General features: G+C 59.2%; 56 protein-coding genes and 1 tRNA gene (2 of these 57 running past the window's edge). 31 read left to right on the forward strand and 26 right to left on the reverse strand.

Going from position 1 to position 57,149, the window contains the following annotated elements; translation table 11 throughout:
• The 3 genes from E8L22_RS14395 to E8L22_RS14405 form a co-directional block, all read left to right on the forward strand.
• Positions 1 to 259 carry the 3' end of a lipid-binding SYLF domain-containing protein gene (locus E8L22_RS14395; protein ID WP_136525815.1) on the forward strand. It extends 410 nt beyond the left edge of the window, so 259 of the gene's 669 nt are visible here — the last part of the coding sequence; the start codon falls outside the window, past its left edge; it ends in the stop codon at positions 257 to 259.
• A gap of 130 nt (positions 260 to 389) precedes the next feature.
• Entirely contained in the window at positions 390 to 812 is a 423-nt protein-coding gene (locus E8L22_RS14400) for a hypothetical protein (RefSeq protein ID WP_136525816.1), read from the forward strand.
• A gap of 84 nt (positions 813 to 896) precedes the next feature.
• Positions 897 to 1,529 carry a fibronectin type III domain-containing protein gene (locus E8L22_RS14405; RefSeq protein ID WP_136525817.1) on the forward strand — a complete coding sequence of 211 codons (633 nt, stop codon included), beginning with the start codon at positions 897 to 899 and terminating at the stop codon, positions 1,527 to 1,529.
• Between the two features lie 525 nt (positions 1,530 to 2,054).
• On the opposite strand, the gene E8L22_RS14410 is transcribed toward E8L22_RS14405, so the two are convergent.
• Positions 2,055 to 3,065 (reverse strand): tyrosine-type recombinase/integrase, encoded by a 1,011-nt coding sequence (locus tag E8L22_RS14410; protein WP_136525818.1) that lies wholly within the window; start codon positions 3,063 to 3,065, stop codon positions 2,055 to 2,057.
• A gap of 1,070 nt (positions 3,066 to 4,135) precedes the next feature.
• Between E8L22_RS14410 and E8L22_RS14420 the strand changes: the two genes are divergently transcribed.
• Positions 4,136 to 4,594 (forward strand): hypothetical protein, encoded by a 459-nt coding sequence (locus E8L22_RS14420; protein WP_136525820.1) that lies wholly within the window; start codon positions 4,136 to 4,138, stop codon positions 4,592 to 4,594.
• A gap of 57 nt (positions 4,595 to 4,651) precedes the next feature.
• Here E8L22_RS14420 and E8L22_RS14425 read toward each other — a convergent pair whose 3' ends face one another.
• From E8L22_RS14425 to E8L22_RS14435, 3 genes are all read right to left on the reverse strand, one after another.
• The gene (locus E8L22_RS14425) at positions 4,652 to 4,858 is read right to left on the reverse strand and encodes a hypothetical protein (RefSeq protein ID WP_246044654.1); all 207 of its coding nucleotides are present in this window, start codon (positions 4,856 to 4,858) and stop codon (positions 4,652 to 4,654) included.
• Between the two features lie 320 nt (positions 4,859 to 5,178).
• Positions 5,179 to 5,520, reverse strand: a complete 342-nt coding sequence (locus tag E8L22_RS14430; protein WP_246044655.1) for a hypothetical protein — start codon at positions 5,518 to 5,520, stop codon at positions 5,179 to 5,181.
• A 526-nt stretch (positions 5,521 to 6,046) separates the two neighbouring features.
• On the reverse strand, positions 6,047 to 6,949 hold the full coding sequence (locus tag E8L22_RS14435) for a hypothetical protein (RefSeq protein ID WP_136525822.1): 903 nt from the start codon (positions 6,947 to 6,949) through the stop codon (positions 6,047 to 6,049).
• Positions 6,950 to 7,452: 503 nt separating this feature from the next.
• Between E8L22_RS14435 and E8L22_RS14440 the strand changes: the two genes are divergently transcribed.
• On the forward strand, positions 7,453 to 7,755 hold the full coding sequence (locus E8L22_RS14440; RefSeq protein ID WP_136525823.1) for a hypothetical protein: 303 nt from the start codon (positions 7,453 to 7,455) through the stop codon (positions 7,753 to 7,755).
• A 20-nt stretch (positions 7,756 to 7,775) separates the two neighbouring features.
• Here the strand turns inward: E8L22_RS14440 and E8L22_RS14445 are convergent, their stop codons facing one another.
• The 6 genes from E8L22_RS14445 to truD form a co-directional block, all read right to left on the reverse strand.
• A complete protein-coding gene (locus E8L22_RS14445; RefSeq protein WP_246044656.1) occupies positions 7,776 to 8,219 on the reverse strand; it encodes a zincin-like metallopeptidase domain-containing protein in 444 nt (147 codons plus the stop codon).
• 185 nt (positions 8,220 to 8,404) lie between these two features.
• Positions 8,405 to 9,091 (reverse strand): hypothetical protein, encoded by a 687-nt coding sequence (locus E8L22_RS14450; RefSeq protein WP_136525824.1) that lies wholly within the window; start codon positions 9,089 to 9,091, stop codon positions 8,405 to 8,407.
• 104 nt (positions 9,092 to 9,195) lie between these two features.
• The gene (locus tag E8L22_RS14455; RefSeq protein WP_136525825.1) at positions 9,196 to 10,506 is read right to left on the reverse strand and encodes a site-specific integrase; all 1,311 of its coding nucleotides are present in this window, start codon (positions 10,504 to 10,506) and stop codon (positions 9,196 to 9,198) included.
• Positions 10,507 to 10,600: 94 nt separating this feature from the next.
• Positions 10,601 to 10,675, reverse strand: a tRNA-Gln gene (locus E8L22_RS14460).
• Positions 10,676 to 10,679: 4 nt separating this feature from the next.
• The gene (ispE, locus tag E8L22_RS14465; RefSeq protein WP_136525826.1) at positions 10,680 to 11,522 is read right to left on the reverse strand and encodes a 4-(cytidine 5'-diphospho)-2-C-methyl-D-erythritol kinase; all 843 of its coding nucleotides are present in this window, start codon (positions 11,520 to 11,522) and stop codon (positions 10,680 to 10,682) included.
• Between the two features lie 33 nt (positions 11,523 to 11,555).
• On the reverse strand, positions 11,556 to 12,752 hold the full coding sequence (gene truD, locus E8L22_RS14470) for a tRNA pseudouridine(13) synthase TruD (RefSeq protein WP_136525827.1): 1,197 nt from the start codon (positions 12,750 to 12,752) through the stop codon (positions 11,556 to 11,558).
• A gap of 256 nt (positions 12,753 to 13,008) precedes the next feature.
• Here truD and E8L22_RS14475 point away from each other — a divergent pair, with 256 nt between their 5' ends.
• Complete coding sequence (locus E8L22_RS14475; RefSeq protein ID WP_136525828.1) at positions 13,009 to 15,978, forward strand: NAD-glutamate dehydrogenase domain-containing protein; 2,970 nt, start codon at positions 13,009 to 13,011, stop codon at positions 15,976 to 15,978.
• Between the two features lie 68 nt (positions 15,979 to 16,046).
• On the opposite strand, the gene trmB is transcribed toward E8L22_RS14475, so the two are convergent.
• Positions 16,047 to 16,670, reverse strand: coding sequence for a tRNA (guanosine(46)-N7)-methyltransferase TrmB (gene trmB / locus E8L22_RS14480; protein ID WP_136525829.1), 624 nt, complete (start codon positions 16,668 to 16,670; stop codon positions 16,047 to 16,049).
• Positions 16,671 to 16,949: 279 nt separating this feature from the next.
• Here trmB and E8L22_RS14485 point away from each other — a divergent pair, with 279 nt between their 5' ends.
• From E8L22_RS14485 to E8L22_RS14555, 15 genes are all read left to right on the forward strand, one after another.
• Positions 16,950 to 18,380 carry a DEAD/DEAH box helicase gene (locus E8L22_RS14485; RefSeq protein ID WP_136525830.1) on the forward strand — a complete coding sequence of 477 codons (1,431 nt, stop codon included), beginning with the start codon at positions 16,950 to 16,952 and terminating at the stop codon, positions 18,378 to 18,380.
• Positions 18,377 to 19,378: a helix-turn-helix transcriptional regulator gene (locus E8L22_RS14490; protein ID WP_136525831.1), complete on the forward strand. Its 1,002-nt coding sequence runs from the start codon at positions 18,377 to 18,379 to the stop codon at positions 19,376 to 19,378. Before E8L22_RS14485 ends, E8L22_RS14490 begins: the two co-directional genes overlap by 4 nt.
• Positions 19,379 to 19,449: 71 nt before the next feature.
• A complete protein-coding gene (locus E8L22_RS14495) occupies positions 19,450 to 19,740 on the forward strand; it encodes a type II toxin-antitoxin system RelE/ParE family toxin (RefSeq protein ID WP_281282988.1) in 291 nt (96 codons plus the stop codon).
• Between the two features lies 1 nt (position 19,741).
• Complete coding sequence (locus tag E8L22_RS14500) at positions 19,742 to 20,035, forward strand: addiction module antidote protein (protein WP_136513749.1); 294 nt, start codon at positions 19,742 to 19,744, stop codon at positions 20,033 to 20,035.
• Between the two features lie 112 nt (positions 20,036 to 20,147).
• Entirely contained in the window at positions 20,148 to 21,308 is a 1,161-nt protein-coding gene (locus tag E8L22_RS14505) for a class I SAM-dependent methyltransferase (RefSeq protein ID WP_136525833.1), read from the forward strand.
• Positions 21,305 to 21,919 carry an HAD family hydrolase gene (locus tag E8L22_RS14510; RefSeq protein WP_162604838.1) on the forward strand — a complete coding sequence of 205 codons (615 nt, stop codon included), beginning with the start codon at positions 21,305 to 21,307 and terminating at the stop codon, positions 21,917 to 21,919. The genes E8L22_RS14505 and E8L22_RS14510 overlap by 4 nt, the downstream gene beginning before the upstream one ends.
• Positions 21,920 to 21,984: 65 nt before the next feature.
• A complete protein-coding gene (locus E8L22_RS14515) occupies positions 21,985 to 23,385 on the forward strand; it encodes an aspartate ammonia-lyase (protein WP_136525835.1) in 1,401 nt (466 codons plus the stop codon).
• 87 nt (positions 23,386 to 23,472) lie between these two features.
• Positions 23,473 to 23,694, forward strand: a complete 222-nt coding sequence (locus tag E8L22_RS14520; protein ID WP_136525836.1) for a NifU family protein — start codon at positions 23,473 to 23,475, stop codon at positions 23,692 to 23,694.
• Between the two features lie 89 nt (positions 23,695 to 23,783).
• Positions 23,784 to 24,971: a phospholipase D-like domain-containing protein gene (locus E8L22_RS14525; RefSeq protein WP_136525837.1), complete on the forward strand. Its 1,188-nt coding sequence runs from the start codon at positions 23,784 to 23,786 to the stop codon at positions 24,969 to 24,971.
• Positions 24,972 to 25,078: 107 nt separating this feature from the next.
• Complete coding sequence (locus E8L22_RS14530; RefSeq protein ID WP_136525838.1) at positions 25,079 to 27,415, forward strand: endonuclease MutS2; 2,337 nt, start codon at positions 25,079 to 25,081, stop codon at positions 27,413 to 27,415.
• Positions 27,416 to 27,443: 28 nt separating this feature from the next.
• Positions 27,444 to 28,364 (forward strand): dihydrofolate reductase, encoded by a 921-nt coding sequence (locus E8L22_RS14535; protein ID WP_136525839.1) that lies wholly within the window; start codon positions 27,444 to 27,446, stop codon positions 28,362 to 28,364.
• Between the two features lie 88 nt (positions 28,365 to 28,452).
• Entirely contained in the window at positions 28,453 to 29,091 is a 639-nt protein-coding gene (gene recO, locus E8L22_RS14540; protein WP_136525840.1) for a DNA repair protein RecO, read from the forward strand.
• Between the two features lie 183 nt (positions 29,092 to 29,274).
• Positions 29,275 to 30,624: a replicative DNA helicase gene (gene dnaB, locus E8L22_RS14545; protein WP_135871348.1), complete on the forward strand. Its 1,350-nt coding sequence runs from the start codon at positions 29,275 to 29,277 to the stop codon at positions 30,622 to 30,624.
• 160 nt (positions 30,625 to 30,784) lie between these two features.
• Positions 30,785 to 32,068: an enoyl ACP reductase FabMG family protein gene (locus E8L22_RS14550; protein WP_136525841.1), complete on the forward strand. Its 1,284-nt coding sequence runs from the start codon at positions 30,785 to 30,787 to the stop codon at positions 32,066 to 32,068.
• A gap of 258 nt (positions 32,069 to 32,326) precedes the next feature.
• Positions 32,327 to 33,037 (forward strand): response regulator, encoded by a 711-nt coding sequence (locus tag E8L22_RS14555; protein ID WP_136525842.1) that lies wholly within the window; start codon positions 32,327 to 32,329, stop codon positions 33,035 to 33,037.
• Here the strand turns inward: E8L22_RS14555 and E8L22_RS14560 are convergent.
• The 6 genes from E8L22_RS14560 to ybaK all read right to left on the reverse strand — a co-directional run bounded on the left by E8L22_RS14560 (position 33,021) and on the right by ybaK (position 39,029).
• A complete protein-coding gene (locus tag E8L22_RS14560) occupies positions 33,021 to 33,584 on the reverse strand; it encodes a hydrolase (RefSeq protein WP_136525843.1) in 564 nt (187 codons plus the stop codon). The genes E8L22_RS14555 and E8L22_RS14560 overlap by 17 nt on opposite strands.
• 39 nt (positions 33,585 to 33,623) lie before the next feature.
• Positions 33,624 to 35,060, reverse strand: a complete 1,437-nt coding sequence (locus E8L22_RS14565; RefSeq protein WP_136525844.1) for a sigma-54-dependent transcriptional regulator — start codon at positions 35,058 to 35,060, stop codon at positions 33,624 to 33,626.
• A 233-nt stretch (positions 35,061 to 35,293) separates the two neighbouring features.
• Entirely contained in the window at positions 35,294 to 36,379 is a 1,086-nt protein-coding gene (locus E8L22_RS14570; RefSeq protein ID WP_129126420.1) for a two-component system sensor histidine kinase NtrB, read from the reverse strand.
• Positions 36,372 to 37,337: a tRNA dihydrouridine synthase DusB gene (dusB, locus tag E8L22_RS14575; protein WP_136525845.1), complete on the reverse strand. Its 966-nt coding sequence runs from the start codon at positions 37,335 to 37,337 to the stop codon at positions 36,372 to 36,374. Before dusB ends, E8L22_RS14570 begins: the two co-directional genes overlap by 8 nt.
• Before the next feature lie 361 nt (positions 37,338 to 37,698).
• Positions 37,699 to 38,544, reverse strand: coding sequence for an SIR2 family NAD-dependent protein deacylase (locus E8L22_RS14580; RefSeq protein WP_136525846.1), 846 nt, complete (start codon positions 38,542 to 38,544; stop codon positions 37,699 to 37,701).
• A 2-nt stretch (positions 38,545 to 38,546) separates the two neighbouring features.
• Positions 38,547 to 39,029 carry a Cys-tRNA(Pro) deacylase gene (gene ybaK / locus E8L22_RS14585; RefSeq protein ID WP_136525847.1) on the reverse strand — a complete coding sequence of 161 codons (483 nt, stop codon included), beginning with the start codon at positions 39,027 to 39,029 and terminating at the stop codon, positions 38,547 to 38,549.
• 162 nt (positions 39,030 to 39,191) lie between these two features.
• Here ybaK and E8L22_RS14590 point away from each other — a divergent pair, with 162 nt between their 5' ends.
• The 9 genes from E8L22_RS14590 to E8L22_RS14630 all read left to right on the forward strand — a co-directional run bounded on the left by E8L22_RS14590 (position 39,192) and on the right by E8L22_RS14630 (position 47,000).
• Complete coding sequence (locus tag E8L22_RS14590) at positions 39,192 to 39,563, forward strand: response regulator (RefSeq protein WP_246044657.1); 372 nt, start codon at positions 39,192 to 39,194, stop codon at positions 39,561 to 39,563.
• Between the two features lie 3 nt (positions 39,564 to 39,566).
• On the forward strand, positions 39,567 to 40,079 hold the full coding sequence (locus E8L22_RS14595) for a YkgJ family cysteine cluster protein (RefSeq protein WP_136525849.1): 513 nt from the start codon (positions 39,567 to 39,569) through the stop codon (positions 40,077 to 40,079).
• 98 nt (positions 40,080 to 40,177) lie between these two features.
• Complete coding sequence (locus tag E8L22_RS14600; protein ID WP_136525850.1) at positions 40,178 to 40,435, forward strand: TIGR03905 family TSCPD domain-containing protein; 258 nt, start codon at positions 40,178 to 40,180, stop codon at positions 40,433 to 40,435.
• A gap of 11 nt (positions 40,436 to 40,446) precedes the next feature.
• Positions 40,447 to 40,677 (forward strand): hypothetical protein, encoded by a 231-nt coding sequence (locus E8L22_RS14605; protein ID WP_136525851.1) that lies wholly within the window; start codon positions 40,447 to 40,449, stop codon positions 40,675 to 40,677.
• A gap of 289 nt (positions 40,678 to 40,966) precedes the next feature.
• The gene (locus E8L22_RS14610) at positions 40,967 to 41,737 is read left to right on the forward strand and encodes an enoyl-ACP reductase FabI (RefSeq protein ID WP_136525852.1); all 771 of its coding nucleotides are present in this window, start codon (positions 40,967 to 40,969) and stop codon (positions 41,735 to 41,737) included.
• A gap of 21 nt (positions 41,738 to 41,758) precedes the next feature.
• Positions 41,759 to 43,453: a GTPase HflX gene (gene hflX, locus E8L22_RS14615; RefSeq protein WP_136525853.1), complete on the forward strand. Its 1,695-nt coding sequence runs from the start codon at positions 41,759 to 41,761 to the stop codon at positions 43,451 to 43,453.
• A gap of 45 nt (positions 43,454 to 43,498) precedes the next feature.
• Positions 43,499 to 44,116 (forward strand): trimeric intracellular cation channel family protein, encoded by a 618-nt coding sequence (locus E8L22_RS14620; RefSeq protein ID WP_136525854.1) that lies wholly within the window; start codon positions 43,499 to 43,501, stop codon positions 44,114 to 44,116.
• A gap of 3 nt (positions 44,117 to 44,119) precedes the next feature.
• Positions 44,120 to 44,575, forward strand: coding sequence for an NUDIX domain-containing protein (locus tag E8L22_RS14625; RefSeq protein ID WP_136525855.1), 456 nt, complete (start codon positions 44,120 to 44,122; stop codon positions 44,573 to 44,575).
• Positions 44,576 to 44,819: 244 nt separating this feature from the next.
• Positions 44,820 to 47,000: a methyl-accepting chemotaxis protein gene (locus tag E8L22_RS14630; RefSeq protein WP_136525856.1), complete on the forward strand. Its 2,181-nt coding sequence runs from the start codon at positions 44,820 to 44,822 to the stop codon at positions 46,998 to 47,000.
• A gap of 71 nt (positions 47,001 to 47,071) precedes the next feature.
• Here the strand turns inward: E8L22_RS14630 and rtcA are convergent, their stop codons facing one another.
• The 9 genes from rtcA to E8L22_RS14675 form a co-directional block, all read right to left on the reverse strand.
• Positions 47,072 to 48,121: an RNA 3'-terminal phosphate cyclase gene (gene rtcA, locus E8L22_RS14635; protein ID WP_136525857.1), complete on the reverse strand. Its 1,050-nt coding sequence runs from the start codon at positions 48,119 to 48,121 to the stop codon at positions 47,072 to 47,074.
• A 130-nt stretch (positions 48,122 to 48,251) separates the two neighbouring features.
• A complete protein-coding gene (locus E8L22_RS14640; protein WP_136525858.1) occupies positions 48,252 to 49,424 on the reverse strand; it encodes a 6-phosphofructokinase in 1,173 nt (390 codons plus the stop codon).
• A gap of 96 nt (positions 49,425 to 49,520) precedes the next feature.
• On the reverse strand, positions 49,521 to 49,811 hold the full coding sequence (locus tag E8L22_RS14645; RefSeq protein ID WP_136525859.1) for a hypothetical protein: 291 nt from the start codon (positions 49,809 to 49,811) through the stop codon (positions 49,521 to 49,523).
• Positions 49,808 to 50,275 (reverse strand): DUF2889 domain-containing protein, encoded by a 468-nt coding sequence (locus tag E8L22_RS14650; protein ID WP_136525860.1) that lies wholly within the window; start codon positions 50,273 to 50,275, stop codon positions 49,808 to 49,810. Before E8L22_RS14650 ends, E8L22_RS14645 begins: the two co-directional genes overlap by 4 nt.
• 126 nt (positions 50,276 to 50,401) lie before the next feature.
• Positions 50,402 to 51,559 (reverse strand): acyl-CoA dehydrogenase family protein, encoded by a 1,158-nt coding sequence (locus E8L22_RS14655; protein WP_136525861.1) that lies wholly within the window; start codon positions 51,557 to 51,559, stop codon positions 50,402 to 50,404.
• 27 nt (positions 51,560 to 51,586) lie between these two features.
• Entirely contained in the window at positions 51,587 to 52,432 is an 846-nt protein-coding gene (locus tag E8L22_RS14660) for a 3-hydroxybutyryl-CoA dehydrogenase (protein WP_136525862.1), read from the reverse strand.
• A gap of 14 nt (positions 52,433 to 52,446) precedes the next feature.
• The gene (locus E8L22_RS14665; protein WP_136525863.1) at positions 52,447 to 53,631 is read right to left on the reverse strand and encodes a thiolase family protein; all 1,185 of its coding nucleotides are present in this window, start codon (positions 53,629 to 53,631) and stop codon (positions 52,447 to 52,449) included.
• Between the two features lie 382 nt (positions 53,632 to 54,013).
• Entirely contained in the window at positions 54,014 to 55,183 is a 1,170-nt protein-coding gene (locus E8L22_RS14670) for a M24 family metallopeptidase (RefSeq protein ID WP_136525864.1), read from the reverse strand.
• Complete coding sequence (locus E8L22_RS14675; RefSeq protein ID WP_246044658.1) at positions 55,177 to 56,781, reverse strand: sensor histidine kinase; 1,605 nt, start codon at positions 56,779 to 56,781, stop codon at positions 55,177 to 55,179. Before E8L22_RS14675 ends, E8L22_RS14670 begins: the two co-directional genes overlap by 7 nt.
• Positions 56,782 to 57,047: 266 nt before the next feature.
• On the opposite strand from E8L22_RS14675, the gene E8L22_RS14680 reads away from it, so the two are divergent.
• A protein-coding gene (locus E8L22_RS14680; RefSeq protein WP_136525866.1) for a PaaI family thioesterase crosses the window boundary here: on the forward strand, positions 57,048 to 57,149 show its 5' end (the start). Its footprint extends 381 nt past the window's final position; the window shows 102 of its 483 coding nt (coding positions 1-102); its start codon is at positions 57,048 to 57,050; the stop codon falls past the right edge of the window.

Genomic DNA, 57,149 nt, shown 5'->3' on the forward strand with positions numbered 1-57,149 from the left:
CGCCGACGCATCAGTGGCGGCAGGTCCGGTAGGCCGCAGCGCCGAAGGGGCCACCGACGTCACCCTCAAGGCCGAGATCCTTTCCTACTCGAGGAGCCGAGGGCTCTTCGCCGGCATCGCCCTTAACGGCGCAGCCCTCATGATCGACGACGAAGCCAACGCCTCCTTCTACGGCAAAGACATCACCCCAAAAAGCATACTGTCCGGCCAGGGAGGCAAGCGCACCCCTGAGGTGACCGAACTGCTGCAACTGCTTTGATCCCTTCGGCTGCCCCCGCACGTCCGGGGGCAGCCGTTTTCCCCTCCTCTAAGTCTCTTCGCTGAATTCTTTTCACCCCCGGGATGACCTGTCCGCCCCTCTGGATAATTTATCCGAAGTCTTCGGTGTTGTGTCGAAGATCGCGGTGGTTCGTCCGGATACCTTGGTGATTCCTTGGAAAACGTTATGCGAATCGTCCGAAACTCGGGGTGATTCATCCGAACGTTTTGTGCATCGTCCGAAGACTTGGGTGATTCGGCCCCAAGGTTTAGGTGATTCGTCCCAAGTCTTCGGCGGTTCGCCCAAAGACTTGGGTGGTTCGTCCGAAGACTTGGGTGGTTCGTCCAAAGACTTGGGTGGTTCGTCCAAAGACTTGGGTGGTTCGTCCAAAGACTTGGGTGGTTCGTACAAAGACTTGGGTGGTTCGTCCGAAGACTTGGGTGGTTCGTCCGAAGACTTGGGTGGTTCGTCCGAAGACTTGGGTGGTTCGTCCAAGGACTTGGGTGGTTCGTCCGAAGACTTCTGCGAACTTGGGCGATTGAGGGGCGTGTAGGATTTTTTTTGCGACGGACTTGAGAATCGGGAAGGCCCAAGTAACATTACACCACCTTAATCAAAACAAAGGAGGTACCAAGCCGTGGGCAAAAATCGCAACGGTGGGGAAAGAGACGAGGATGTGATCCGTGCGACCGGTGAACTCGTCACCAACTTGGTCAAGGATCCGTCCATCCTGGAAAGGATGAACGCCTTGATGCCGGATCTCGAGAAGATTCAGAAGGCTCACGATCGGCATCGTAGCATATTCAGCGAGGTGCTGGGGGGAGCCTCTGAGAAGGAGGGTGAGCTCGCATCGGCGCGAAGCGACGCACTCAACATCGTCAGTTTATTGCATGGCATAGCGTTGCTGACAGGAAAATATGACCCCTCCATCCCGCAGAAACTTGATCTGGTGCAACAGCAGCCACCCATCACCAAACGCGGAGCCACTGGAGGCCTTGCCGCAACGGAAAACTTCAGGCTGGTGTACGAGGGGCAAAACATCGTGGCGCGGGGCTCTGCGGTAAAAGGGGCCAAGTGCTATGAAATCTGGATCTGCGAGGGTGATCCCCTCACGGAAAGCAATTGGAGGCACCTTATCACCTCCGGCTGTGTCAACCACATTGAAATTAACGGTCTCACGCCAGGCAAGCTGTACTACTTCAGGATCAGGGCCGTAGGCTCACACACCACAGGCCCCTGGTCAAACTTCATCAGCATGATGGCGATATAAAGGCACCAATACTTCATATTGAAAAGGGGCCCGACGTCAACCGTCCGACCCTTTTCGTTATTAGCCCTTTGTGCACAACCTATATGGGCTTGAGTTGAACTGCCCCACTCCCCGCTCACCCTCAATTCGAAGATGTCCCCCCTATTGTCCGATCAGGGCCAGGGCCCCGGGCACCAGAACTACATCTTCGTCCATCTGGTTCTCGTCTTAGCGCACCGTTGGGAAGGGTCAGGTAAAATAGATTACTGATGAGGGCTCTAGCTTCTCCGAGGCGCACCCCTAAAAAAGGTCACGAAATAAAAACGGGCACCTACCCGAAATGGTAGGTGCCCGTTTTTATTGGCTGGGGCGCCAGGGATCGAACCTGGGAATGACGGGATCAAAGTAACTTCTTGATATCTCTAGCATTCTCAACGCTATAACCATTAATACCTACAAACAATAGACCTTGTAACTCCTGTTTTTATCACCAAATGTGTACCAAATTGTGTACCAACATTCAACCTATTTGTCTTATAAATTCGATTACATCTGCTCATCAAGTACACTAACTGCGTGTACTAATTTAGCAGGGTTCAGGTGAGCATATCGTTCCGTCACCTGAATTGTGCTGTGACCAAGCCATTCCTTAACCGTATAGAGGTCAATTCCTCTGTCCAGCAGTCTGGTAGCGCATGTATGCCTGAGAGAATGCATGACAAACTCCTTGTCTTCATCCAGCAGCATCCTTTTCCTAGCCCAATTCCATGCCTTCTGTGCTTGGTCGATGTCGATAGTGAAGGGCTTTAGCCAATTACCCTCTTGCCGGGCCAATAGTATGCCCCCTACCCTCTTGGTCATGGGGATACTCCTGGGCTTGTCTCCCTTGTTGATCCAGATGCTAATGAGGTTGGTGTCAAAGTTAATGTCCTCGTACTTGAGGTTCAAGATCTCGCTTAACCTGCATCCGGTGTCAACTAAGACCTCTACCAAGTCAGCGGCTTCAGGGTAATAGCTCCTCTTCTTTCCATGATCCGTATCCCGTAGCAGAGATACAACCGTTAATTCCTCTTCCTTGGACAGTACCCGTATCCTTCCCTTGCTCTCCTTCTTGAGCTTGATATGTTCCCAAGGTTGTTGGTGATGGCGCAGCAGGGTCTTCATCGTTGCAAGATACCGGTTGATGGTAGCTCCCTTGATACCTGAATCCTCCAGTTTCTTCACCATGCGCTTGATGGTCTGGTCCTCGATCTTGCTGAGGGGTACATCTCCTATCAGGTCCATTGCACGTTCAGCTAAACGCTTGGCCTTGAAACCATCCTTGTTATCTTTCCACCTCTCGTCGTAGGTCTTCTGGATGGCGACACTAAGCAGCATCCTTGCTGCTCTCTCCCTTGGGGACAATGCACCGTCTACCATCATCCTCTTCTTTTCTACTGCTTCAACTAGTTTGGCTTCCTTCTTAGTGAACTTCCCGGTACTCCTACTGACTCGGACTCCATCAACAGTAAAGTTCATGTAATACACTGCTTTAGCTCCACGTTTGTAGACTGCCATGGTGATACCTCCTTGAATTTGGACATAAAAATAGGAGCTTGGTGGCTCCTTAGTTGACTGCTACTTGGACTAATGGGATTAATGAGCAACGGACTTGGTTATTCGGCTTCGAAATCTTCGATCTGACGGGTGTTTAGACTTAGGGGCAAGCAAGGATATGGGTTAGCCCAACAACTACTTAAATTGTGGTTAAAATTAGCTTGATTAAATCTTCACTTTCTTTATAGTGCGAGTTAATATTGTCAAGTGAGGTCTGCCATGTCGAGATGCACCTATATTGGCTCCTGTCCTTTTCCGAACGACAAGCTCCCTAAAATGCCTGTCACTACGAATTTTATGGTGGAGAACTACTGCTCTTGGGACTTCGCTAGATGCAGGGTCTATAGGAAAGCTGGGCAATATAGGGCTGAAAACATGTCGAACGATGAGACTTTTGAGGACCAGTTCTTATCAGGTAAGATACTGAACTGGCTAGTATGTGGCGGGATTGGCTGGTAGGGTATTACTGAGGTTGCTTACTTGAGGTTACCAAATGGTAAAGTGCGCGCTGGTCTGTTGCTGGGAGGCTAGCGATGTACTGGATCAGCTTGTATCCATTCTTCATGAGGGAGGTTAGTTCAGTTACCATTTTTAACATGGTCGGGTAGCTCAATGCTCTGGTGTCCAGTGAAGAGTACACGATTTGGTAAACCTTGTTCCCGCATGGTCCGCATATCACTGTCACCGCAGAGTCCGATGCAGCCTTAAATCCGGTAGGGGTCAACGTCCCATACTTGAGACCGTGTATCGTGTCTCCTTGCCTTAATGTCCTTCCGCAATATTCGCATTTCATATATGCCCCCTTTTACGTAATTGTTTAATAACCCTAGCTAAAATGACGTCGTAAAATTCAGTTAACCTGCTAACTCCGTCCTCCCTCAGGTAGACGGGTTTGCCAGCACGCTTGACAGCAGCACAGTCGCTGGTACGATTTAAAAATTGCCAACAGAACACCTGCATTGTTTTGAGCTTATACCATCGTTCGTGTGTGTGGGTATTGCCAAAGCCAGTAGCCTAAAGGAGGTATCTATATGCGAAAGAACCCTCTCTGGGTTTTAGTCATTTTAACCTTATCCTTTTTGGCCTTAAGTGTTCCAGCCATGGCAGAGCACACAAAAGGTGTGTTCAGTCAGATCCCGGCTTATTATGATGCCAAGCTTTTCACCATTACCTTTACTGAGCTTCCTTCTGGCGGAGAAGCAGCAGTCTTGAAACGTAACAAAAGCATCAACATCATATACCAGTCTGATCAAGCTGAGCAGTGCAACACGCCGGTCACAAGCGTCATTGATGCAATACCGGGGCCTGGCGAAGGTCCGGGCTTCAACCCTCTTTGGCAAGAGGTTCAGATTACTTACTTGGGCGGATGCGGGTCTGTAGTCCAGTTCAAGTCAGATGACGAAATCTTGTCGCAAGTCGGGATTACCATCGCACTGACTCCCACTACAGAAATATATACATGTTCAGTTGTAGGACCTGGACCGAAATAGAAAAGCGCACATACACACAATACGAGACCGGTCCTCATTTCGAGACCGGTTTTTTTATTACTGTCCCTCGGCGTTAGCACATCTCAGGAAGCAGAAGGTATCGAACACTTCATATGCAGAAGTGTAGCGGGTATTGGGCTTTAGGTAATCAGTGATGGTGTCGTTGACGGTCATGGTCTGGTATACGGCTTTGATGGACTTGAGTCTGATGCTTGGCTTAGATGCCGGTACTTCCTCGGGGCCAAACAGGGTGTCGATGGTCATAGTAGTTCCTCCATTAGTTTTAATGTCTGACGCTAACAACGTGAAATACTGACCTTAGATGCTCGCTCTTTCACTACGTGATTTTAGTCACTTATCCACCTCCTCACATTTGTTACAAGCTGATAGTAAAAAGTGCATACAGCCCCCCTTACCTTCGCCATTCAAATAAATATTGACATGCAATTACAGATAGATAGAGAAATGTGCAGAAAATGTGCAAGACGTAAAAGTGCCTATTCTTACGTCACAACCTAAAACGATATCCACAGGATTTGAGGACTTATCAACAGGGGGAGTGGAAAGGTGGATTGCGAGAGGCGTTATATCAAATAGTTAATGAGCTTCTGGGTGATGTCGATAGCTGGCACGTTCTCCCAGTTTGAGCCGAATAGGTCCTTGATCTCCTTTAGCGAATGCATAAAGTAGGAGTTGATGGGGAATGGCTCTGGTGACATGTAGGCGTTGAGCCCGATGATTCCATGCTCTCTGTTGACGGTGAGGACATACAGGGCAATGCTCTCGCCGAAGACATAGATTGTGTCCTTGGTCCCGGCGTACAGATGGTAGTTGTTCCCGTTGTGCTTCATGATGAGGCTGTTGATGTGGATGCCCTCTTTGTCCTGGTGGGTGTGTAACTTCAGTGTCGGGGTGATCGGTGTCATGCACATTGGTCTTCCTCCTTTGAAATAGAAAAGCCAGACACGTTATGGTCTGGCTCTGGGGTGATGATCCGTATGGTTCCGGCATTGCACTAGATGCAGCAGTCGTCTGGTGGCTAATAGTCCTCATAGACGGCCTGGCATGAGCCATACTTGAACTTGGACATAGAGATTTCCTCCTTACCTAGTGGATTAAGGGGTTAGTATGGATTCAACTAAGAAAAGGCTTTATAGAGCAGATATGGAGCTTGAGTAATGCTGTTTAGCTGGCACGTCAATGAGGATTCAGAGTTGTTGCTTTGGGAGGGGTAACTACTTTGAGGTATCTGCGCTGCTGGGGATATGTGGCGGGTTGATTATGCTGCGGGGGCATCGGTGCTGTCGTTTTCACCCTCCCTTCCGATGCTTAGTAGTCGCTGGCTTTCTGGCCTTGTACTGTGGCTTGTACAAGTAGGCTTTCACATTAGCCTTGAACACTCGTCGAGTTTTTGGACTGGCTGAGTCCTCCTGGCTAAGATTGATTCTTAAACTATTTCCCATCCAGCATCGTCATATACTCGCTATAATGTTCGCTATAGTGTTCTTTTATACAATTAGGACAAATGGAGTGGGTAAACTCAGCTTCGCTATGTTGAGAAATGTATGACTCAATCGACTTCCAGGACTTAGGATCTTCTTTGATATTACCATCGAGGTAAATGCTCTTACAATGCATACAAATTGGTAAAAATCCCTTAAGCACTTTAACCTCATTTTGTGACATTACCAATTCAGAAGTAGATCTCATACAAAACAAAGAGATTAGCCCAAAGTATATTACGATATGCATACACGAAACAATAATCATACAGATTTTATGAGGTAGGTTAATAGCCATAAAGCTACTCAACGGGAGTAAATGCTCGAAAAATGCGACAACTGGCAAGGCCATACATACCAGACCGGACGTTAACAACCAATATGGCAAGAATGACTTTGAAGAACTGAATAGTTTTGTTGTCCCAATTCGAGTGATACGAGCACTATGTAGAGAGAGATACCCTAAATACACTGAAACCAAAACAACACGAGCTGTCAAATTCGGGGCACCCATGGTGTAGTAAGAAAAGGTAGAACTGAATAAAACGAAAAGGGCAGCATCTAACCGATATGATGGTTCTTGATTAAAAAAGGCTTCCAGCCCCCTCTTCACTAATAACCATGAACACGTTAGAGAAAGGTTAGCTATAATAATTGAAACAAAGACCGGGACTAAGTCCCTCAAGCCCACCAGCAGACTCCCCACACTTGCAAGGAAGGCTGCAGCAGTCCAGTGACTGAAACCAGCATATGTCTTCTGGGTTGAAGCATAATGGATCATCAACAGACAAATAGCGAGGCTCAAGAGCGAGTCAAATAGTAATATTGTTCGCATATCAAATAGCTCGTTCATAACAGTTCCTAGACTAACCTAGCTATTAAGTGCATATCAGAAGCTCCATCAACTTAATTATATTTGAATCTACCAATCACATTCTATGCCGACCATTTCACTAAAGCATAACCGGAAAAACTCTTCAATGTTTTTCGAGTACTTTTTTTGCACAATTGCATAACCTCTTTAGATTATTACCGTTGTACTTCATGATGATAAGAAGCCAGCCCCTTGGTGGAACTGGCTCCTTGCCTTCTCGCTAATTTGTGGTTAAATGTCTACAAATCCACAGTATCATTTAATTACACACTGCCATTACGCACACATACGGGATCCAATCACCATATCGAGTACTGGATCACATTGCCTCGTTAGGCCATTTAGCGAGCCATACGCCTATACCTGCCCCCACCAGGAATCACCATAGTCAAAACCCCGTCCCCCTCCCTGACCAGAACTACACAGTATGTGCGGCCTTATCTCCCAGTTGCTATTTTTTCCAAGTAACGGAGGTGAACCTCATGGGAACTATTATTGACATATTGAAAATAAAGCCAAAAGAAATTGGGATTATCCATGGCAAATATCCTAATTGCATTGTGCTCAACCTGAACTTACATAACTACAACAATGTACAAAAGATAGTTATTGTTATTCCTGGGGAGGAAGAGAATAGTTATTACGATTTCCTATTAGAACATTGCATTGCCATGTCCTCGAAGGAATTTATATACAGGATAAATCACGAAAAAATATTTGCGGAGAGAATGATGGCAAGAGCAGCAAAGTTGGTCGAGGAGATAAGAGATAATAATACGTTATAGTGAATTTAAGGGACGGTTGATCATGCTATGGGCTCATCTATTTGTTCTCCTTCACCTCGTTTCCTGTTGAGTATGTAATCGCTGGCATGTTGCGCCTGTGCTGCTGCATGTATCAACAATGTCTTGTCGTTCTTGAGTGCCTTAAGCCATCCAGCTATATAGGCCGCCGAATTCCCTATGGTTCTTTGCTCGATACCAGCATAACCACACAGGAATGCTGCGCCCATCTCAGCTACCAGTTCTTCCTTGCTGTACTCGTGGCTACCGAAATAGGACGGTTCCAATATACCTTTACGCCCTACCCTACTTGCATGACCTGTGCTGTGGATCATCTCATGGAATGTGGTGCTGTAATAATCCTCTGATGACTCAAACGCTTCTGGTGTTGGTAGCTTTACGTAATCGAGCATGGGTGAGTAGCAAGCTTTGTTGCCACCGTGTCTGATATCTGGTGGTAGTGGCATACCGGCAATGATCTCCTGTGCTCGATGGATCGGTGAAAACTGGGGTCAGGCTTGCAATGTTGCAGTGTCAACCAACATTGCTGTCTACTTTACAACTTTGCAAGCCTGACCCTAGCTTCCCTAGCTTCCCACGGTTCTATAGTCTTTTGTAGATGTACTAGGGCTGTTATTGATGTTTCAATTAACTATTGAATTGCCTTGTTGAAATTACTCAAGACTTTGTATTTTATGTTTTGATTCGTTGCCTCAAGTATTTCCAGCTTAGCGCCCTTGTAGGCAATAGTCCTGGATTCAGACAGGTCATACTCCACGTTATTGTTAAATGCCGGCCTTGCCAAATTGTTAGAAAATTCTCTATACCCGATATTGATCTTATTTCCGACCTTACCACTATAGATCAAAGACTGCTGAAATGAATCTTGAGTAACTGAAAGTTTTTTTCTGCGTTCAAAACTATTACTATCTCCGCATACATAAGCATTGAAGACTGTCACTACACAAATTTCAGTATCACCTTTTTTTGTCATAATACTTGTCCAAGGATCAGCTAATCCCGACTTTACTACTCGCCCGGATTCGTCTCCACCTCCAGGATAGTAATACTCTGCTGTCTCATCTTCGCCTTGCTTTAAGTAATACCCAGGATACAAGGTATATGCCCAACTGGGATCAGCTTTTCTTGTAACATAAATAGCATCGTATTCTTGGTATTTCCCTTGGCGAACCATCGTATCCCCTACCTGGGTTGTATTCACTGAATCAATAGGAGGTTCACTAATTGCTGTTGTTACAGGCATGTAGTTGTACTTGGGAGCGGCACAAGCTGTTAGGAGCAAAACGGAGGCAAAACTAAAAACGCTAGTAAATCTCATATTATATCCCCTGCATTTAAAATATAAATTTCGGCTAACAAACCTACCTTAGATATCATCAAGAGTCAACGCCTTAATCCGCTATTGTGATGTCATGATTTGGCTTATATGCCATAGTCAAGCCTGCTTACCACCTCTAGCAGAACCTTAGCTTGATACCTCTTTCCGTACCTTCCTGTTGTGATGCTGTTGTTCGCGTGGCCCATCAGTTCAGAGATGAGGTTATCCTGTACTCCCAGCTGTTTCAGGTTGTCGGCGAATGAATGCCTCATGCTGTGCAGAGTTTTGAGGGGGTCAATAGTCACATGCCCCCGATTGAATCGCTGATACCACTTGCCTAATGAGTTGCTGTATCCGTTCACCTTGCACCACTTAAGATTCTCCCACAGCCGACTCCCATCCTGGCATCGCTCTACGTAGCTTAATAACCCCAGTTCAATCAAAGCAGGATGAACGGGAACAATGCGCTTACTCGACAGGTTCTTTAATTTTTTATCCTTGTAGTCGTTAACATCGAAGCACCATACCCCATCGACCTGGATGATGTCCTCTCGGTACAACTGGCAAGCCTCATCAAGCCTCATCCCCGACAACATACAGATCATTGGAACGTACAGCCTCTCTGGTTTGCTGCTATTCCTGGGGAGATTCCTTGAGATTACCCTCAGATCTTGGAGGTCATAGGCTTTCCGTTCCTCATCCGGTCTCCTGTGCTGCTTGATGTTCATCTCTGAAGCGGGGTTGTCTGTCCGGTGCCCCTCCTTTATGCAGTAACTCATTATCGAATAGAGCCTGGAGATGTGCTTATTCACAGAGGTGATGCTCATGGGGGTGGTCAACAGTTCACCGGAATCAATCCGCTGCAGGACTTCAAGGGGCGACTGCTCAGGATAGGATTTGCCCACATTGGGCGGGAGCTTCACCAGTTGCTCTCTGAAGTCTCTCACCTTCCCCCTGTCAATCGACGCCACGGCTACATCGCCAATAAGGTCAACTATGAGGCCAAAGACTCCTTTATTCTCCATCCTGGTCTTCGGTGTCCACTCCCGTTCCTTGTCCTTCAGGAAAGCCTTAACAACGGTGGCAAGCGATGTGCCCCCCACAACTGGTGTGACGTCCGCAGCACCCCCCTGAGCCGACTTATCGACACCATGAGACACTCCCCTGACCTTTCGGCCAAGAAGGTTCCGTAGTGACACCTGAGCCTGTTCTGGGGTGATGAACATTGACCGCAGCAAGGTTACTGTTTGACTGATCCCTTGAAGGTAAGGCAGAGCTGTTGCCTTAGCTATCCTGAGATCGGTAGTCTTGAGTGAACGGGTAATTTCTGTCTGAGGAATGATGCCGAGGAGGTCTAGAGGTGTTCTGACCCTGAGGTGATAGTGACCATTTCTGCTGATAAGATAGCTGGACATGGAAAAGCCTCGACCCCTTTTTGTGTGTAGCAAAATGCGCTACACAGAGAGGATCAAGGCTTTAAACTGTTGAATCAACAACAGTATTTGGTATTGGCTGGGGCGCCAGGGATCGAACCTGGGAATGACGGGATCAAAACCCGTTGCCTTACCGCTTGGCGACGCCCCAATATCTAAATCGTTTTCACAGCTACGGCGAACCAACCTCGTGCCGCGGCTATCTCCGTCGCGGCCTTCTGGGCGACCGCTTCGTCTTCGAAGATCCCGAAGACGGTGGCGCCGCTCCCCGACATGAGGGAACCGGCCGCTCCGGCTTCAAGCAGCATCGCCTTCAGCTCGTTCAGAAGCGGATGCTTCCCGCACGTGACCGGCTCCAGGTCGTTGGAAAGAAGCTCGGCAACTTCTGCGACGCTGCTGTATGAACCGCGAATTATAGAGTCGGCGGCTTTGGTTGTCAATATCAAATTTTGATACACCCAAGCCGTCGGAACATGAATTCCTGGATTCACCAGCACAACCCAGAGAGCAGGCATGGACTCCATAGCGGTCAGCTTTTCCCCGATACCCTCGGCGAGCGCTGTTTTCTTGAAGATGAAGAACGGGACGTCGGCCCCAAGCTTCACGCCGATTTCCATGAGGCGTTCGTCGGAAAGCTTCAGGCCGAGCAGTTCGTTCACACCCATGAGCACGGTGGCGGCATCGCTGCTTCCCCCTCCCAGGCCGGCCGCAACGGGAATCCGCTTGTTGATGGCGATGTCGATCCCGACGGCCTTGCCGGAGAGCTGCAAAAGCGCATCGGCCGCGCGCCAGGCGATGTTGCCCGGACCGTCCGGAACCCCTTTCTTGCCGCAGGTGACGCGTATCCCCGGCGCATCGTTAAGGGTGATGATGACCTCGTCACACAGGTCGACCCGCTGCATAACCATGCGCAGGTCGTGGTATCCGTCCGGCCGCTTCCCCAGCACGTCCAGCCGGTAGTTCACCTTGGCGGGTGCCAGCAGGTGCAGTTTTCCCACTGAAATACTCCTTCCCCCTTTACGGGTTTTTCTTTAGTGGTCCTTCATAACCTCGCTCAGCACGCAGGTCGCGTAGGCGCCGCGCGGCAGCGAGAAGTCGAACAGCAGGTCTTTTCCTTCCTCACGTACCGAAGCCGAGGAGAGCGGTACCCGGAGTGGGCGACGCTCGCCTTCCATGCACAGACCGCCGGAGAGGTTGAAGCTCTCCGGGGTGAGGCCCTCGGCCGCGAGGATCCGGGCTTCCAGATCCCCCTGGAGTCCCTGCGCCTCCATCATGGTGCACCCGAACATGGGGCCGGTTGGGGAGATCTCGAAAGAGAGAGCGCGCGGCGCCTCGACAGCGGCATCCTGAACGAGGAAGCAGGCGCCGTTTTCGTGCTTGAAGGCGACGTCCCCCACCTCGACCCGGTCGAAGGTCTCGAGCCGCTGTTCCAAAACTGCGTCGAACAGCGAGGACTGGAAAGCGGAGAGGTACAGACGCTTCATGCGCGGCTGCACCGCATGGAAAGCCCGCTCGAAGGCGTCCTGGCGCTGCAGCAGACGCGAGAGGAGCTCGCGCTCCACGCGGAAGTGGCCGGGGTAGAGTTCGAGGCTCCCGGCCAGGTCGCCGGCACGGTAGGCGCTTATCGCCTCGCGCCAACGCTCGTCGCTCACCTGTTCAGGGTCCCCTATCAGGATGTCGATGGCGGCCTTGAAATCCCGGCGCAGCATGGCGGCACCGATGTCATGGGTGTTTCCCTGCACGCCGTAGCGTTGTGCGCCGAAACGGTTGGGAACCCCGCGGCCGACGAGCACCTTCAAGGCGGCCTCGGCGTTTGCCAGCGCCCCCGGCGCCACGTCGCGTACTCTTATTTCGAACCGGTTCCCCTTCAGGTGCCCAAGGCGCAGTTTGTTGCCGTGTTTCACCGCGGCGAGCACCCTGATGCCGGGGATCTCGAGGGCGAGAACCTTCTCCGGGGCGACGCGCGGGATGGAGATGGTCTGCCTGGTTATGCCTACGGCGTCCTTCATGCCGGCGTAGCCGATGTCGCGTTCCTGTACGCCGAGGGCCTTGGAGAGGCGGCGCACGGCCTCGAGGGTGGTGATGCCACGCTTTTCAACGGTGGCGAAGCAGTGTTCCCCCTGCCCGCTCGGCTGATAAGCCGGGACCTCCTCGACGATGAAGTCTTCCGGGCTGTTCTTGATTATGCCGCCCGTTCCCGGCACCTCTGCGGTCAGATATCTCTGCACTACCCCTCCGTCATCCGTTTTCTCAACCGCAGCATCATACCCAGTAGAGATACCTGTTTCAACTGCTTTCGTCGTACTCAGTTCGTGAAGCGAGCGCCGGTGCCTCCAAGGTGCGACTTTATCGAGAATAACTACCAAGCTGCTACGGAAGCAACAAACCACACCCGGACGGCGGTAAAAAGGTCGAGCAAACGCTTTACCCGCTGATATACTTGTGGCGCATATCTCTTATATCTCATTCAAAGGGGAATGAAGCATGAGCAGCAAGGCCAATGCCAGAACAATCAGGGCCAATGAGCTTATTGAGAACCGCAAATGGCTCAAAGAGCAGATCACACCATTCTTCTTCAACTCGATGCAGGACGAGCCTGAGGCGCTGGCGCTCCTTGAGCGTGAGCTCCGTTCCCTGAAAACGAACCGGCGCCTGATCCTGGCCGACCGTGACAAGAGTCTGATTCTTGCCCGGGTCAACGAGCCGGGGTCGCTCTACGACTCGCTGCGTCATTTCCAAGACCGGGAGATATCCTATGCCATGATCACCCACTCCGACGGCCCTATGCCGGAGATGACGCAGGCGCTCGAGATCCAGCGTTTCGAGTTCGACCGCAAGGCCAACGACGACATAAAGGCGTGGCGAGAGGTACAGCTTCCCCTTCCCCTCACCCGCAAAGTGGCGACACAACTACGTCACAGCTATCCCGAGTTCGACATGAAGGAGTTCGACCGGCTCCTGAAGACACTCTGGCTCAACAACGAGAACTACGTGAGGATCTCCTCGCCCCTGCGTGTGGCCCAGGTGCTGCAGTTACAGCAAAAGGCGACCAGAAGCGGCGGTCTGTACCTGTACGTCGAGCCGACCCCGGACGCGAAGATCTCGCGGGTGCACTTCGCGGTGGCGAACCCGCCCCAGAAGGAATTCCTCCTGCAGCTCATGGAGGTGTTCAACCGGCTCGACCTGGGCGTGAACCGCGCCTACTGCCTCACCATATCGAACGGCGTCCACCCCTATTTTCTGGGGACCTTCCTCGTGAACCGGCGCTCCGGCGAGACGCTGGAGCCGGGATCGGAACTTTTCCGCAAGCTGCAGCAGGAGCTTTACAACACCCAGATCGTCTCGACGAAGAGCTACACCTACCGCGAGTTCGTGACCGCGGGGGTCATGACCGGCGAAGAAGCCTCGCTTGTCAACGCCTTCATCGCCTTCTGCCACACGAACCTAGCCCACAACCAGCCGGACCGTTTCGGCCTTGACGACGTGCAGAGCGCCTTCCATGCGCACCCGGAGATGTCGCTGCAAATGGTGAAGCTCTTCAAGGCCCGCTTCGATCCCGCCATCACCGAAAGCAGCCCGGTCTACGGTTCCGCCCTCCAGGAGACGCTGCAGGCGGTGAACGATTACAACACCGGGCATCGCTACCTGGACGAGGTGAGGCGCACCATCTATCGCTGCTGCCTCATCTTCATCACCCACACGCTGAAGACCAACTTCTTCGTCCTCGAGAAGCAGGCGATCGCCTTCCGCCTCTCCCCCACCTACCTGACCGAACTCGGGGCCGCCTTCACCGGCGATCTGCCGCAGGCGACCCCTTTCCGGGTCACCTTCTTCTTCAGCCGCTACGGCTTCGGTTACCACATAGGCTTTTCCGACATCGCCCGCGGCGGCTGGCGCACGGTGATTGCGAGAAACGGCGACGATTTCATCACCAACGCGAACACCATCTTCCGTGAGAACTTCGTCCTCGCGCACACCCAGCATCTTAAAAACAAGGACATCTACGAGGGGGGATCGAAACTCGTCCTCATCCTCGACGCCTCCGACCTCCAGAGGGGAAGCGAGCGCCAGATGGAGACGTGGCGCCTTTACAAGCTGCAGCACGGCGTGACCCACGCCTTCCTCGACATCTTCGTGACCGATAACGGGATCGCCCGCTCCCCTGCGGTGGTCGACTACTACCGCGAGGACGAACCGATCGAACTGGGCCCGGACGAGAACATGCACGACTCCATGATCGAGAACATCGCCCGCCTCTCCAAGCGGCGCGGCTACATCCTCGGCATCGGCATCATGTCGAGCAAGGAGGTCGGGATAAACCACAAGGAGTACGGCGTAACCTCAACCGGCGTGGTGAAGTTCGCCGAGATCACCATGGCGGAGCTCGGCATCGACATCTACCGCGACCGTTTCAGCGTGAAGTTCACCGGAGGCCCAAACGGCGACGTGGCGGGTAACGCCATGCGCATCATGCTGGAGCGCACCCCCAACGTGGCAATTAAGCTCATCCTGGACGGCACCGCCGCCCTGTGCGATCCCGAAGGCGCGGACCGCCGTGAGCTCTCCCGCATCGTATTGAAGCAGGACCTGGACGCCTTCGATCCGCAGGCACTGCACCCGGGCGGCTTTTTGCTCTACCGAAGCGGCAGCCGGCGCGAAGGGTTGCGCGAACTCTACCGCAAGGTTTCGAAGACGAACGACGGGCTGCGCGAGGAGTGGATCTCCACCGACGAGTTCTCAAGGGTGTACGCAAGCCTTCCCTTCACCGTGAAGACCGACCTATTCATCCCCGCGGGGGGACGCCCCGAGACCATCGACAAGGACAACTGGCAGAACTACTTCCTGCCAAACGGCGCCCCGTCTGCCGGAGCCATCGTCGAGGGGGCCAACTCGTTCATCACACCCGAGGCGCGCGTGCAGCTGCAGAAGAAAGGGGTCATCATCATGCGCGACGCCTCCGCCAACAAGTGCGGGGTGATCTCATCCTCCTACGAGATCATCGCGAACCTTCTTTTGAGCGAGGCGGAGTTCCTGGCCCACAAGGAGCGTTACGTGCAGGACGTCCTGGAGATCCTCGAGCAGCGGGCGGCGGACGAGGCGAAGCTGATCCTCAAGCGGCACCGCGAGCAGCCCGGGCTTTTATGCACCGAGATCTCCGATGCGCTGAGCGGCGAGATAAACGAGCACTACGCCACCATCTACCGTTTCTTCCAGAAACGCCCGCAGCTTTGCATGCAGCCCATCTACAAAAAGGCGATCCTCTCCCACCTCCCCAGGATGCTCAGGGAGGAACCCAAGTACGCGAAGAGGATCTCGCGCCTGCCGCAGAAGTACCTGTTCGCCATCCTCGCCGCCGAGATCGGCTCGTCGCTTGTCTACCGCGGCGACCGCGAGGCGGATTTCGAGGCGACACTAAAGGGGCACTTGGCGCGCATGGTCGGGAAGGAGCTTTAAAAATGCATTAAATACGAAGAGGGGGACCCTGCTGCAGGGTCCCCCTCTTTGCGTTCTGAGCAGGCGTACTACTTGACCTTGTAGTGCATGAAGTAGATCTGCTTCCCCTCGGCCATGAATTTGCGCATGTACTTGGAGAGGTGGTACTCGGGGAACTCGTGACGGTAGAGTTCGGGAGCGAACCGGTTCTCCAGCGCGGCGATTTCAGGGAGCGCGTTGGCGACGTCGATGCCGTAATCGTCGAAGTCGGTGGCGAAGTAGAAGTCGCCTCCCGGCACCATGTAGTCGAGCAGGAATTCAATGAACTCACGGTTCACCAAGCGCCGCTTGCGGTGGCGCTTCTTGGGCCAGGGATCGGGGCAGTTGATGTAGATGGCGGAGAGACTCCCCTTGGGGATGCGCTCGGTGACAAAAGCGCGGGCCTCGTCGCGCACCACGCGCACGTTGGTGATGCCGTTCCGATCCATGCGGCGGCAGGTCTTGTCGCACCCCTTGTTGTAGAAATCGATGGCTATGAAGTTGGTGTCGGGCTTATCGAGCGCGGTCTTCAGCATGAAGTCCCCCACGCCGCAGCCGATTTCCAGGGCCAGCTTGTTGTCGTTGCCAAAGATGCCCGGCCAGTTGGGCGGGTTCGGGAGGTCTTCGAGTTTCAGGTAGTTGGGTGAATCGATGTGGATGAAGGATTGCGTCATCGGAACCTCTTGCGTATTTTGTCGCGGGGAACATAGCACAAAAAGCACCGTCACGCAAAGGCGCAAAGGCACAAAGATAACAGATCGGAAAGGTGAGCATTGCCTAAGAGAAAAGGTGAACCAGCCCACCTGGCGCTGGACGCAATCCGGTTACGATCTACGTCTCGGTACCAGTCTGAACCCCGCCTCTCACAGTTATCCGAGGCTTTCCTTGCCATTTTTTCCATGGCATGTTAATTATATGCGGTTGAAATAAGGCATAAAAAGGAAAACAACAGCATGAAATTTAACGAGCTGAACCTGCCGGAGGTGGTCCTGAAGGGGATCGAGGAGACCGGCTTCACAGACTGCACACCGATCCAGGAAAAGGCGCTGCCGCTTGCCCTCTCGGGCAAGGACGTAGCGGGACAGGCCCAGACGGGCACCGGCAAGACCGCCACCTTCCTCATCTCCATCTTCACCCGCCTGCTAAACCAGCAGAAAACCGGCGCCGAGCATCATCCCCGCGCCCTGATCCTCGCCCCCACCCGCGAACTGGTGGTGCAGATCGAAAAAGACGCCCAGACGCTGGGCAAACACACCGGCTTCAACATCCAGGCGATCTACGGCGGCGTCGACTACATGAAGCAGCGCGACGCGCTGAAGGCCGGCGCCGACATCGTCATCGGCACCCCCGGGCGCCTCATCGACTACCTCAAGCAAAAGGTCTACTCCCTGAAGGACGTCGAGGCGCTCGTCATCGACGAGGCGGACCGCATGTTCGACATGGGGTTCATCGCGGACCTGCGCTTCATCCTGAGAAGGCTCCCCTCCTACGACAAGCGCCAGAACCTCCTCTTTTCCGCGACGCTCAACACCCGCGTGATGGAACTTGCCTACGAGTTCATGAACATGCCGGAGAAGGTCTCGGTGACACCCGAGCAGATGACCGCCGAGCGCGTCGAGCAGGTGCTCTATCACGTATCCCGCAAGGAAAAGTTCCCACTGCTTCTGGGGCTGCTGAGGAAGATGGGGATGGACCGGACCATGATCTTCGTGAACACGAAGCGCGAGGCCGAGTACCTGCAGGATCGTCTCAACGCCAACGAATTCCCCTGCCGGGTCATCTCGGGCGACGTCGAGCAGAGAAAGCGCATGAAGATCCTATCCGACTTCAAGGCGGGCCTCCTCCCGATCATGATCGCCACCGACGTCGCCTCCCGCGGCATCCACATCGAAGGTGTCTCCCACGTCGTCAACTACGACCTGCCGCAGGACTGCGAGGACTACGTGCACCGCATCGGGCGCACCGCGCGCGCAGGCGCCGAGGGGATGGCCATTTCGCTCGCGGACGAGGACGGCGCCTTTTTCATCGAAGCGATCCAGGAGTTCATCAAGCAGAAGATCCCCACCGAGTGGGCCGAAGACGACATGTTCGTCCACGACTACAAGAGGACGGCCAGGCCTCCTCGCCGCACCGATGACAAGCCCGGCGGCCGTGGCGGCAAGCCCGGCGAGCGCGGGGGTAAGCCCGGGCGCGGAGAGTCCCGCGGCAGGAGCAGATCCGGTTCCGAAAAGGAGAAACCGGAGCAGAAGGTGGCCAAGCCCGCAGCGGAGGAGAAAGCCCCGTCAGTCGATGCAGCCGCTACGGGGGATGCAGCAGCCAAAAAGAAGCGCCGTCGCCGCAAGCCGAAGGCGAAGACTGCGGAACAGCAACCCGAGCAGCCGTGACCGGAAAGGGACGTCCGCCGCGCAAATACTCCCAAGCGGGAAGGGTCCACGACGTCATCCGGCTCATCGAGGCGCGCCACGGCATCTCCGTCGCCGAACTCGCCGAGGAGGCCGGGGTCAACAAGCGCACCATCCACCGCGACCTGGTCGCCATACAGGAGGCGGGCTATCCGCTCATCTCCGACTGGCAGGACGGCGAGAAGGTGTACCGGTTCCTGACCCGCTTCAAGGACGTCCCCCCCATCAGCTTCACGCTCCAGGAGCTGATGACCCTGTCCCTGCTCCGCTCGCAACTCGACCCATTGAAGGGAACCCCCTTCATGGAAGACATGCAGAGCGTCTTCGGCAAGGTGAACTCGGTGCTGCCGCCGCGCCTTGCCGCCCACATGGAACGCATAGCCGAGGTCTCGCTCCCTCTTTTACAGGGGAAGCGGGACTACTCGCGCTGCGCCCACCACTTAAGAGAGATCCGCAACGCCCTCCTCTACCAGCAGAGCATCGTCATCTCCTACCGCTCACCCGGCCGCGCCGAGCCTTCCGACTACAAGGTCGATCCGTACACCCTGCTCTTCCAGAAGGGTGGCATTTACCTCCTGGGGTACGCGCAGCAGCGCGAGGCGCTGCGCACCTTCGCCATCGAGCGCATCTGCGGCGTCGAAACGCTGAAGGAGCGCTTCGAGATCCCGGAGGGGTACCGCCCCGGACAGGCGCTAGGCGAGGCCTTCGGGATCGTCGCAGAGTCTCCCATGGACGTGGTGGTCCGCTTCTCCGCCTCCATCGCCCACGCGATAAAAGACCGCATCTGGCACTCGTCGCAGAAGATAGAGGAACAGGCGGACGGATCGATCCTCCTTAGCTTTCATGCCGGCGGCAAGATGGAGATACTCTCCTGGCTTCTCTCCTACGGCGCGCACGCCGAACTCCTCTCCCCAGCCGAACTGCGGGAAGAACTGGCAGGCATGGCGCAAGCCACCGTTCTTCTCTACCGCGGCGCCTGATTCGACCAACGCATCCATGGCTTCGTATTGACTCTATGTAGCCAGCAGGATACACTCAATACATTATAGAAATCCGCAAAACGAAGCGGTTTGCCGATTGGCTCGACAACCTGTACGACGTCAGAGCGAAAGCTCGCATTCTCGTCAGGATCGAGCGACTCTCAGCCGGGAATGCCGGAGACGTCAAGCCGGTAGGTGAAGGAGTCTCGGAAATGCGGATCGACTATGGCCGTGGGTACCGGGTTTACTTCACGATGCGTGGCAGCAAGTTGATAATCCTTCTGGCCGGCGGCAACAAAGCGAGTCAGACCCGCGATATCAAGTTAGCGCTGCGCCTAGCAGACGAAATACAGGACAAGTGACATGCCAAAATCAACCACCACTCGTTACGATGTTGCTGAACACCTCCGGACACCAGAGGAAATGGCGGCTTATCTTGAAGCATGCCTGGAAGAGGCAAACGGAGATGCGGCGTTCATCGCCAAAGCGCTTGGCGACATAGCACGTGCGAAGGGAATGTCTCAGGTTGCAAGAGACGCAGGACTTTCCAGAGAAAGTCTGTACAAGGCGCTGTCGGGCGAACGCGTCCCGACGTTTGATACGATACTCAAAATTGTTGCAGCGCTAGGCCTCAAGTTACATGCGGAACCCCGCTGATGCAGCATAACTGTTTTTGACCGCCGGCTCTTCCTGCACCCCTCCCCCTCCCGCGTTGACAAGCTTTTTCGTTCCGTATATAAAAAGACCTTCAGATTCAGGAGGGCTTTTGATGGCTGACGCCGCTGCAACGACCAAACTCGCCGAACTCATCCTCAAACGTATCCGCACCCGCGGCGACATCACCTTCGCTTCATTCATGGAGTCCGCTCTTTACGAGCCGGACCTCGGCTACTACACCTCGCCGGGACGCAAGGTGGGCGCCGAGGGGGACTTCTACACCAGCATGAACGTTCACAGCGCCTTCGGCCGCCTCATCGCGCGCGAGATCGGGAGGTTCTTCGAACTGCTAGGCTCCCCCGCCTCCTTCACCGTGGCCGAGGCAGGTGCCGGCGGGGGACAGCTGGCCCAGGACATCCTCGATGCCGCCGCCGAGGAAAACCCTGCACTCTACGCCGCACTGACCTACCGCCTCATCGAGAAGGAGCCTTCCCTAAAGGAGGCCCAGGCCGCGCGCCTTGAGCGCCATGCGGAACATCTCGCCTGGAGCACCCCGGAGGAACTCGCCAAGGGAGAGCTTTCCTTCACCGGCTGCATCATCTCCAACGAACTCTTCGACGCCATGCCGGTGCACCTTGTCGAGATGACGGAATCCGGCCTCAAGGAGGTCTTCGTCTCGGCCGACGGAGACGGCTTCCGCGAAAAGCTCCTCGCGCCCTCCACCTCCGAGCTGGAAAACTACCTGAGACGCTTCGAAGTGAGGCTCATGCCGGGGCAGCGGGCGGAGATCAACCTCGCCGCGCCCGCCTGGATCGCCTCCGCCGCGAAGGCACTCGAACGCGGCTTCGTGCTCACCGTCGACTACGGCTATCTCGCCGAAGAACTCTACACGCCGCAGCGGCGCAACGGCACCCTGCTCTGCTACTACAAGCACTCCACCAACGAGGACCCGTACCGCCAGGTCGGCGAGCAGGACATCACCACCCACATCAACTTCAGCGCCCTCATCGAGGCAGGAAACGAGGCGGGTCTTGCGAGCGCCTGGTACGGCGAACAGTACCGCTTCCTGCTCGGCGTCGGGCTCATGGATGAACTGATGAAACTCGAGGCCCAGGCAAAGGACGAGCAGGAAAGCCTGAAGCACCGGCTCGCCATCAAGAAACTCATGCTCCCGGAGGGAGGGATGGGGGATACCTTCAAGGTCCTTATCCAGGCAAAGGGGGTGGAGAAGCCGCAACTTCTTTGCATGAGGAAATGGGGCATGGGACTGTGACCACCGCGCTCAAGGCGATCGTCTTTGACCTCGACGGGACCCTGTACCAAGAAGAGCGCCTGGGTGAGCAGGTGAACCAGAGCGCCATCGACTACGTGGCGGACCTCAAGGGTGTCCCGCCCGAAGAGGCGGAAAACCTGCTGCAGCAAACCCGCGCCCGGGACTGCGAAGGCGGCACCCTGAGCCGCGCCGTGGTTGCACTCGGCGGTACCTTGAAGGAGCTGCACCGCCGCTTCGCCGCCGACTGCACACCGGAAACGATGCTGAAGCCAGACCCGCGTGTACAGGAACTTTTGCGCGCACTCAAAAAGCGTTACCGGCTGCACCTCTACACCAACAACAACCGTGACCTTTCCGGGCGCATCATGGAACGGATCGGCATCACCGGTCTGATGGACCGGGTGTTCACCATCGAGGATTACTGGATCCCGAAGCCGGACCGCGCCATCATCACCGACATCCTCTCCCAAATCGGCTGCCTTCCTTCCGAGACGCTCTTTGTGGGCGACCGCTATGACGTCGATCTAGCCGTCCCCAAGACACTGGGGTGCGCCGTCCTTGAAACAAGGACCACTGAAGAGCTGCTGACACTGGCAGATCTGGTACACTGATACACCAGACTGCGAGACAGGTGACTATCTATGTCACCTGTGCTCCACCGAACAAGGAGCTGTCCATGGCAAACCGCATCGAAAAGGACACCATGGGGACGGTAGAGGTCCCCGAAGGCGCCTATTACGGCGCACAGACACAGAGAGCGATCAACAACTTCCCCATCTCCGGGCTCAAGCCGCACCGGGCGCTGGTCCGCGCGACCATCAGGATAAAGAAGTGCGCGGCGCAGGCCAACATGACCACGGGGAGGCTCGACCGCGAGCTCGGCGAGGCGATCGTAAAGGCGGCCGACGAGGCGCTTTCCGGCGCGCTGGCGGACCAGTTCGTCGTCGACCCCTTCCAGGCTGGCGCGGGCACCTCGCACAACATGAACGTGAACGAGGTGCTGGCAAACCGGGCGAACGAAATCCTGGGAGGAAAGCTCGGCGAGTATGGCAGGGTGAACGCGAACGACCACGTCAACATGGCGCAGTCCACCAACGACGTGTTCCCGACGGCCATGCGTCTTGCCGCCCTCGAACTCGCACAGGAACTGGACGGTGAGCTGAGACACCTCTCCGAGGCGCTTTCACGCAAGGGGATGGAGTTCGATCACATCCTGAAATCGGGACGCACCCACCTGCAGGACGCGGTGCCGATCCGCCTCGGGCAGGAGTTCTCGGCCTGGGGCATCGCCGTCGAGAACAACCGCGCCGGGATCGAGCGCGCCTTCCCCGGCTTAAGGGAGCTCGGCATCGGCGGCACCGCGGTCGGCACCGGCTTGAACGCGGAAGAGGCCTTCATCGACCTGATCGTCGAGGGGCTCGCGCGGGAAACCGGCGAGGAGCTCACCCGCGGGGAGAGCCTCGTTGAGCGGATGCAGAACATGGACCCGTTCGTGGCGCTTTCTTCCAGCGTGAAGGGGGCCGCGGTGAACGTGATCAAACTCGCCAACGACCTGAGGCTTCTCTCCTCGGGGCCGCGTACCGGTCTTGCCGAGATCAACCTCCCGGCCATGCAGCCCGGTTCCTCGATCATGCCGGGCAAGGTAAACCCGGTGCTCCCCGAGGTGACCAACATGGTCTGCTTCCAGGTGATGGGATGCGACCTGACCGTATCCCTCGCAGCGCAGGCCGGACAGCTGGAACTGAACGTGATGATGCCGGTGATCGCTTTCAACACGCTCTTCTCCATGGAGATCTTCAAAAACTGCCTGCACCAGCTGACGACGCTTTGCATCACCGGGATCAGCGCGAACGAAGAGCGCTGCCGCAGCTACCTCGATCAATCGGTCGGCCTCGCGACGGTGCTCGCGCCGAGCATCGGTTACGCGGCGGCGGCCGAGGTGGCCAAGGAGTCGGCCAAGACCGGCAACAGCATCCGCCAGGTGATCCTGGAGCGCGGCATCCTGACCGAGGAGGAGTTGGAAGAGGTACTCTCCCCCTACCCGCTCACTACGCCGGGCGTGCACGGCAAGGAGTAAGTACGTAGCCTCACTGGAGCTTTGCATTTATCACCAAAATCCTATAGACTCGTACCTGTTGTAAACCACAGAGAACTGGAGGAGTACATGACAGAAGAAGTTAAAGCCATTTTGGAAAACATCAGGCCGGCGCTTCAGGCGGACGGCGGCGATGTTGAACTCGTTGAAGTAACCGATGACGGCGTGGTGAAAGTGCGTCTGGTCGGCGCGTGCGGCCACTGCCCTATGTCCACCATGACTCTCAAGATGGGGATCGAGAGGACCATCAAGGAAAAGGTCCCGGGCATCAAGGAAGTCGTCTCCGTCTAGCGGGTTTTTCCCCTTAGCCGCAGCACCCGAAGCGCGGAAGTAATGCTCGACGTTATTTCCGCGCTTTTTCGCTTTCAGGTTCCCGATCTATGACCAGCGTGCGCCGCAAAAGAAAGCAGTTCCTGTTCCGGACCCCCAGGTTCTTCGATCTCTTTAAGAAGAACACCGAGGCGGTGTCGTTTCTGGGGAACCGCGCCACGCTGTACCGCTATGGTTCCGAATTCTTCCCCGCGCTATTGGAAGCGATTCCCCGGGCGAAAACGAGCATCGGCCTCGAGTTCTACGCCATAGCCGACGACGAGACCGGACGCCGCGTGGCGGACGCGCTGATCGAAGCGGCGGGCCGGGGGGTGCGGGTACACGTCCTTTACGACTACATCGGCTGTTTCGAAACACCGGCATCCTTCTTCAAGCGCCTCATGAAGAAGGGGGTGAACTGCGCCCCGTTCAACCCGCCCCCCTTTCGCCGCGGGATCGCCTGGTTCGACAAGCGCGATCACAGAAAGATCGTCATTATCGACGGATGGTGCGTCTTCACCGGCGGCATGAACATCGCCGACGTCTACTCGGGACTCGGCAAAAAAGAGACGAAGTGGCGCGACGTGGGGCTGAAGATCGAGGGTGAGGCGGGGCTCGAGCTGCTCCGGCTTTTCCGGGAGACCTGGACCGAGGAAACCGGCATCCCCCCGGTCGGCTGTGACCCGACGCCGATGCCGGAGATAACCGGCGACGCCAAGGTCATGGTGGTGAACGGCGGACCGCATCACAAGCGGAGCTTCATCAGGAGCGCCTTCCGCGTCGCCATCGCCGGCGCATCCGAGAGCGTCACCATCGCGAGCCCCTATTTCGTACCCGGCCCGCGCGTGATGCGCTCGCTACTGCGTGCCGCGGGGCGCGGCGTGGACGTGAAACTGCTCTTGCCGTACAAAAGCGACGTCCCCCTTGTGCGCCTGGTGAGCCGGACCTACTACGCGCAGCTTTTGAAAAACGGGATCGAGATCCACGAACTGGACAGTGCCGTGCTGCACGCGAAGGTGCTCTTAATCGACGGCGACTGGGTCATGGTCGGTTCGGCGAACATGGATTTTAGAAGCTTCCACCGCAACTACGAGCTGAACGTGGTGGTCGACAGCCGCGATTTCGGAAGCCAGGTCGCGGAAATGCTCGAAGCCGATTTTGCGGGCACGCGCCGCATCGTGCTGCACGAACACGAGAAGCGGGGCTGGCCCGTGCGGCTTCTGGAGCGGCTTTTCAGCCCGGTCGCCTGGTTTTTGTAGGCACTTAAAAGGCCGGCACATCAACAAAATCTGCAAGAGGCCAAGGAGGCTGAGCGCCACAGCTCATCCCCTTGGCCTTTGCCTGTTATCTACCCGGAGTTATCTACATGATCGACAAGGACACCCTCAAGCGGCTGGAATTCGACAAGATCCTCGATACCGCCGCCGCCTTTGCCCACTGCGAAGCCTCGCACCTGGGCGTATCTTCCGTCACCCCACTCTCCGATCGCCGCGCCATAGAGGAGCGCCTGGGACTCGTGGAGGAGATCCGCAGGCTCACGAGGCAAGGCATTTCGCTGAAGCTCGCCCCCTTCGAGGACATCACGCCGCAGGTGAAGGCGGTGCGTCCGAAAGGTGCGGTCATCGCCCCTATCGCGCTGCAGCGCTTCATCCCCACCCTGCGCGTCATGGCGGCGATATCGAAGCAGCTTGCCTTCAGAAACGACGTGCCGTTCCTTCTCGCCGCGGCGGGCTCCATCGGCGGTTTCCCCGATCTTCTGGAGCCCCTGGAGCATACGGTGAACGAGGAGGGGGAGATCCTCGACACCGCGTCGACGCTGCTCTCCGATATCCGTTCCAAAAAGAAGGGGCTTACCACGCGCATCAAGCGGCGCCTGGAGGAGATCGTGCGGGAGCGGCATACCGCGATCTTTTTGCAGGACGACTTCATCACCCAGAGGTCGGGGCGCTGGGTCATCCCGGTGCGCATGGACTCCAAGGGGATGGTGCCGGGTGTGGTGCACGACGTCTCGAACTCGGGCGAGACCGCCTTCATGGAGCCCTTGGAGATCATCGGCCTTGCCAATGAACTCGAGAACCTGGTGGCCGACGAGCGCGCCGAGGAGATCCGCATCGTGCGCCAGATCTGCGACTGGATCCGCGAGGATGCCGAGGAACTCCTCGAGCAGTTTCAGGCGCTGGTACGGCTCGATATCCTGAACTGCATCGCGACTTTGAGCGACAAATTAAGGTGCGAGACGCCGGTCATCGCCGAGACCCCGGGGATCCTGCTAAAGTCGGCGCGCCACCCGATTCTCACCCTGTTGGGAAAGGATGTGGTGCCGCTAGACCTGGAGCTCGCCTCCGACAACAGCGTCATGGTCGTCACCGGGCCGAACACGGGAGGCAAGACCATCGCCATCAAGACCGCCGGTCTTCTGAGCGTGATGGCGCTTTGCGGCATGCCGGTCCCGGCCAACCCCGGAACGGTGCTGCCGCTTGTGCAAAAGATCCTGGTCGACATCGGCGACGAGCAGTCCATCGAGGAAAGCCTTTCCACCTTCTCCGCCCACATCTCCAAGATATCGAGCATTCTACGGGGCGCCGACCGTGGCACCCTGATCCTTCTGGATGAACTTGGGACCGGCACGGAGCCGGGACAGGGGGCGGCGATCGCCTGCGCCGTGCTTAAGGAGCTGCATGACAAAGGGGCACTCGTCGTCGCCACCACGCACCTCACCGAGATCATCGGCTTCGTGCAGCGCGAGGAAGGGATGGTGAACGCCGCCATGGCCTTCGACCGCGACCGGCTCGCGCCGCTTTACCGGCTCGTGGTGGGAGAGCCGGGCGAGTCGCACGCGCTCGAGATCGCCAGCCGCTACGGTCTCCCCGAGCGGGTGGTGGCCTTCGCCCGCGGGATGATCGGCACCATGGAGGCGGATTTCCACGCGCTGTTGCGCGACCTCAAGGGGAAACGCGAGCTGTTGGAGCGGACCCTGTGCGAGCTCGACGAGCGTGAGGAGAAAGTGGCCGCGTCCGAGCGAAACCTCGTGGACCGGCGCGACGAGGCGGCGAAACTCGTGCAGGACGCCCGCGAGAAGGGGCTTTTGGAAGCACAGGAGATCATCGCAAAGGCGAGGCGGGAGGTCGCCTCCCTCTTGGACCAGGCGAAGAGGGAGAAGGCGCGCGAGGCGAAGGATAAGCTGGACCAGGCGGCGCGCGAGGTGGAGGAAGCACTCGACAGCCTCCACCCGGAGGAGAGCGTCGATCCCGACGCCATCGCCGTAGGCGACATCCTCTTCGTGAAGCCGCTCAACTGCGACGCCACCATCCTCTCCGTTGACCGTCGCGGCGATCGCGTGCGTGTGCGGGCCGGGAGCATGGAACTCGACGTCGCCATGGTTTCACTGTTAAAGCCCAAAGGAAAAGAGCCGAAGAAGGTACGGAAGCAGCGCGCCAAACAGGAAGCGGAGCAGACCGAGGCCGCAAGCAGCATAAACCTCCTCGGCATGCGGGTCGAAGAGGCAATCGGGGAACTGGAACCTTTCCTGAACCACGCCTCGCTCGAGCGGATGTCAGAGGTGCGCGTGGTGCATGGCAAGGGTACCGGCGCGCTCATGAAGGGAGTGCGGAACTTCCTTTCCGACCACCCCCTCGTCTCATCCTTCCGCACCGGCGAGCGTTTTGAGGGCGGCGACGGCGTGACCGTGGTGACGCTGCGCTAAAGACGACTCAAGTAGCACTGGAGGTCCCATGATCATCTCCATTATCGCGGCCATGTCGGACAACAGGGTGATCGGCGTCGACGGAAAGCTCCCGTGGGACATCCCCGCCGACCTTGCCCGTTTCCGCAACCTGACCATGGGGCATGCCGTCCTCATGGGGAGAAAGACCTTCGAATCGATAGGTCATCCCCTGGAGGGGCGCAGGAACATCGTAGTGAGCAGGACCATGGGGAAGACCGAAGGGATCATCGTGGCGCGCACGCTGCAGGAGGGGATCGCCGCGGCAGATGGTGACGAGGAGCTCTTCATCTGCGGGGGTGAAGCGGTGTTCAGGGAGGCGCTCCCCCTTTGCCAGCGGATCTACCTCACCGTGGTACACGACCGTTACGAGGGGGACGTGCACTTCCCGCAGCCCCCCTGCTCGTTCGCCGAGCTGCACCGCGAGGAGTTCACGGAAGGAACGCCACCGACCACCTTCCTGGTCATGGAAAAGGTGGACCGTTTCGAACAAGGGGGCGATGTCGAGGAGTTGCGCCAGAAGGGGATCGAGGCGCTGCACCGCCAGCTCTACTTCCTGGCGCGCTGCTGCTTCGGGCAGGCCCAGGCGATCGAGGACTCCCCGCAAACCGCCTCCGACCTCGCCTTCAGTCAGGCGAAGAGCGGAGGAGACCTCTCCGCGGCGCAAAAGCTCGCGGAAAATGCGCTAAGAGACGATCCCGATAACCTGCGCATCCGCCTGAACCTCGGTCGCATCCAGATCCTGAGCGGTGAAAAGGGGCAGGGGCTCGAGACGCTGCGCAAAGGGGTGCAGATGGGGGGCGGGCAGGAATTCCTCTCAGAACTCGCCCGGTGCGGCACCCGCGGGACCCCACCCATCAAGTCGCTCCCGAGAAGTCATCCCCTGAACCGCTACCTGGGGCTTTTGATGCACCGGCTTCGCGGGCAATAGCCGCCGCCCCCCTCCCAACCTCCCCCTTCCAGGGGGAGGAGTATGACCCCATTGACTCTCCCATCCACCGCATGTTACCTTCCGGGCGATGAAAAATACCGAGGCTGAAGGGATAGTGCTGCGCCTCACCGACTTCGGGGAGGCGGACCGCATCGTCACCCTGTTCACCCTGGAACATGGGAAGATGCAGGGGGTGGCGCGCGGGGCGAAGCGGAGCAAGAAACGCTTCGCCGGCGCCCTCGAGCCGTTCGCGCACCTGAAACTCCAACTGCACACCGGTACCGGCCTCGCCACCCTCTCCAGCGCGGACATCCTCGACGTCTTCTCCGGCATCCGGGCCGACCTGAATAGAATCGGCTGCGCCGCCTACGCCTGCGAACTCGTCGAACGCCTCACCCCGGAAGACGAGCCGAGCCCGCGCCTTTTCCGCCTGCTTTACTGCTACCTGGAACGGCTGAACGAAGCCCAGGCCTCCCCTTCGGACCGGCGTTTTTTCGCGGCGAACCTCCTCAAGATCCTCGGATACCAGCCCGATCTGCGCGTCCGCGGCGTGTCGGAAGAGACCGCCTTGCTCCTCGCCCGTGCCATGCAGACCGGACGCTTCGGCGCCGTAATCTTTCCCGAGCCCCTCCTGCGCGAGGCGGACCTCCTCCTGAACCCCGCCATCGACCTGCACCTGGATCGGGAACTTAAATCGCTCGCCTTCCTGAAGGAGTGCGGTGTCTGAGCGCAACCCGCCGTAATAGCGTGCGAAACCGCCACGACTAACCTGCCGCAAACCATTAATTTTGTTGACCCAAGCGTCGCTAACAGGTAGTATTCCGCCTTTGGGCCTAGCCGGCTCCGGCGCCTCCTTCCGGCCCAGCCGCCCGGGACGCACCGCTTTTGCTTTTTGTTTTTGAGGACCTGCATGAACCAAGCTGACATGAGAAAACTGCCGCCCCAGAGCATCGAAGCCGAGATGTCCATCCTGGGTGGCATCCTGGTGGACAACGAGGCGATAAACCGCGTGCTCGAGGTGCTCACCCCGGACGAGCTGTACCGGGAGAGCCACCGGAAGATCATGCGCGCCATGATCGAGCTTAACGAGCGAAACGAACCGTGTGACCTGATCACGCTCACCACGATCCTCCGCAAGAAGGGGGAGCTCGACGAGGTAGGGGGCGGCGCTTATCTCGCCACGCTGGTCGACTTCGTCCCGATGGCGGCGAACATCTCCTACTACTGCAAGATCGTGAAGGAGAAGTTCATCACGCGCAAGCTCATCACCGCGGCGACCGACATCGTGAGCCAGGGGTTCGAGGACAAAGTCGAGGTAGAGAGCCTCCTCGACACGGCGCAGAAGGTGATCTTCGAGATCGGCGAGAACAAGCTGAAGCCTTCCTACTACAAGGTCAGCGACATCCTAAAGGACACCATCAAGAACATCGAGCTTCTGTACGAGAAGAAGGAGCTCGTCACCGGCGTCCCGACCGGCTACACCGACCTCGACAAGCTGACCGCCGGTTTCCATGCCGGCGACCTCGTCATCATCGCGGGGCGCCCGGCTATGGGCAAGACCACCTTCGCCCTGAACGTCGCCCAGTACGCGTCGGTGGACGCGGACAAGAAGTACCCGGCCGCCATCTTCTCCCTGGAGATGCCCAAGGAGCAGCTGGTGGAGAGGCTTTTGTGCTCGGCCGCGCGCGTCGACCTCACCCGTTTGCGCTCCGGGCACCTGCAGGAGAACGACTGGCCCAAGCTGATCAAAGGGGCCGGCCTCTTGCACAACTCCAAGATCTTCATCGACGACACGCCTTCCATCTCGGTCATGGAGCTCCGCTCCAAGGCGCGGCGACTCAAGGCCGAGCACGATATCGGCATCATCGTGATCGACTACCTGCAGCTCATGCGCGGCGGCGCCAACAGCGAATCGAGGCAGCAGGAGATATCGGAGATATCCCGCTCGCTCAAGGGTCTCGCCAAGGAGCTTAGCATCCCGGTGATCGCCCTTTCGCAGCTGAACCGCGGCCTGGAGCAAAGAACCGACAAGCGCCCGATGATGAGCGACTTGAGGGAGTCGGGCGCCATCGAGCAGGACGCCGACATCATCATGTTCGTCTACCGTGGCGAGGTCTACGACAAGGAGAACGAGGACCTGAAGGGTAAGGCGGAGATCATCATCGGCAAGCACAGAAGCGGCCCGATCGGCACGGTCGATCTCGCCTTCCGCGGCGAGTTCACCCGCTTCGACAATCTAAGCAACAGGGAAGAATATTAGTCTTCAGCAGATTCCCTCCCCCGCCTGCGGGCCGAAGCCCTAAGGTGGGCGAAGGCCGGGATGGGGAGGATCAGGGAGTGGGAGCGGTCCGAAGCATCGATCCCCCCTCCTCGCCTCCCCCATCCGGGGAGGAGCATACTACGCAAGGAAAGGAAACCAAATGAGCAGATACCATGCAATGACCGAGGTACCGGCAACGGCCGGATTCAAGGAAGGGGACGTACTGTTTCTTTGCGGCGAACTGTTCGGTCGCGGCTACGCAAACGGCATCGTGGACGAGGCAAAGGCCAAGGGGATGACCATCATCGGCGCCACCGTGGGGCGGCGCGACGCGGACAACACGCTGCGCGCGCTCAACGCGGAGGAACTGGCGACGGCCGAGGAAAACCTCGGCGGCAAGATCATCAACATCCCGCTTGAGGCGGGCTTCGACATGGAGCCGGGCAAGGACGGCGTGGCGCCGGTGGACCGCTTCAAGGGGGTCAAGCCGGACGACTTCGCTTCGGTCAAGCTCGATCCTTCCGAGATCGCCTATTCCAAGCAAAAAGGGACCGAGCGTTTCTGCAAAAATCTCGCGGCCGTCGTCGCCGACCTCGAGAAGATGCTTCCCGCAGGGTGTAACCTGCTCGTGGTGCACACCATGGCCGGCGGCATCCCGCGCGCCCGCGTCTTCATGCCGATCCTGAACAAGCTCTTCAAGGGACAGGGCGACCGCTTCCTCTCCTCCGAGTCGTTCTGGAACTCCGACATGGGGAAACTGTGCGACGCGAGCTTCAACGAGGTGACCGCGGATACCTTCCGCTACCTGATCGACGCGACCGCGGGTCTCAGGGAGAAGTTCCCGGTGACGTACGCGGCGTACGGCTACCACGGCACCGCGGTGCTCATCGACGGCGTCAGCACCTGGCAGTCCTACACCCCGTACCTGCAGGGGTGGGCCAAGATCCGCCTTGAGGACATCGCCATCGAGGCGTGGGAGAAGGGGGTCAAGGCGACCGTGTACAACTGTCCGGAAATACTCACCAACTCGAGCGCCCTTTTCCTCGGCGTCGAGAACTCGCTCTATCCCCTCATGGGCGCGCTCAGAAAGGAAGGAGTCGATTCGGTCGTCGCGGAGTGCCAGTCCCTGCTGTGCGAGGGTACTACCGTCGACCAGCTGCTGGAGATAGCCAACACCTACCTCACCTCCGAGCTCGTCACCAGCACCCGCGATTTCGACAGCTGGCCGCAGCACAACAGCCCCGCGCAGCAGGAGTACATGCTGAACACCTCGGCGGAGCTGATCGGCATGAACGCCGACCCGAAGGAGATCGTCTGCGCCGTCCTCTCACGCGCCGTGTTCACCGGCGTGGGCGCGCTCATGTTCAACAGCTCTTGGGAGCCGAAGGCGCCGGTCTTCTGGCTGAACCACGACATGATTGCCAAGGTCCTGGCGAAAAAGTAATTTGGACACGGGCTGTTTTCAGCTCGGGCCGGCTTCCCCGTTTGGCAAAGTGGGATTGGGGGGATTTGACTCGGCGGCTTAAGTGGATGCTTGAGCTAACCGCGGCTAAATCCCCCCTGCCCCCCTTCGCAAAGGGGGGAACGCTGGGGCTCATACAGTGCTGCGTGGACAGCTATACTCCATGTCCCAAGGCATCGAAAAACCTTCAACGCAAGACTGCACCTTTCAAATTCCCCTGTACTTGAACAAGGAGCACCCGTGGCGCACAAGGTCCTGCTGGTCGACGATGTAAGCATGTTCCTGGAACTCGAGAAGGACTTCCTTTCCCTCTCGGCAGTCGACATCTCCACAGCCAGAAACGGCGAGGACGCCCTGCGCATCTGCCGTCAGGAACATCCGGACCTGGTGGTCATCGACCTGCACATGCCTATCATGAACGGCGCCGAGTGCTGCCGCGCCATAAAAAAAGACCCCCATCTCTCCAGTCCGGTGATTCTCATCGCCTCTGAAGGGAAGGAGGCCGATCGTCAGCTCTGCCTCGAGGCAGGTTGCGACGATGTGCTCACCAAACCGCTGGATCGCATGATTTTCCTTGAGGCGGCCCGCAACCTGCTACCTGCCGTGGACCGCCGCGACAGGAGGGGGAGCTGCCGCATCAACGTCAAGTTCCGCGCCTTCAACCTCACCCTCTCCGGCTACTGCATCAACCTGAGCCAAAACGGCCTATACCTCGCAGCCGACGTGGACCTAGAGCTCGACACCATGCTGGAGCTGATCTTCGTTCTTCCCGAGCCGGTGGGGACCATCGTCCAGGCCAAGGGACGCGTCGCCTGGCTCAACACCACGAAAGCCCGCAAGAAATCCACTATCGACGAGGGGTTCGGCATCCAGTTCGTCGACATCTCCGAAATCGACCGGCAGCGGATCGACAACTACGTCAGCACGCTGCCGCCTACCGCACGAGCTTAGAAAGCTTCTTGAACTCCTCGGTGCCCGCCACCCGCAAAAGCTGGAAGAGGACCGATTCCGTCGAGGTCATCACCGCACCGGCCTGGGTCATGGTCTGCAGCGCGGTCTCCCAGTTCTGCTTTTTGCGGCTCATCACCGCGTCCACGACGAGGTGCACCACGTAGCCGCGCGACAAAAGCTCGAGCGCTGTCTGCAGCACGCAAACGTGCGTCTCCATCCCGGTCAGGATGATCTGGCGCCTGCCGTTTTTCTCCAGCGTCTCAAGAAACCCCTCCCCGCCGCAGCAGGAAAAGGTCATCTTCTCCAGGCTCGGGGTGCAGAGCTTCTCCTTCAGTGAGGGAACGGTCTCCCCCAGCCCCTTCACGTACTGCTCTGTGGCAAGGGCAGGAATCCCCAGTTCGGCCGCCGCATCGAGCAGGATCGAGATGTTGCCCGTCAGTTTCCCAAGCACCTTCTCGTCCATGGCGCGGCAGAGCTTGTCCTGTACGTCCACGACTACGAGTTGTGCGCTCTCTTTCTCCAGAAAGAATCTCTCCATCAGGGTCACGGCAGCCTCCTTTAAGCGGGTTGAGGTTACTCTTTATTGCTAATCCTTGCGCAGTTCGATACCGAGCTCAGTGATCTTCTTTCTCAGGGTGTTGCGGTTGATGCCGAGGATATCGGCGGCCTTCACCTGGTTGCCGCGTGTCTTCTCCAGCACGAAACGGATCAGCGGGCGCTCCACCTGCTCCAGCACCATGGCGTGCACGTCGCCGCTCTCCATCTTCTCCATGTTGGTAAAGCAGGTGCGCAGCTTCAGATCGACGATCCCCTCAAGGGACAGCTCTTCCCCCTTCCCTTCGCTCGGACGGCTCCTGAGCCCCGGGAAATCGGAGGCGACCAGCAGCGGGTCCGGCGACAGGATCACGGCCCTCTTGATGGTGTTTTCCAGCTCGCGGATGTTGCCGGGCCAGTTGTAGCCGGTGAGAAGCTTCACGGCGTCGGCGGAACAGCGCTTGAGCGGCGCCTCCAGCTCGGCGCAGATCTTGTTCAGGAAGTACTGCACGAGGAGCGGGATGTCCTCCTTACGGTCGCGCAGCGGCACGAGTTGGATCGGGATCACGTTGAGGCGGTAGTAGAGGTCTTCGCGGAACTGCTTGTTCCGGACGCTCTCCTCCAGATCCTGGTTGGTCGCCGCCACGACGCGCACGTCTACCGGGATGCTCTGGTTGCCGCCGGTCCTGGTGATCTCGCGCTCCTGCAACACCCTGAGGATCTTCGCCTGCAGGTCGATGGGCATGTCCCCGATCTCGTCGAGGAAGATGGTCCCGCCGTTGGCCTGTTCGAACTTGCCTAGTTTGCGCTCGGTCGCGCCGGTGAAGGCCCCTTTCTCGAAACCGAAGAGCTCGCTCTCCAAAAGCTCCTTCGGGATCGCGGCGCAGTTGAGCGGCACGAACGGCTTGCCCAGCCGCTTAGAGTTGTAGTGGATGGCGCGGGCGATGAGCTCCTTGCCGGTCCCCGATTCACCCTGCACCAGCACGGTGACGTCGGAGGGGGCCACCTTGCCGATGGTCTTGTACACCTCGCGCATGGCGGGGGAGTTGCCAATGATGGTCTTCTCGAGCTGGTAGCGGTCCGCGAGCTCTTCCTTCAGGAGGGAGACCTGGGAGGTCATCTCGCGGGCCCGGCTCACCTTCTCCACCACCGCGTCGACGACGCTCAGGTCGAAGGGCTTGGTTAGGTAGTCATAGGCGCCGCGCTTCATCGCCTCGACGGCGTTTTTCATGCTCGCTTCCGCGGTCATGATGACCACCATGAGGTCGGCGCGCTCCTCCTTGACCCGGTCCAAAAGCTCGAGGCCGGTCACGCCCGGCATCTTGATGTCGATGAGCGCCAGGTCGTAGTTGTTGTCCTTGATGAGCTTGAGCGCCTCGTTGCCGTCTTTTGCGAGCTCGACGTTGAAGCCTTTCTTTTTCAGGGCCTTGGAAAGGACCCAGCGCATGCTCTCTTCGTCATCAGCCACGAGGATGTTATTAATGGACATGGAAACTCCTAAAGACCGTTCAACGTTCAACGTTCCACGTTCTAGGTGAAAACTCGAAGCAGCGCTGCTTCTAACCAGACGCACACAAGAAACGTAAAGCGGGTCGAAAGTGAAAAAGTCATTTCACGCTCCCCGTCAAAAGCGACATTGCTCTCAACGTGGAACGTAAAACGCGGAAGTAGAATTAACGTCTCAGCCTTCTGTCAACGTTGAACGTTGAACGTTGAACGTTTTCATTGAATGAGCGGCAGCATCACGGTGAAGACGGTGCCACGCGCGGGGTCGGAATCGACACGGATCATGCCCCGATGCTCGGAGACGATTTTCTGGCAGATGGCAAGTCCGAGACCGGTCCCCTGCGACTTCGTGGTAAAAAACGGGGTGAACATGTCCTTCAGGACGTCCGGCGGAATCCCGGGGCCGTTGTCGGAGATGTCGATGGCGACCATGCGCGCACGCCGCTCTCCCTTCTGGGTCATGGCGTAGTCGGCAAGGACACGGCTCGTTACCTTTACCACGCCACCGGTTCCGACAGCCTCCATCGCGTTCTTGATCAGGTTCAAGAAGAGCTGGGTAAGCAGGGACTCGTCGCCCAGAATCGGGGGGATGCTCGGGTCGAAATACTGCTGCAGGTAGAGTTCCTTCCCCTCGCAGGCGTTTTTCTGCAGCAGCACGATATCGGAGAGCACCCTATGCAGGTTCACCTTCCCGAGCTTGAGCCGCCCAGGCGAGGCAAGCCCCAGGAGCTCCTCGACGATCAGGTTGACGCGATGCACTTCCTTCAACATGACCCGCACGTATTCGCGCAGGTCCTCGTTGTCGGGAAACTCCATCTCCAAGAGCTGGGCCGCCCCCTTGATCCCGCCGAGGGGGTTCTTGATCTCGTGGGCAAGTCCCGCGGCCAGGGCCCCGAGGGAGGAAAGACGGTCCGCCTGGCGCACCGCGCTCTCCAGCTCCCGCACGTTGGTCAGGTCACGCAAAAGAACGACCGTGCCGATCCTCTCGCCGCAGGAACTCAATAGCGGGGAGGTGCTCGTGCCTACCGGGGTCACCCTCCCGGAGCGCTTCAGCACTATGTTCTCGTGGTCGGCGACGGACATCCCGGTCGCGACCGTCTTCGCCACCAGTTCGTTCAGGGCGGCGTCATCCTTGAAGATATCGCTGAACAGGTTCCCCATGGCCTGGCGCTTCGAGACGCCGGCCAGCTCCTCCGCAGCGGGGTTCATGAGGGTCACCGCGCCGGTGTTGTCCAGCACGATAACGCCGTCGCCCACACTGTCGACCACGTTCGCGTAATAGTTCTCCAGCCGCTCAGCCATTAAAGAACTCCTCCATCGCCCCGACAAGTTCGGCAGCACTTTCGATCCGGTTCACCGCAGCACGAAACTGCGCGGCGCCCGGAAGCCCCTTGGAGTACCACGACAGATGCTTGCGCATCTCCATCAGGGCCACTCTGCCCCCTGCGAACTCGGCGAAGAGTTCAAAGTGCCTACGGGCCAGCGCGAGACGTTCCGCCACCGTCGGCGGCACCGGCTCCTCACCTGCCAAAAGGGCCAGCGCCTCGCGGAAGAGCCACGGGTTTCCCATGGCACCGCGAGCCACCATGACCGCATCGCAGCCGGTCTTATCAAGCATGCGGACCACATCGTCCGCGCTGAAGAGGTCGCCGCTGCCGATCACCGGGATGGTAACGGCGCTCTTAAGCTCGCCGATCTTGTCCCAGTTGGCTGTTCCCTCGAACATCTGGGCCCGGCTTCTAGGATGGAGGGTGATGGCGTCGCAACCCTCTTCCTGGGCGATCCTGCCAACCTCGAGGAAGGTGTCATCGCCGCAGACCCAGCCGGTGCGGATCTTGATGGTGAAGGGAAGCGCGGTCGCCTTGCGCACGCTTTTTACGATGCGCGCCACCTTGAGCGGGTCCTTCATGAGCGCGCTGCCGGCACCGGTACCGACGACCTTCTTGACCGGACACCCCATGTTGATGTCGATCAGCTCGCCGTACCCCTCGACCAGACGCGCGGCCTCGGCCAGCATCTCCGGTTCGTCCCCGAAGAGCTGCATCCCGATGGGACGGTCTTCGGGTGTGGTCTTCAACAGCTCGAAACTCTTTTGCCCTTCACGGGTCAGGCCGTTCACGCTCACCATCTCGGTGAAGGTGAGCGAAGCCCCCTCCCCGCGCGCGATGATGCGCATGGGAAGGTTGGTGATACCGGCCATTGGGGCCAGAAATACCCGATTCTTCAAGGTAAGGGAGCCGATGGCCACCGTCTTTTGCATATCTTAAAACTTCCTTGTCTGCCTAAAAATTGTGCATACTAACAACTAAGAATTTAAAACGCAAGGGTTTTTTATGACGGGCGTATACGGAAAAACGAGGATTGAGCGGCCGAAAATGGAAAAGGATTTGGCTAGGGTCAGGGTGTGCCAACAAGAGCAAATCCCCCCGCGAACGCTGCATTTAAATAAAACAACGTACTTACTCACTTCCTTGAGGGAATCAACTGTGGGACAAAAGCAAATCCCCCCGTCCCCCTTTCGCAAAGGGGGGAGCGTCAGGGCCTAAGTGCAGCGTTTCGTAGGCAGCTGCACTTCGCGTTCCCCAGAACTTCCTGACGGACCTTCGCAAAGGGGGGAATGTTCAGCCGCGTGCGCCGCTCAGCGCATCCTCGATACCGGAGAGCCCTTCGAGCGCCCCGCAGGGAAGAGAGAGGTGAGGTCTTTGGATCTGCGGCTCGCGCGGGTTGATGCGGATGACGCGTGCGCCGGAAAGCGCGCCGATCCGCTCGCTCGCGGCGCGTACGGTGGGGATCGCGGTACCGGCGCCCAGTTCCACGACGACGATGCGCTTTCCCGACTGGCTGGAGAGAAACTGACGGAAGCGCTCCTCTTGGCGTCTCGTGCGCTCCCCTACCCAGGCGTAGTCGCCGAACATGAGGATGTTCGGGCGCGCGGCGCTGCCGCAGCGGGGGCAAAGCGGGACGTGGTCCGAACGCATGGTCGCTTCGTCGATGCGGAAGGTCTCGCGGTTGTCCCAGATGCGCTCCGAGCAGGGACGGGTGCACTGCAGGTGGTGGATGGAGCCGTGGAATTCCAGGATGCTCTCTTCGGCAAAGCCCGCCTTCTGGAACTGCCCGTCCACGTTGGAGGTGGCAACGAAGAAATCGAGCCGGTAACGTGCGGCCCATTCGAGGAGCAGTGTGAACCCGGTGTGGGGAATGGTATCCCGATAGAGATTGGTGCGGTGCCCGTAAAAGCCCCATCCGAAGGCGGGATCGTGTTCGAAGTGATCGGGGTTGGCGGCGTCAACGAAACTGATGCCGAGCCTTTCGTAAAGTGGGTAGGCGCGCCAGAAGCCGGTGTCCCCCCGGAAATCAGGGAGGCCGGAATCGACTCCCATGCCGGCCCCGGCGGTTACCACCAAGGCCTGGGCGGCGGCGAGCAGCGCGGCACCCTCACTAAAGGCTGCGGCGAGATCGCCTCTCACGGCTAGATCCCCACCTTTACGATTACCGGTTTCAGTACCCGCACCAGCTCAGCGGGAGGCATGGAGACCAGGAAACCGCGGTGTCCACCGTTTATATAGATAAGCGGCAGCTCGAGGATCGTCTCTTCGACGTAGACCGGCATCTGCTTTCTGGTTCCGAAGGGGGAGGTCCCCCCTACCATGTACCCGGAATGGCGATTGGCGGTGTCGGGGGTGCACGGAGCGACACTCTTGGCGCCGATGGCGCGCGCCAGCTCCTTGGTCGAGACCTGGCGGTCGCCGTGCATCAGCACCACCAGCGGGGCCTTGCTCTCGTCTTCCATGATGAGGGTCTTAATGACGCAGTGTTCCTCAACGCCCAGCTCACGCGCCGAGACGGCGGTGCCCCCCTTCTCCTCGTATTGATACGGGTGCTCGCCGAATGACACTCCAGCCTGTCGCAAAACCCTGATGGCGGCGGTCACCGGCGACTTCACCTTGGCCATTTGATTCTCCTTCAGCAGATTTGATAGCTTTATTAAAAAAGTCGCTTGCCAGTTCCTAACATACCGGCTATAGATTAATAGCACGTCTGCGCCATCTTAACAACGGGCTAACCAGGGTAACTTACTATGGGAAATGAAACGCGAGCGGCCAAAGTATTAGTCATGGACGACGACGAAATGGTGAGATTCGTCGCGGGCGAAACTCTCAAACGTTACGGTTTCGAAGTCGAGTTCGCGAATGACGGAGCGCAGGCCGTGGAACTGTACCGCGAACGGCACCAGTCAGGGGACGCCTTCGCAGCCGTCATCCTGGACCTCAATATTCCCGGTGGCATGGGTGGGCAGGAGGCGATGAAACTCCTGCTGGATATCGACCCGGACGCCAAGGGATACGTCTCAAGCGGCCGCACCGATGATCCGGTGATGATGAATTACCAGACCTTCGGCTTCAGCGGCACCATCGAAAAGCCCTACTTCTACCTGAACAAGCAACTCATGGAAGAGTTCAGCAAGAGCCTGCGCGGCGCCGAGTAATAGATGTCCGGACTTGCGAACTACCGTGCCCTGGTCGCGCGCGTGGACGAGTTGTGCGACCGCACCTTCTCCGCCCTTGGCGACCACATCGCCTGTCGTGCCGGATGCGACGCCTGCTGCCGCCATCTCTCCATCTTCGCCGTCGAGGCCGCAGCACTCAGAGAGGCGCTCCGTGAACTTCCCCCGGAGAAAGCCGCGCTGATCCGCTCGAAGGCAGCGCACTCGGACGAGAGCTCCCCCTGCCCGCTACTCCACGACGGTCTCTGCCTTCTCTATCATGCACGCCCGATCATCTGCCGCACCCACGGTCTGCCGCTTCTGCTCGAACGCGAAGGCGAGAGGTCGGTCGACTTCTGTCCAGAAAACTTCCAGGGGCTTCCCAGCATCCCGGGGAGTGCGGTCATCGACCTGGAACGGCTGAACACCATGCTCGCCACGGTCAACGCTCTATTTTTACAGGAACATCCGGGCCCGGAACGGCTCACCCTTGCCGAAGCGCTGACTATCCCCGATTGACTTTTCACCAAAGTTAGGCATATATGGCCGGGACGAAGATGCGCCGCGCGCGTTGCCGCGCATATATCATTTGTGCTGTAAAAGGAGAGGCAACAGGAATGAAGGTAAGCTACAAGACTTCCGGGAGCTGCGCTTCCCGCATAGACATAGAGATCGAAGACGGCGTCATCGTCTCGACCCGCTTCGTGGACGGATGCGCCGGCAACACCCAGGCGGTGGCCGCACTCGTTCGCGGCATGGCGGTGACCGAGGCCATCGAGCGCCTCAAGGGGATCGCCTGCCAGGGCGATACATCCTGTCCGGATCAACTCGCCCGGGCACTGGAGCAGGCACAATGCAGCACCATCCCTTCCTAAACGGGGGTCCTATGGAAATCTTCGGCGGATTCATGATGATGATGAGCATCATCGGCTTCTTCCTGGTCGTGATCTGGTTCATCCTCCCCTTCGTGATCTTCAACATCAAGGGACGGGTGGACCGCGCCGTCGCCATGCTCGAAGATATGGACCGGCGCCTGAAATCGATCGAGCAGTCCGTCAGGGAGACCCGCGAGGTGACCATCGAGAAGGAAGAGGATTCGATCAACCGGCAACTGTAGCAGCTAAGGGACCGACACCTCCGCTTCCCACGTCCCCCCATCCCAACCCTCCCCCTCCGGGGCTTCGCCCGAAGGTGGGGGAGGGAGCATAGCGGCTTCGGCAGTAACTCCTCACCGCCCATTGCCCGCACCAGGCGTGCCGCGACCGGCTCAACGCTCCACTTCCGCCTCCTTAAGAAACAGTCATATCGCTTGCCAACCCCCGCTTTTTTCATTATTATGGGCCGCTATACGTTCGCCCGCAGAGTAGAGAAGTCTAATCTGCTGCGCGATTTTGCAAGGAGATTCCATGGGTTTACTGGAAGGGAAAAAGGCGCTCATCTTCGGGGTCGCCAATGACAAGAGCATCGCCTGGGCCACGGCGGAGGCGATGCACCGCGAGGGAGCCGAGATAGCCCTCGCCTACGCGGGCGAGGCGGTCGCCAAGAGGGTGATGCCGCTCGCGGAAAAATTGGACTGCAAACTGGTTCTTCCCTGCGACGTGCGCAGCGACGAGGAACTTTCCCGGCTGTTCGGCGAGATCCGCGAGGCATGGGGAGGGCTCGACATCCTGGTCCACTCCGTCGCCTTCGCAAACAAAGAGGAACTGAAAGGCTCCTTCCTTAACACCACCCGCGAGGGCTTCCAAACCGCACTCGACATCAGCACCTACTCGCTGATCGCCATGGCGCGCGAAGCGGCTCCGCTCATGCAGGGGCGCGACGGCAGCATCGTCGCCATGACCTACTACGGCGCGCAGAAGGTTTTCCCGAGCTACAACGTCATGGGGGTCGCCAAAGCGGCCCTCGAGGCTACGGTGCGCTACCTCGCCGAGGCGATGGGCCCGGACGGCACCAGGGTGAACGGGGTCTCCGCCGGTCCCCTGAGGACGCTCGCCTCCGCCGGCATCGGCGGTTTCGGCCAAATCGCCGGTCACGTGGCGGACAAGGCGCCGCTTAGGCGCAACATCTCCCAGGAGGAGGTCGGCAACTCCGTCCTCTACCTCGCCAGCCCGCTCGCAAGCGGGGTCACCGGCGAGATCCATTTCGTCGACTGCGGCTACAACATCATCGGAATGTAGCGGAGGCGCGCCATCAAAGGACTGCACGGTAATCTGACAGGACTAAAAGCAAGCCAGGTTAAGAGGCTGGAGAGGCTGTACCGCCGCCGGGTCAAGCCAGGCGAGGTGATCTCGTTGGAGCTTGCCCGCGAGCTTTCCGACATCTCGCTGGAAATCCGGCGTCAATTGGGCGTCCTCATCAGCCGTATCGGCGAGGTCGCCTACGTAGTGATCGGGGACGAGCGGGGCATCATGATCCCGGCCCTCGACGAGTACCCGCTCGGCAGGAGGCTTCTGCGCGGGGTGCGCCTCGTGCACACGCACCTAAAGGGTGAGACGCTCACCGACGACGACCTCACCGACCTCTCGCTTTTACGCCTGGACCTGATCGCCGCGCTGCAGCTCACCCAGAACGCGGACCGCTTCTCCATCCAGACCGCGGCGCTCACCCCGCCCAACGGCGGCACCCTCCCCTACCATGTCGAGGCCTCGGTCCCCTTCCAGAAGTTCGACCTCGAATTCCGCAGCTTCGTGGAGACCCTCGAACAGACCATGGAGCGCGGCCTCAAGGAAGGGAAGGTGGTGGGGACCGGCGAGGAGCGCGGCATCCTCATCTCGGTCACCCAGCGCCCGCTCGAGGAGGCGGTCGATTCCGTAGAGGAGCTGAAGGAGCTCGCCCGCACCGCCGGGGTCGGCGTCCTCGACACCGTCATCCAGCGTCCCAAGGAGTTCAACCCGCGCTACCTCTTAGGCGAGGGGAAGATCCGCGAGGTGGTGATCAAGGCGCTGCAGTTCGGCGCGACCATGCTCGTCTTCGACCAGGAGCTCTCCCCCACCCAGGTACGTTCCATCTCGGAGCTCACCGAACTGAAAGTCATCGACCGCAGCCAGCTCATCCTCGACATCTTCGCCCGGCGCGCCACAACGCAGGACGGCAAGGTCCAGGTGGAACTCGCCCAGTTAAAGTACCTCATGCCGCGCCTCTCCGGGCGCGGCGTGCAGATGTCGCGGCTCATGGGGGGGATCGGCGGGCGCGGCCCCGGCGAGACCAAGCTGGAGATCGACCGCCGCCGCATCCGCGACCGGATAGCGCACCTCGAGCGCGAGCTGAAGGAGCTCTCGAACGGGCGCTACCAGCGGCGCCAGAAGCGGGTGAAAGCCGGGATCCCCATCATCTCCATCGTGGGGTACACGAACGCGGGCAAGTCTACCCTGCTGAACACGATGACCAAGAGCGAGGTATTCACCGAGGACCTCCTCTTCGCCACCCTAGACACCTCCTCGCGACGCCTGCGCTTCCCTATGGACCGCGAGGTGATCATCACCGACACGGTCGGCTTCATAAGAAGCCTCCCGAAGTCGCTCATGGGGGCCTTCAAGGCGACCCTGGAGGAGTTGAAGGACGCGGATCTTCTCATCCATCTCGTGGACTGCTCCAACCCGCGCATGGAGGAGCAGATCAACCAGGTGAACACCATCCTGGCCGAGCTGGAGTTGAGCCAGAAGCCGATGCTGCTCGTCTTCAACAAGATGGACCTCCTCCCCGAGCTGAAGAAGGGAGATCCCCTCGCCTTCATGAAGGTGCGGCAGCTAACGCGCAAGTACGGCGCTATCACCATAAGCGCCGCGGACCGCAAGAGCCTCGAGCCGCTCATGAAGGAGTTGCAGCACCGTTTCTGGCATGACGTCGAGGACTACCAGGCGCCCGGGCAGCACGACGAGGAGACCGAGGAGTAGCCCCAAGCGCAGCGTCGCAAATTCCGAAGGAGAACCGCTCTTTATATGGACCAGCAAGCGATCATCTACGCCCTCGACCTCCTGGGGACCGTCGCCTTCGCCGCCTCCGGCGCACTTGCCGGCGTGCGCCGCGGCATGGACCTCCTGGGCGTCATCGTCTTAGGCATCGTCACCGCCACCGGTGGCGGCGTCATCCGCGACGTGCTGTTGAACGACACTCCCCCCTTCTGCTTCAAAAACGAGCTCTATCTCTACCTCGCCGTCGCCGCCTCGGTGATCGTTTTCATGACCCCCACAAGCTTCGAGAAGATGAACCGCGCCATGCTCCTTCTGGACGCACTCGGTCTCGGCACCTTCCTCGTCATCGGCACCTCCAAGGCGCTCCATTTCAACCTGGGGCTCATGGGGGCGATCATCATGGGGGTCATGACCGCAACCTGCGGGGGGCTCGTGCGCGACACCCTGAGCAACGAGATCCCGCTCATCCTACAGCGCGAGATCTATGCTTCGGCCTGCGTGGTGGGCGGCGCCCTCTTCTATTTCCTGCACCACACCGCAGTCCCCACCCCTATCAACCTGACCGTCTCCGCCCTCACCGTGATCGCCATCAGGGTCACCGCCATCGTCAAGGGGTGGCAGTTGCCGCGCGGACAGGCGTTCTAGCCGGTGGCGAAGCGAAGCGCCGGACTGATCATGTACCGATTCCGCGAAGGAAAAGCGGAAGTGCTGCTCGTCCACCCCGGCGGCCCCTTCTGGGCGAAAAAGGACGCCGGCGCCTGGTGCATCCCCAAAGGTGAGTACCCGGAAGGAGAAGACCCTCTCGAGGCGGCGCGACGTGAATTCCTCGAGGAAACCGGGCTCGAGGCGACCGGCCCCTTTCTTGAACTTGCCGAGATCAGGCAGGCGGGGGGAAAGCTGGTGCAGGCATGGGCTTTCACCGGCGACTGCGATCCGGAACTCATCGTCAGCAACACCTTCACCATGGAGTGGCCGCCCCGCTCCGGAAAAGAAGCCACCTTCCCGGAAGTCGACCGCGCCGCGTGGTTCGATTTCGCCGCCGCAAGAGAGAAGATCCTCCCCAGCCAGCTCCCTCTGATCGACCAGCTCGCCACCCTCATCTGACCCCATTTCTGTTCAAGTCCTGCAGTCGCTCTCATAAAACAAGAACCTTCTGAGATAAAACCGAACATCTTCATCGCTTGCACATTTTTCCTTACTTATTTTGTCGTATACACTTAAGCCGCCGACAATACTGACGATAGGTTATACAGCTCGTCACTTAAAGAGTTTCCTTTGCCAAAGCTCACCCGGTCGGGTTTTATACCTGACAGCGCAAATACACGAAAAAGTAAAACAGGAGAAAGGTATGAAGATCCAGGACATGAAGATCGGTGTACGACTGAGCGTCGGTTTTGGCATTATCCTTCTGCTGCTCCTTGCCATCGGTGCCATCAGCGTCTTCGGGATGCTCAGAATGGACCGCGGCATGGAGACCATCGTGAAGAGGGACTATGCCAAGATCAAGCTGGCCAACGAGGCCTCTAAGAACGTAACCGCCATCGTCTCAAGCATCCAGAGCATGGTCCTGGCTTCGGACCAGGACTCGCGGCGCGAGGAAAACAAGAAGATCGAGGTGACGCGGCAACAATACAAGACCGCCATGGACCAGCTCGAGAAGCTGGAGCAGACCGACCAGGGAAAGGCGCTGATCGCTAAGGCGAAACAGTCCCTCGACAACGCGCGCAAGGCGAACAACCAGGCCATCGACCTCGCCATGGCTGGGGACAGCTCCCGCGCGGCTGCCGTCTTCGACAAGGAGGGGGCACCTCTTTGCGCGGCGATCCAGACCGCCTTCGACGGACTTGTAAAATACCAGGAACAGGGAATAGACGATCGCTACCTGGCGGCGGTAAAGGTCTCCTCCAACGCTCGCACCTTCGCCGTTTCGCTCGCCTTCCTCGCCATCGCAATCGGCAGCGTGATCGCCTTCTGCATCACCCGCAGCATAAGCCGCCCGATAAGCGCCCTGTCGGCCTGCGCCGACCGCCTTGCACTCGGTGACGTCGAGGTGGTAATCGATACCGAGGGCAAAGACGAGATCGCTACCCTGGCGCGCTCCTTTAGGAACATGGCGGACAACATAAAAGAGGCGTCCATGGCCGCCGAGCGGGTGGCGCACGGCGACCTCACCGTCCAGGTCAGCCAGAAGTCGGAGCACGACCTGATGGGCAAGAACCTCTCCGTCATGATCGCCACCATCGGAAGGATGAGCGGGGCGATGAACGAGCTGATCCAGTCGATACGCGAAGGAAAACTCGCGGCGCGCGGCGACGCGGATCAGTTCCAGGGGGCATGGGGGGAGCTGATCGCGGGGCAGAACCGGCTCATAGAGGCGTTCGTCCAGCCGATCGACGTCACCTCCCGTAACCTCGAGCGCATCTCCAAGGGGGATATCCCAGAGAAGATCACCGAGACCTACTACGGCGACTTCAACGACATCAAGAACAGCCTGAACCTCCTGATCGACGCGAACAACGACGCCACCAGGCTCGCCCGCGAGATCGCCGACGGCAACCTTCTCCTCGAGGTGAAGCAGCGTTCGGAGAACGACGGACTGATGCAGGCGCTTTCCAACATGGTGCAGAGCCTGACCCGGGTGGTGCGCGACGTGAAACATGCCGCCGACAACGTGACCACCGGCAGCCAGGAGTTGAGCGCCACCTCGGAGCAGATGTCGCAGGGGGCAAGCGAGCAGGCGGCGAGCGCCGAGGAGGCGAGCGCCTCGATGGAGCAGATGACCTCGAACATCCGCCAGAACGCCGACAACTCGATGCAGACCGAGAAGATAGCGGTGAAATCTGCGGGCGACGCGAGCGAAAGCGGCAAGGCGGTGGCGAGAACGGTGGCGGCCATGAAGGAGATCGCTTCGAAGACATCGATCATAGAGGAGATCGCGCGTCAGACGAACCTGCTCGCGCTGAACGCGGCCATCGAGGCGGCGCGCGCCGGCGAACACGGCAAGGGTTTCGCGGTGGTGGCAAGCGAGGTGAGAAAGCTCGCGGAGCGAAGCCAAAAGGCGGCCGGGGAGATCGGCGATCTGTCGCTCACCTCGGTGGAGGTGGCCGAACACGCCGGGAACCTGTTGCAGGCGCTCGTTCCCGACATCCACAGGACCGCGGAACTGGTACAGGAGATCTCGGCTGCGTGCAAGGAGCAGGACTCCGGAGCGGAGCAGATCAACCGCGCCATACAGCAACTGGACCAGGTAATCCAGCAAAACGCCGGCGCCTCCGAGGAGATGGCGTCGACGGCGGAAGAACTCGCCTCCCAGGCGGAACAGCTGCAGACTACCATCGCCTTCTTCAATGTGGGAGCAGGTGGAGAACAGCAGGTCAGGAGGCCGGCGGCCGCGAAGCAGCAGGCGTTGCGGAAGGAGAACACCCAGAAACTCACGCACGCAGGCGTCCAGGTGCGGGAGTACCCGGGGGTAAGCCTCGACATGGCGGCCAACGAGAGTCTGCTGCAGGCGGGCTTCGAGAGATACTAGGGTAGCGTCTGCGAGAGATCATCGCCAGATGAGAACAAAGAAAAGGCGGCCGCGAGGCCGCCTTTTCTTGTTCAATCGTTCGGAACGGTCGGAGTGATAGTCACCGTCCCGGGCTCCCCCTCGCGGCCGTCGACGCTGCTTGAAAGCTCCAGGAAAAGTCCGGCGACGCTCAGGTTGGTGGTGAGGTGCCGGGTGATGCGCGAGGTGCGGAAAACCGACCTGCCGCGGGCACGGGCTAGGTAGATGACGAGTTGATCGGCCAGATGCGGGTCGATAGGCGCCCCGTTTTCGTGGTGTGCCAGAAACTCCAGCGCGGCCTCGCTCCCCACCTGTTCAGCCGGTTTGCCCCGCTCGCCGAGCGCGGTGAAACCGGCGGTGCCACGCTCGTACTCCCCCTTGATGAAGAGGAAGGTCCCTTGGCCAAACACCTGCGGTTCGATCACCTCGATGGCCATGGGAATGCCCCTCTCCACCTTCCCGCGCATGACCAAAAGCGCAGACTGAAGCTGCCGCTCCGCGATGCTCCTGGGAAGGTTTCCGACCGCGGAGACGATGCGGATGCCGGTGAGTTTTCCCCTTTCCATCGCGGTCATGGGAGCCGGTACCGTCTCCGGCTCGATGGCGCAGCCGATCCGCCCTCCCCCTTTTGGATAAAAGCCGAAGGAGCGGGAAAGAGGCTCGCCCTGCACGCCGAGCGTCTCGATGCATGGCCAGAATATCTCCGAGAAATAGTGCCAGGAGGGGCTGAATGGGACGTGAGTGCCGCCGGTCACCATGACGCGGCTTGTCTTTCGTGCCGAGGCAAGCGGCGGGATCAAGGTCTGCAACACCAGGGTAGCCGCTCCTGCCGTCCCGATGTCGAAGCTGTATTCGCCCGGCGCGATGCCGTCGGGAAGGAAGCTGAGTTCGGGAGAGCCTAGGCGGTCACCGGCTACGTTGGCCGAGGCGATGCGCGCCGCCGCCTGTACCGCCATCAGGTGCTGGCGCATGAGGCCGGACTTCTCGCGGTTCTTCCTGACGTTGAAGATGCGAAAACCCTGGCCGGTGAGACAGGCAAGGCTCAGCGCGCTCCTGAGCACCTGCCCTCCCCCTTCGCCCATACTCCCGTCGATCTCGATCATCACGCACCCTTTTCAGTAAAGGTTCAAAAAGCAAATCCCCCCTGTCCCCCCTTCGCAAAGGGGGAACGTTTGGCCGGCTCACTGCTTCGAGGCAACACTCACGCGCTTCACCGGCATTTCCCAAAGCCCCTCAGTAAAGGAACATCGGCTTGCCGAGCACATGCCGCACCTTGGGGCGATACTCCGTCGTGTCGTACAGCTCCGCCACGTCCACCCGCTTCTCCCCCTGCATGATGGTGCTGATCGGGATGTGCCGGTAGGTCCCCCCCTGCATGGCGACCATGCGCCCGGACATCCCCTCGCCGATAAGATCCATGGTCATGTTGGCGTAGTTGTACGCGACCATGAGGTCGAGCGAGTCCGGCGCTCCGCTGCGCATGAGATAAGAGAGCTGCTGGTAGATGATATGGGAGCCGGTGAGCTTTTTCACCGCCTCGCTCATGACGACGCCGATCCCGCCGAGCTTTTTGTGACCGTAGGCGTCCTCCTGGCCGTACTCGACGATCTGCCCCCCCACCATTGACGCCCCTTCCGAGATGGTCACCATGGCGTAGTTGCTCCGGTTCCCCTGCTTGTCTTCCTGCAAAAGCGCGGAGAGCCGCTCGACATCGAAGGGGACCTCGGAGATGAGCGCGCGGTCCACGCCGGCCAGGTACGCCGAGATGAGCGAAGTCTCCCCGGAATTGCGCCCGAATAGCTCGACCACCGCGATGCGCTCGTGGGAACCGGCGCTCGTGCGCAGGTTGTGAATGAAGTTGACGCTCCTGGTCACCGCGGTGGAAAACCCGATGCAGTAGTCGGTGCCGAAGACGTCGTTGTCCATGGTCTTCGGTATCGCCACGATGGGAACCCCCTCGCGGTTAAGCCGTTCTGCGTAGCTCAGGGTGTCGTCCCCCCCGATCGGGATCAGCGCATCAATCCCCAGGTGCTCCAGGTTTTTCAGGATGTGGGGGGTGAAATCGTGGTGGCCGGGTGCGGCGGGGTCGAAATCGGCACCGCGCAAGAAAGTGGGGACGTCGGCCGTCGCCACCTTGCCGGGGTTTGTGCGGCTCGTATGCAGGAAGGTGCCACCGGTGCGGTCGACGGTGCGCACCTCTTGGCGGTCAAGCGGGAGGATCGTATTTTCCCACGACTCCGGGTCGTCGCGGTCGTAGGCCAAAAGGCCGCCCCAGCCGCGCCGGATGCCGATGACACGGTACCCCTTCTCCGAAGCCCGGGTCACCAGGGTCTTCAGCGCCGGGTTTAGTCCCGGCACGTCGCCGCCGCCGGTCAGTACGCCTAACGTCTTCTGCCTTTCTCCCATGGCACGCTCCTTTAATGATATCGGTTAAAAAACCTTCACATTTTACCGGAGCGACTTTTCTTTTCAAGGAAGTACGTGCTGACGGCGGCGAGCCCGTCAGGTGGTGAGGTAGTAGGTGATCTCGTTGTGCCCGACCAGGAGTTCGAGTCCGAGCAGGGATGGTACATCGCATGGGGTGGCGCCGTAGCGCACGAGGAGGTCCATGGCGTGGCGGGTGCACTCAGGGGTAAAAAAGAGCTCCAAAGCCCCTTCCGACTCCCGGCGGAAAAGGGCCATGGTGCGCGGACCGCCCGCGGCGCGGAAGGCCGCCGTGAAATCTTCCTTCACCCGGGCGAGCACCCCGGCGGCAGCCTCATCAGGAAGAAGCGTCAGCAGGTACCAGTTCATGCGGCGTCCCCTTTGCGCCCGGCGGGAGGGGCCACGTAACCGGCACAGGTGCCGACCAGTTTCTCGTGTATGGCGTCCATCATCTCACTCTCGTCGGTCACCCCGGCGGCGGCACCCAGGTTCAGGGCAAGCGGGAGCAGTCCCATGAGAACGGTGCGCAGGTTTCCGCAGCCGCGCGAGCCGCCAAGGACGTCGGATAGCTTGCGCTGCAGCCCGCGGCCGATGACGAACCCGTTCAGACCGGCCATCTTCGCCGTCGCGTTGCAGCAGTCGCACGTCGGGGACTTGCGGAACTCGGCCCACGCCGAGAGTATCTTCAGGGTCGCCACCTCGACCTTCACCTCGATGACCAGGTCGTGGAAGCGGTCTTTCATGGTCGCGGCAAGCAGCGCCGTGCCGTCATTATGTTTGAGCAAGCGGTAGGAGATGTCCCGCTGGAAATCCTCCATGGGGTTGAGTTGCATGTTTTCTGCCCTTTACATGTGAGTAATTTGGCTGCCGGAAGCACTCCGGCGCCGTCCGGGAGTTTCGCTGCTTGGGCGGTAGAAGTCAAGGGAAACGTGGTATTGGGCGAAGCGAGGAGCAAGGCGTCAGGAGAGGTTGTCCAGGATGGCGCGGGAGATGATGAGGCGCTGGATCTCGCTCGTCCCCTCGTAGATCGAGGTGACCCGGACGTCGCGGGCGTAGCGCTCGACCGGAAAGTCGCCCAGGTAGCCGTAGCCGCCGAGCATCTGTACCGCTTTGTAGCAGGCCCGGTTGGCGGCTTCGGTGGCGTAGAGCTTCGCCATGGACGCTTCCTTTGCGAAACTCTTTCCCGCCTCCTTACGGTAGGCGGCCTGCATGAGCAGAAGGCGCGCGGCCTCGAGTTCCGTGTAGGCGTCGGCGATCATGAAGCGGATTCCCTCGAATTTGGAGATCTTCTGGCCGAACTGGGACCTTTGCGCGGCGTACGAGGTGGCAAAGTCCATCGCGGCGAGGCCGATGCCGAGGGCGAGCGACCCGATTCCGATGCGCCCGCCGGCAAGTTCCCCCACCGCCACCTTGAAGCCCCGGTTCAGCTCGCCCATCAGGGCGGACGCCGGTATCCTGCACGCCTCGAAGGTGACGCTGCAGGTCGCCGAGGCACGCTGGCCGCTTTTATCCTCTTCCCTCCCGATGACAAGCCCAGCCGTCCCCGGTTCCACGAGGAAGCAACTGATCCCCTCCCCCCTGGGTGCATCCCGGTCGGTGACCGCCCAAACCACGAAGATGCCGGCGTAGGGGGCGCTGGTGATGAACGCCTTGGTGCCGTCGAGGACGAAGTGGTCGCCGTCGCGGCGCGCCGTGGTTATCATCGCGGCAGGGTCGGACCCTGCGCCGGGCTCGGTGAGGGCGAAGCTCGCGGCGATGCAGTCGCCGGAGCAGATGCAGGGGATGTAGCGCTCCTTCTGCTCCTGCGAGCCGATCGCCTCGATCACCTCGCAGACCATGTTGTTGACCGAAACGGTGACCGCGGTCGAGGCGCAGGCACGGGCGATCTCGGTCATGGCAACGGAAAAGGCGACGGCGCCCGCCTCGGAACCGCCATAAGCCGCCGAAACGTCCAGCCCCATGAAGCCAAGTTGCGCGAGTTTTTTCAGGTTGGCAATGAAGGCGGCGCGGTCCCCCTCACGATCGAGCCTGGCCGCCAGCGGCGCCAGTTCGGCGGCGGCGAAGCTGCGCGCCGTGTCGCGGATGAGCCGCTGTTCTTCGGTGAGCTCGATAAACATGGTGGAGACTCCGTTGACGGGAAAGATCTAGTAGCGGTAGAAGCCCCGACCCGATTTCCGCCCCAGGTATCCCGCGTCGACCATCTGCACGAGCAGGGGACAGGGGCGGTATTTCGGGTCCTTGAAGCCGTCGTAGAGGACGTTGCCGATTGCGAGCACGGTATCGAGCCCGATGAAGTCGGCAAGTTGCAGCGGCCCCATCGGCTGGTTGGTACCGAGCTTCATGCCGCGGTCGATGTCCTCCGCCGAAGCGATCCCCTCGTAAAGCGCGAACGCCGCCTCGTTGATCATCGGGATAAGGATGCGGTTCACGATGAAGCCGGGGTAGTCCTTGGAGGTCGCCATCTCCTTCCCCAGAAAGGCGACCGCCTCCGCGACGGCGTGAAAAGTCTCCTCGCTGGTGGCGATGCCGCGGATCACCTCGACCAGGGTCATGACCGGCACGGGGTTCATGAAGTGCATGCCGATGACGCGGTCCGGCCGCGCGGTCGCCGCGGCGATTCTTGTGATGGAGATGGAGGAGGTGTTGGAGGCTAGGATGGCGTGCTCGGGGGCGATGCCGTCCAGAGTGCGGAAGAGTTCCAACTTGAGCGGCTCGTTTTCGGTGGCCGCTTCGACGATCAGTTCGCAGGCGCCGAACTCATCCAGCGAGGAAGCGACCGTGATGCGTGCCAGGATTTCGTCGATGCCGGCGTCGAAGACGATCCCCTTCTTCGCCTGGCGCTCGAGGTTCTGGGCGATGGTGGCAAGCCCCCTGGCCGCCTGCGCCTGGGAGGGATCGTAGGCGATGACCCGGCAGCCGTTTTGGGCGAAGACGTGCGCAATGCCACCTCCCATCTGGCCGATGCCTGCCACCCCCACTGTCTTGAACATGCTCCCCTCCGCTCCTACACCCGCTCGAAGATCGCGGCCACCGCCTCGCCGCCGCCGATGCAGAGCGAGGCGAGCCCGTAACGCTTGCCGCTAGCTTGCAGCTCGCGCACCAGGGTCGCCGCGAGCCTCCCGCCGCTTGCCCCGATGGGATGCCCAAGGGCACAGGCACCGCCGTTCACGTTCACCTTTTTCATGTCGAGCCCAAGCTCGCGGATCGCGATCAACGGCACGGCGGCAAATGCCTCGTTGATCTCGAAAAGATCTATCTCGTCCGGGTCGATTCCGGCCCGCGCGCAAACCGCCTTGATGGCGCCTACCGGCGCGTCGGTGTACTGGTCGGGATGCATGCTGCAGGTGGCATACGCGACGAGACGCGCCTTCGGTCTCAACCGGTAACGCTCGACCGCCTCGGTACCGGCCAGGAGCGCAAAGGCCGCACCATCGTTGATGGTCGAGGCGTTCCCGGCGGTGATGGTGGCGCCGTCACGGCCGAAGGCGGGTTTGAGGTCGGCGATCGTCGCTATGTCGACCCGAAACGGCTCCTCGTCCTCGCTCACCGTTTCCCTGCCGTGGCCGTGCTTTCCCTTCTTCACCACCGGGACGATCTCGTCGGCGAAGATCCCTTCGGAAACAGCCTCCTGGGCAAGCTGGTAGGAGCGGAGCGCGAACTCGTCCTGCACCTCGCGCCCGAGGGCGTGCCGCTTGACCGCCTCCTCGGCGATCTCCCCCATGTGACGCCCCGAGTAGGGGTCCTGGAGGCCATCGTACAGCATCAAATCGAGCAGTTGCCCGTGCCCCATCCGGTAACCGTAACGGGCCTTCTTGAGGGCGAAGGGGGCCTGCGACATGCTCTCCATGCCACCGGCGATGGCCACCTCTGCGTCGCCTAGCATGATGGAGCCGGCCGCCAGCATGATCGCCTTCAGACCGCTGCCGCACACCTTGTTGATGGTCATGGCGTGGGTGCTGTCGGGAATCCCCGCCCGGCGCATCGCCTGACGTGCCGGGGCCTGTCCGCACCCGCCGGCGAGGACTTGCCCCGCGATGACCTCGTCCACGGCCGCGGGCTCCAGAGCGCTCCGTTCGAGAAGCGCCTGCATTACCGTCCCCGCCAAGGCATGCGCCTCCAGCTCGGAGAGGACTCCTCCGAAGGAGCCGAACGGCGTCCTCAACGCCTCGACGACAAACACATCTCTCATGCCTCCTCCTTCAGAGTCAGCCGCTCTGTATCCGGCGGGCGCTTTACAGTCACAGGAGAAATAAATCTACAATGTTTTTGCGGTAATGCCAGCGCCCCAAACAGGAAAGGGAAGATGTGGACGCAAATGCGGGTAAAGCAGCAAAACTCAAGTAGTCATTATCTTCCGTCACATAACGTCCACATCCCCTCTCCCGCTGGGAGAGGGGAAGGGTGAGGGCGTCGGCAGGTGCAGTTTCACACTTCGGGGCAACGCCCTCACCCGCCCTTTGGGCACCCTCTTCCGAGGGGAGAGGGAGACTAAGAGAAGATCGCGAGTGATCAAAAGAAAAAGGGCAACGCTGTGACTGTTGCCCTTTCCCGTCTCTTTACCCGTGACAAGCTCAGAGGTAGACGATGTCGTCCGGCAGGTCGCTAAGCTTCTCCCCCCCGTTTTCAGTGACTGCAAAGGTGTTCTCTATACCGATCACCCCCTTGCCGGGGAAGACGAACTTCGGTTCTATGGCGAGGGTCTGTCCCACCTGCAGCGGCACCTTGAACCCCTGGGCGAGCACCGGGAACTCATCCAGCTCGAGCCCCACGCCGTGGCCGACAAAGCGCGCGTTCTCGCCCGGTGCCCCCATGAAATGCTCGGCGAGCCCCGCGTCGGTAGCCATCTCCAGGGCCTTCAGGAAGAGTTCCTCGCAGACGGCGCCGGGCTTCAGGTTTTGTGCCAGGTAATCCTGGATGGCGATGGCGACCCCGAAGGCGTGCTCCAGCTCCGGATCGAGCTTACCGATCACGAAAAAGCGGGTCATGTCGATGATGTAGCCGTTGAAGACCGCGGTGTAGTCGATCAGGATGGGCGCATCGGCGGGGATGAGAGCGGCAGACGCGCCGTGGGGCGAGGCGGCTGACATCCCCTGGCCGGTGACGGCGCCGTCGAAGAAGCCGGTATCGCCGGCCGTTGCGGAGGAGACGGCCAGCCCCTGGAAGAGCTCCTGGTTGAAGGCGCGCATCCTTACGTACCCCTCCCCGCCCGCCTTTCGCAGCCGGTACTCGAATTCGGCGGCGAGATCCACCTCGCGCATCCCTTCCTTTAAAAACTGCGGCACGGCGCGGAAGACCTGCCCGAGTTCGACGCCGCAGTGCCGGATCTGCTCCAGCTCCCAGGCCGACTTAACGGAGCGTATCTCGCGGTTCACCGCGGAAATGTCCACGAACTCGCGTCCCGGAAGCAGCTTCTGGTAGTACTGGTACTGCTGCACCGGCGCCACGTCGAAGGTGAAACCGATCTTCTTCACCTCCTCGCCGAACGCGCCGGGAAATTCCTTGCTGGAGGGAAAGGGCCTCGTGTCTTCGATGCAGCTCTCGGCCTTGGCCCGTATGTAGCTCTTGCGCACGAAAAGGCGCGGCTCACCCGAAGCGGGAACCCAGAGGGTCGAGTTCTGCCTGGTGCCGGAAAAGTAATAGACGTCGATCGGGTAGATGAAGAGCGCCCCGTCCATCCCTTTTTCCTGCAACTTAAGCTGCAGCCGCCCTATCCTTGTCAGCGCTTCCTGCTGTGTCAGCATGCCTGTCCCCCGTTGTGGTTTTGCTGGTCTCCCAGCGTGAAGAAGAAGGTCGCCCCCTCTCCCGGCTGCGCCTCGGCCCAGATCTGGCCGCCGTGACGCTGGATGACGCGCTGCACGCTCGCCAGGCCGATGCCGGTTCCCTTGAAGTCGTCGGCATCATGCAGGCGCTGGAAGGGCTTGAAAAGCTGCGCGGCCTTGCTCATGTCGAACCCCGCGCCGTTGTCGCGTATGAAGAATACGTCCTTCCCCTGCGAGCGATCAACGCCGATCTCGATGCAGCTTTGCTCCTGCTTCGCCGAATACTTCCATGCGTTGCCGAGAAGGTTGTCGAGCACCACGCGGAGCAGCTGGGAATCGGCCTGTGCCGTCATCGCCGGCTCCACCAGGCAGCTGATGCGCCGCTGCGGGTCGGACAGCCTCAACTCGGCCAGGATTTCTTCGGCAAGGCCGGTCACGTCGACCGTTTCGCGCTGCAGCGTGCCGCAGTAGCGGCGTGAGAAGTTGAGCAGTGTGTCGATCAGGTGGTTCATCTTGATGCTGCCGTTCAGGATCTCCTGAACGTAGTCGCGACACTGCGGGTCGAGGTTCCCGCCGAAGAGCTCGAGGATGATCTGGCTGTAGCCGTTGATGGCGGTCAAAGGGCGCCTGAGATCGTGTGAAACGGTGTAGTTGAAGGCCTCCAGCTCCTCGTTGGCGGTCTCCAGCTCGAGGGCGCGCGCGGATAAGTGCGTGTGCAGCACCTCGATCTCCTCCGCGGTCTGCTTTCTGCGGGTGACGTCGGAGATCATGGCGAAGGAACCGCCGAACACCCCTTTGCCGTCATGGATCGGCTTCGCGGAGACGCTGGCCCATACCCTGGAGCCGTCCTTGCGCACGAAGATGGTCTCGTAGTGTTCCGCCACCCCCTGCTCCCGGCTCTTCTGGCGCGCTGCGGTCTCGTCGTGCAGCGCCTCGTCGACAAACTCGAGGAAGGGGTGACCGATCACCTCGGGCACCTCGCGCCCGAGCATGTCGGCAAACTGCTGATTGATATAGGTGAGCCGGCCGTTGCAATCGGCAGCGACGATCGCCTCCTGCGAGGTCTCGACGATCATCCGGAAGCGCGCCTCATTATCCTTGAGCGCTTTTTTCGCCTTCTTCCACTCGGTGACATCCGTCATAACCGCCAGCGACCACACGATCTCCCCGGCGGCGTCGCGCTCGGCCGAAGCGGAGAGCAGCACCTCGATGATGTCGCCACTCTTGCTGACCACCTGGTACTCCACATTGCGGCAAGACCCGGTACGGAAGAATTCCGGCAACACCTCTTCCAGTGCGTAGCGCCGCGACTCGGGGGTGAGGAAGTCGCTCGAGCGACGCCCGAGGACCTCGTCACGGGAATACCCCAGCACCTCGGTCCAGTGGTTGCTGACGTCGAGCAGGAGACCGTTTCTGTCGATCGAATGCAGCATCACCGGCGTCTCGTTGTATAGGTGACGAAAGCGCCGCTCGCTGTCGGACAGGCGTTTCAGCTCGCTTTTTTGCTCATCGCAAAGCCGGCGCAATCCCGCGTTCTCCGCCTGCAGTCTGGCAAGCTCGGTGCGAAGGTTTTCTGTCATTACGTCCTCTTGCATGTCCGCTCCATGAGGCGCCTGCGCCCCCCGTGAGACGTTGTTTACGATGTATACGGGGAGCTTGTCAACTGAATTCCGATTGCAAGAAACTACACCAGCCTATGTGGCAAACGTTTGATACCATTAAACTTATGCCGACGTCATCATATTTCCGACCTACAGCGCAACGCCCCCTTTATTTCCGCGGCAAAGTCTGTTATGGTACCCACGCCCTTTACGTATACGTAAAATACCGGGAGGAGAAAAACACCGTGTCCAACTCAACCGTACTGAAGGCCTGTGAGCAGACCGAGATAGATTTGAGCGGCGCCGAGGGTTGGGTCCCCTTCGACGCGCCTGCACTGGTAGGGGAT

Source organism: Geomonas ferrireducens (assembly GCF_004917065.1).
GTDB lineage: Bacteria > Desulfobacterota > Desulfuromonadia > Geobacterales > Geobacteraceae > Geomonas > Geomonas ferrireducens.

Coding starts and splice junctions, on each gene's coding strand:
- E8L22_RS14410 (WP_136525818.1), bottom strand. CDS start 3,065: ATGGCAGTCTACAAACGTGGAGCTAAAGCAGTGTATTACATGAACTTT.
- E8L22_RS14420 (WP_136525820.1), top strand. CDS start 4,136: ATGCGAAAGAACCCTCTCTGGGTTTTAGTCATTTTAACCTTATCCTTT.
- E8L22_RS14425 (WP_246044654.1), bottom strand. CDS start 4,858: ATGACCATCGACACCCTGTTTGGCCCCGAGGAAGTACCGGCATCTAAG.
- E8L22_RS14430 (WP_246044655.1), bottom strand. CDS start 5,520: ATGACACCGATCACCCCGACACTGAAGTTACACACCCACCAGGACAAA.
- E8L22_RS14435 (WP_136525822.1), bottom strand. CDS start 6,949: ATGAACGAGCTATTTGATATGCGAACAATATTACTATTTGACTCGCTC.
- E8L22_RS14440 (WP_136525823.1), top strand. CDS start 7,453: ATGGGAACTATTATTGACATATTGAAAATAAAGCCAAAAGAAATTGGG.
- E8L22_RS14445 (WP_246044656.1), bottom strand. CDS start 8,219: ATGCCACTACCACCAGATATCAGACACGGTGGCAACAAAGCTTGCTAC.
- E8L22_RS14450 (WP_136525824.1), bottom strand. CDS start 9,091: ATGAGATTTACTAGCGTTTTTAGTTTTGCCTCCGTTTTGCTCCTAACA.
- E8L22_RS14455 (WP_136525825.1), bottom strand. CDS start 10,506: ATGTCCAGCTATCTTATCAGCAGAAATGGTCACTATCACCTCAGGGTC.
- E8L22_RS14475 (WP_136525828.1), top strand. CDS start 13,009: ATGAGCAGCAAGGCCAATGCCAGAACAATCAGGGCCAATGAGCTTATT.
- trmB (WP_136525829.1), bottom strand. CDS start 16,670: ATGACGCAATCCTTCATCCACATCGATTCACCCAACTACCTGAAACTC.
- E8L22_RS14485 (WP_136525830.1), top strand. CDS start 16,950: ATGAAATTTAACGAGCTGAACCTGCCGGAGGTGGTCCTGAAGGGGATC.
- E8L22_RS14500 (WP_136513749.1), top strand. CDS start 19,742: ATGCCAAAATCAACCACCACTCGTTACGATGTTGCTGAACACCTCCGG.
- E8L22_RS14505 (WP_136525833.1), top strand. CDS start 20,148: ATGGCTGACGCCGCTGCAACGACCAAACTCGCCGAACTCATCCTCAAA.
- E8L22_RS14515 (WP_136525835.1), top strand. CDS start 21,985: ATGGCAAACCGCATCGAAAAGGACACCATGGGGACGGTAGAGGTCCCC.
- E8L22_RS14520 (WP_136525836.1), top strand. CDS start 23,473: ATGACAGAAGAAGTTAAAGCCATTTTGGAAAACATCAGGCCGGCGCTT.
- E8L22_RS14525 (WP_136525837.1), top strand. CDS start 23,784: ATGACCAGCGTGCGCCGCAAAAGAAAGCAGTTCCTGTTCCGGACCCCC.
- E8L22_RS14530 (WP_136525838.1), top strand. CDS start 25,079: ATGATCGACAAGGACACCCTCAAGCGGCTGGAATTCGACAAGATCCTC.
- E8L22_RS14535 (WP_136525839.1), top strand. CDS start 27,444: ATGATCATCTCCATTATCGCGGCCATGTCGGACAACAGGGTGATCGGC.
- recO (WP_136525840.1), top strand. CDS start 28,453: ATGAAAAATACCGAGGCTGAAGGGATAGTGCTGCGCCTCACCGACTTC.
- dnaB (WP_135871348.1), top strand. CDS start 29,275: ATGAACCAAGCTGACATGAGAAAACTGCCGCCCCAGAGCATCGAAGCC.
- E8L22_RS14550 (WP_136525841.1), top strand. CDS start 30,785: ATGAGCAGATACCATGCAATGACCGAGGTACCGGCAACGGCCGGATTC.
- E8L22_RS14565 (WP_136525844.1), bottom strand. CDS start 35,060: ATGTCCATTAATAACATCCTCGTGGCTGATGACGAAGAGAGCATGCGC.
- E8L22_RS14570 (WP_129126420.1), bottom strand. CDS start 36,379: ATGGCTGAGCGGCTGGAGAACTATTACGCGAACGTGGTCGACAGTGTG.
- dusB (WP_136525845.1), bottom strand. CDS start 37,337: ATGCAAAAGACGGTGGCCATCGGCTCCCTTACCTTGAAGAATCGGGTA.
- ybaK (WP_136525847.1), bottom strand. CDS start 39,029: ATGGCCAAGGTGAAGTCGCCGGTGACCGCCGCCATCAGGGTTTTGCGA.
- E8L22_RS14590 (WP_246044657.1), top strand. CDS start 39,192: ATGGACGACGACGAAATGGTGAGATTCGTCGCGGGCGAAACTCTCAAA.
- E8L22_RS14595 (WP_136525849.1), top strand. CDS start 39,567: ATGTCCGGACTTGCGAACTACCGTGCCCTGGTCGCGCGCGTGGACGAG.
- E8L22_RS14600 (WP_136525850.1), top strand. CDS start 40,178: ATGAAGGTAAGCTACAAGACTTCCGGGAGCTGCGCTTCCCGCATAGAC.
- E8L22_RS14605 (WP_136525851.1), top strand. CDS start 40,447: ATGGAAATCTTCGGCGGATTCATGATGATGATGAGCATCATCGGCTTC.
- E8L22_RS14610 (WP_136525852.1), top strand. CDS start 40,967: ATGGGTTTACTGGAAGGGAAAAAGGCGCTCATCTTCGGGGTCGCCAAT.
- E8L22_RS14620 (WP_136525854.1), top strand. CDS start 43,499: ATGGACCAGCAAGCGATCATCTACGCCCTCGACCTCCTGGGGACCGTC.
- E8L22_RS14630 (WP_136525856.1), top strand. CDS start 44,820: ATGAAGATCCAGGACATGAAGATCGGTGTACGACTGAGCGTCGGTTTT.
- rtcA (WP_136525857.1), bottom strand. CDS start 48,121: ATGATCGAGATCGACGGGAGTATGGGCGAAGGGGGAGGGCAGGTGCTC.
- E8L22_RS14640 (WP_136525858.1), bottom strand. CDS start 49,424: ATGGGAGAAAGGCAGAAGACGTTAGGCGTACTGACCGGCGGCGGCGAC.
- E8L22_RS14645 (WP_136525859.1), bottom strand. CDS start 49,811: ATGAACTGGTACCTGCTGACGCTTCTTCCTGATGAGGCTGCCGCCGGG.
- E8L22_RS14650 (WP_136525860.1), bottom strand. CDS start 50,275: ATGCAACTCAACCCCATGGAGGATTTCCAGCGGGACATCTCCTACCGC.
- E8L22_RS14655 (WP_136525861.1), bottom strand. CDS start 51,559: ATGTTTATCGAGCTCACCGAAGAACAGCGGCTCATCCGCGACACGGCG.
- E8L22_RS14660 (WP_136525862.1), bottom strand. CDS start 52,432: ATGTTCAAGACAGTGGGGGTGGCAGGCATCGGCCAGATGGGAGGTGGC.
- E8L22_RS14665 (WP_136525863.1), bottom strand. CDS start 53,631: ATGAGAGATGTGTTTGTCGTCGAGGCGTTGAGGACGCCGTTCGGCTCC.
- E8L22_RS14670 (WP_136525864.1), bottom strand. CDS start 55,183: ATGCTGACACAGCAGGAAGCGCTGACAAGGATAGGGCGGCTGCAGCTT.
- E8L22_RS14675 (WP_246044658.1), bottom strand. CDS start 56,781: ATGACAGAAAACCTTCGCACCGAGCTTGCCAGACTGCAGGCGGAGAAC.